Annotated in this window: 59 protein-coding genes, 1 pseudogene and 1 other annotated feature (2 of these 61 only partly in view); of the genes and pseudogenes, 23 read left to right on the top strand and 37 right to left on the bottom strand. The window is 47.4% G+C overall.

Going from position 1 to position 56,261, the window contains the following annotated elements; genetic code table 11:
• Positions 1-161 carry the end of a histidinol-phosphatase HisJ gene (hisJ, locus tag BXO87_RS11605; protein WP_038459502.1) on the top strand. It extends 652 nt beyond the left edge of the window, so the window shows 161 of its 813 coding nt (coding positions 653-813); its start codon lies beyond the left edge, outside the window; the stop codon is at positions 159-161.
• Here hisJ and refZ read toward each other — a convergent pair.
• Positions 151-774, bottom strand: a complete 624-nt coding sequence (refZ, locus tag BXO87_RS11600) for a forespore capture DNA-binding protein RefZ (RefSeq protein WP_007408038.1) — start codon at positions 772-774, stop codon at positions 151-153. The genes hisJ and refZ overlap by 11 nt on opposite strands.
• Positions 775-899: 125 nt before the next feature.
• Here refZ and BXO87_RS11595 point away from each other — a divergent pair, with 125 nt between their 5' ends.
• Positions 900-1,382: a GAF domain-containing protein gene (locus BXO87_RS11595; RefSeq protein ID WP_038459504.1), complete on the top strand. Its 483-nt coding sequence runs from the start codon at positions 900-902 to the stop codon at positions 1,380-1,382.
• 34 nt (positions 1,383-1,416) lie between these two features.
• Here BXO87_RS11595 and BXO87_RS11590 read toward each other — a convergent pair whose 3' ends face one another.
• On the bottom strand, positions 1,417-3,165 hold the full coding sequence (locus BXO87_RS11590) for a sensor domain-containing diguanylate cyclase (protein WP_038459506.1): 1,749 nt from the start codon (positions 3,163-3,165) through the stop codon (positions 1,417-1,419).
• A gap of 290 nt (positions 3,166-3,455) precedes the next feature.
• On the opposite strand from BXO87_RS11590, the gene rpsD reads away from it, so the two are divergent.
• The gene (gene rpsD, locus BXO87_RS11580) at positions 3,456-4,058 is read left to right on the top strand and encodes a 30S ribosomal protein S4 (protein WP_003152406.1); all 603 of its coding nucleotides are present in this window, start codon (positions 3,456-3,458) and stop codon (positions 4,056-4,058) included.
• Positions 4,059-4,311: 253 nt separating this feature from the next.
• On the top strand, positions 4,312-5,682 hold the full coding sequence (locus BXO87_RS11575; protein ID WP_038459508.1) for an aldehyde dehydrogenase: 1,371 nt from the start codon (positions 4,312-4,314) through the stop codon (positions 5,680-5,682).
• Between the two features lie 137 nt (positions 5,683-5,819).
• On the opposite strand, the gene BXO87_RS11570 is transcribed toward BXO87_RS11575, so the two are convergent.
• Positions 5,820-6,377: an SMI1/KNR4 family protein gene (locus BXO87_RS11570; RefSeq protein ID WP_038459510.1), complete on the bottom strand. Its 558-nt coding sequence runs from the start codon at positions 6,375-6,377 to the stop codon at positions 5,820-5,822.
• A 409-nt stretch (positions 6,378-6,786) separates the two neighbouring features.
• A complete protein-coding gene (hmpA, locus tag BXO87_RS11560) occupies positions 6,787-7,977 on the bottom strand; it encodes an NO-inducible flavohemoprotein (RefSeq protein ID WP_032873653.1) in 1,191 nt (396 codons plus the stop codon).
• Between the two features lie 236 nt (positions 7,978-8,213).
• Here hmpA and BXO87_RS11555 point away from each other — a divergent pair, with 236 nt between their 5' ends.
• Together BXO87_RS11555 and BXO87_RS11550 are read left to right on the top strand one after the other, a co-directional pair.
• Entirely contained in the window at positions 8,214-8,441 is a 228-nt protein-coding gene (locus BXO87_RS11555; RefSeq protein WP_003152402.1) for a hypothetical protein, read from the top strand.
• A 181-nt stretch (positions 8,442-8,622) separates the two neighbouring features.
• The gene (locus tag BXO87_RS11550; protein ID WP_007408760.1) at positions 8,623-9,132 is read left to right on the top strand and encodes a type 1 glutamine amidotransferase domain-containing protein; all 510 of its coding nucleotides are present in this window, start codon (positions 8,623-8,625) and stop codon (positions 9,130-9,132) included.
• Between the two features lie 270 nt (positions 9,133-9,402).
• On the opposite strand, the gene BXO87_RS11545 is transcribed toward BXO87_RS11550, so the two are convergent.
• The 4 genes and pseudogenes from BXO87_RS11545 to BXO87_RS11535 form a co-directional block, all read right to left on the bottom strand.
• A complete protein-coding gene (locus BXO87_RS11545; protein WP_029973317.1) occupies positions 9,403-10,155 on the bottom strand; it encodes an SGNH/GDSL hydrolase family protein in 753 nt (250 codons plus the stop codon).
• A 197-nt stretch (positions 10,156-10,352) separates the two neighbouring features.
• Positions 10,353-10,580, bottom strand: a complete 228-nt coding sequence (locus BXO87_RS20320) for a hypothetical protein (RefSeq protein WP_084191237.1) — start codon at positions 10,578-10,580, stop codon at positions 10,353-10,355.
• 47 nt (positions 10,581-10,627) lie between these two features.
• Positions 10,628-10,678: pseudogene (locus BXO87_RS21275) on the bottom strand (hypothetical protein); the annotation flags it as partial.
• A gap of 171 nt (positions 10,679-10,849) precedes the next feature.
• A complete protein-coding gene (locus BXO87_RS11535; protein WP_014418648.1) occupies positions 10,850-11,719 on the bottom strand; it encodes a cation diffusion facilitator family transporter in 870 nt (289 codons plus the stop codon).
• A 222-nt stretch (positions 11,720-11,941) separates the two neighbouring features.
• On the opposite strand from BXO87_RS11535, the gene BXO87_RS11530 reads away from it, so the two are divergent.
• The 3 genes from BXO87_RS11530 to BXO87_RS11520 all read left to right on the top strand — a co-directional run bounded on the left by BXO87_RS11530 (position 11,942) and on the right by BXO87_RS11520 (position 13,872).
• Positions 11,942-12,748: a TrmB family transcriptional regulator gene (locus tag BXO87_RS11530; RefSeq protein ID WP_007408765.1), complete on the top strand. Its 807-nt coding sequence runs from the start codon at positions 11,942-11,944 to the stop codon at positions 12,746-12,748.
• Between the two features lie 72 nt (positions 12,749-12,820).
• The gene (locus BXO87_RS11525; protein ID WP_003152395.1) at positions 12,821-13,552 is read left to right on the top strand and encodes an AzlC family ABC transporter permease; all 732 of its coding nucleotides are present in this window, start codon (positions 12,821-12,823) and stop codon (positions 13,550-13,552) included.
• Entirely contained in the window at positions 13,549-13,872 is a 324-nt protein-coding gene (locus BXO87_RS11520; RefSeq protein ID WP_007408767.1) for an AzlD domain-containing protein, read from the top strand. Before BXO87_RS11525 ends, BXO87_RS11520 begins: the two co-directional genes overlap by 4 nt.
• Before the next feature lie 40 nt (positions 13,873-13,912).
• On the opposite strand, the gene sr7p is transcribed toward BXO87_RS11520, so the two are convergent.
• From sr7p to acsA, 3 genes are all read right to left on the bottom strand, one after another.
• Positions 13,913-14,038, bottom strand: a complete 126-nt coding sequence (gene sr7p, locus BXO87_RS21150; RefSeq protein WP_007408768.1) for a small protein SR7P — start codon at positions 14,036-14,038, stop codon at positions 13,913-13,915.
• A 119-nt stretch (positions 14,039-14,157) separates the two neighbouring features.
• Positions 14,158-15,423: a tyrosine--tRNA ligase gene (gene tyrS, locus BXO87_RS11515; RefSeq protein ID WP_015240395.1), complete on the bottom strand. Its 1,266-nt coding sequence runs from the start codon at positions 15,421-15,423 to the stop codon at positions 14,158-14,160.
• Between the two features lie 50 nt (positions 15,424-15,473).
• Positions 15,474-15,706 (bottom strand) — a binding site (T-box leader).
• A gap of 53 nt (positions 15,707-15,759) precedes the next feature.
• A complete protein-coding gene (gene acsA, locus BXO87_RS11505) occupies positions 15,760-17,478 on the bottom strand; it encodes an acetate--CoA ligase (RefSeq protein ID WP_061046945.1) in 1,719 nt (572 codons plus the stop codon).
• Positions 17,479-17,636: 158 nt separating this feature from the next.
• Between acsA and BXO87_RS11500 the strand changes: the two genes are divergently transcribed.
• Genes BXO87_RS11500 through BXO87_RS11490 form a run of 3 tightly spaced genes read left to right on the top strand, consistent with a single transcriptional unit; the run spans position 17,637 to position 20,101 of the window.
• Positions 17,637-18,269, top strand: coding sequence for a GNAT family N-acetyltransferase (locus BXO87_RS11500; RefSeq protein ID WP_007408771.1), 633 nt, complete (start codon positions 17,637-17,639; stop codon positions 18,267-18,269).
• A 24-nt stretch (positions 18,270-18,293) separates the two neighbouring features.
• Entirely contained in the window at positions 18,294-18,938 is a 645-nt protein-coding gene (locus tag BXO87_RS11495) for an acetoin utilization AcuB family protein (protein ID WP_007408772.1), read from the top strand.
• On the top strand, positions 18,935-20,101 hold the full coding sequence (locus tag BXO87_RS11490; protein ID WP_007408773.1) for an acetoin utilization protein AcuC: 1,167 nt from the start codon (positions 18,935-18,937) through the stop codon (positions 20,099-20,101). Before BXO87_RS11495 ends, BXO87_RS11490 begins: the two co-directional genes overlap by 4 nt.
• A 9-nt stretch (positions 20,102-20,110) precedes the next feature.
• Here the strand turns inward: BXO87_RS11490 and motS are convergent, their stop codons facing one another.
• The 12 genes from motS to BXO87_RS11430 form a co-directional block, all read right to left on the bottom strand.
• On the bottom strand, positions 20,111-20,800 hold the full coding sequence (gene motS / locus BXO87_RS11485; RefSeq protein ID WP_003152387.1) for a flagellar motor protein MotS: 690 nt from the start codon (positions 20,798-20,800) through the stop codon (positions 20,111-20,113).
• Complete coding sequence (gene motP / locus BXO87_RS11480; protein WP_007613155.1) at positions 20,790-21,605, bottom strand: flagellar motor protein MotP; 816 nt, start codon at positions 21,603-21,605, stop codon at positions 20,790-20,792. Before motP ends, motS begins: the two co-directional genes overlap by 11 nt.
• Before the next feature lie 68 nt (positions 21,606-21,673).
• Positions 21,674-22,678 carry a catabolite control protein A gene (gene ccpA / locus BXO87_RS11475; RefSeq protein ID WP_003152385.1) on the bottom strand — a complete coding sequence of 335 codons (1,005 nt, stop codon included), beginning with the start codon at positions 22,676-22,678 and terminating at the stop codon, positions 21,674-21,676.
• Between the two features lie 278 nt (positions 22,679-22,956).
• Positions 22,957-24,033, bottom strand: coding sequence for a bifunctional 3-deoxy-7-phosphoheptulonate synthase/chorismate mutase (locus tag BXO87_RS11470; RefSeq protein WP_003152383.1), 1,077 nt, complete (start codon positions 24,031-24,033; stop codon positions 22,957-22,959).
• Positions 24,034-24,277: 244 nt separating this feature from the next.
• Positions 24,278-24,604 (bottom strand): bacillithiol system redox-active protein YtxJ, encoded by a 327-nt coding sequence (ytxJ, locus tag BXO87_RS11465; protein WP_076851348.1) that lies wholly within the window; start codon positions 24,602-24,604, stop codon positions 24,278-24,280.
• 25 nt (positions 24,605-24,629) lie between these two features.
• Positions 24,630-25,043 carry a YtxH domain-containing protein gene (locus BXO87_RS11460; protein WP_003152380.1) on the bottom strand — a complete coding sequence of 138 codons (414 nt, stop codon included), beginning with the start codon at positions 25,041-25,043 and terminating at the stop codon, positions 24,630-24,632.
• 32 nt (positions 25,044-25,075) lie between these two features.
• Positions 25,076-25,498: a DUF948 domain-containing protein gene (locus BXO87_RS11455; protein ID WP_003152378.1), complete on the bottom strand. Its 423-nt coding sequence runs from the start codon at positions 25,496-25,498 to the stop codon at positions 25,076-25,078.
• 158 nt (positions 25,499-25,656) lie between these two features.
• Positions 25,657-26,955, bottom strand: coding sequence for a UDP-N-acetylmuramate--L-alanine ligase (gene murC / locus BXO87_RS11450; RefSeq protein ID WP_032873626.1), 1,299 nt, complete (start codon positions 26,953-26,955; stop codon positions 25,657-25,659).
• 240 nt (positions 26,956-27,195) lie between these two features.
• The gene (locus BXO87_RS11445; RefSeq protein WP_076851347.1) at positions 27,196-29,778 is read right to left on the bottom strand and encodes a DNA translocase FtsK; all 2,583 of its coding nucleotides are present in this window, start codon (positions 29,776-29,778) and stop codon (positions 27,196-27,198) included.
• Between the two features lie 167 nt (positions 29,779-29,945).
• Entirely contained in the window at positions 29,946-30,551 is a 606-nt protein-coding gene (ytpR, locus tag BXO87_RS11440; protein WP_003152375.1) for a YtpR family tRNA-binding protein, read from the bottom strand.
• A 14-nt stretch (positions 30,552-30,565) separates the two neighbouring features.
• Positions 30,566-31,375: a DUF1444 domain-containing protein gene (locus BXO87_RS11435; protein ID WP_012118213.1), complete on the bottom strand. Its 810-nt coding sequence runs from the start codon at positions 31,373-31,375 to the stop codon at positions 30,566-30,568.
• 15 nt (positions 31,376-31,390) lie between these two features.
• Entirely contained in the window at positions 31,391-31,714 is a 324-nt protein-coding gene (locus BXO87_RS11430) for a thioredoxin family protein (RefSeq protein WP_003152373.1), read from the bottom strand.
• Between the two features lie 197 nt (positions 31,715-31,911).
• On the opposite strand from BXO87_RS11430, the gene BXO87_RS11425 reads away from it, so the two are divergent.
• Positions 31,912-32,358, top strand: coding sequence for a YtoQ family protein (locus BXO87_RS11425; RefSeq protein ID WP_014418659.1), 447 nt, complete (start codon positions 31,912-31,914; stop codon positions 32,356-32,358).
• 33 nt (positions 32,359-32,391) lie between these two features.
• Here BXO87_RS11425 and BXO87_RS11420 read toward each other — a convergent pair whose 3' ends face one another.
• Positions 32,392-33,465 (bottom strand): M42 family metallopeptidase, encoded by a 1,074-nt coding sequence (locus tag BXO87_RS11420; RefSeq protein WP_038459531.1) that lies wholly within the window; start codon positions 33,463-33,465, stop codon positions 32,392-32,394.
• 158 nt (positions 33,466-33,623) lie between these two features.
• On the opposite strand from BXO87_RS11420, the gene BXO87_RS11415 reads away from it, so the two are divergent.
• Positions 33,624-33,941, top strand: a complete 318-nt coding sequence (locus tag BXO87_RS11415) for a PepSY domain-containing protein (protein ID WP_003152366.1) — start codon at positions 33,624-33,626, stop codon at positions 33,939-33,941.
• A gap of 55 nt (positions 33,942-33,996) precedes the next feature.
• Here the strand turns inward: BXO87_RS11415 and BXO87_RS11410 are convergent, their stop codons facing one another.
• The 3 genes from BXO87_RS11410 to trmB form a co-directional block, all read right to left on the bottom strand.
• Complete coding sequence (locus BXO87_RS11410; protein WP_038459533.1) at positions 33,997-35,694, bottom strand: NAD-dependent malic enzyme; 1,698 nt, start codon at positions 35,692-35,694, stop codon at positions 33,997-33,999.
• A gap of 78 nt (positions 35,695-35,772) precedes the next feature.
• On the bottom strand, positions 35,773-36,618 hold the full coding sequence (locus tag BXO87_RS11405; protein ID WP_038459535.1) for a YtnP family quorum-quenching lactonase: 846 nt from the start codon (positions 36,616-36,618) through the stop codon (positions 35,773-35,775).
• Positions 36,619-36,676: 58 nt separating this feature from the next.
• Positions 36,677-37,330: a tRNA (guanosine(46)-N7)-methyltransferase TrmB gene (gene trmB, locus BXO87_RS11400; protein WP_032873614.1), complete on the bottom strand. Its 654-nt coding sequence runs from the start codon at positions 37,328-37,330 to the stop codon at positions 36,677-36,679.
• Between the two features lie 185 nt (positions 37,331-37,515).
• On the opposite strand from trmB, the gene BXO87_RS11395 reads away from it, so the two are divergent.
• Positions 37,516-37,794, top strand: coding sequence for a YtzH-like family protein (locus BXO87_RS11395; RefSeq protein ID WP_003152357.1), 279 nt, complete (start codon positions 37,516-37,518; stop codon positions 37,792-37,794).
• Here the strand turns inward: BXO87_RS11395 and BXO87_RS11390 are convergent, their stop codons facing one another.
• The 4 genes from BXO87_RS11390 to thpR form a co-directional block, all read right to left on the bottom strand.
• Positions 37,795-38,592, bottom strand: coding sequence for a phosphotransferase family protein (locus tag BXO87_RS11390; protein WP_003152355.1), 798 nt, complete (start codon positions 38,590-38,592; stop codon positions 37,795-37,797).
• A 269-nt stretch (positions 38,593-38,861) separates the two neighbouring features.
• Complete coding sequence (locus BXO87_RS11385) at positions 38,862-39,791, bottom strand: YegS/Rv2252/BmrU family lipid kinase (protein WP_076851346.1); 930 nt, start codon at positions 39,789-39,791, stop codon at positions 38,862-38,864.
• A gap of 52 nt (positions 39,792-39,843) precedes the next feature.
• A complete protein-coding gene (locus tag BXO87_RS11380; protein WP_076851345.1) occupies positions 39,844-40,776 on the bottom strand; it encodes a hypothetical protein in 933 nt (310 codons plus the stop codon).
• A 26-nt stretch (positions 40,777-40,802) separates the two neighbouring features.
• On the bottom strand, positions 40,803-41,354 hold the full coding sequence (thpR, locus tag BXO87_RS11375; RefSeq protein WP_071391478.1) for an RNA 2',3'-cyclic phosphodiesterase: 552 nt from the start codon (positions 41,352-41,354) through the stop codon (positions 40,803-40,805).
• Between the two features lie 89 nt (positions 41,355-41,443).
• Between thpR and cysK the strand changes: the two genes are divergently transcribed.
• Entirely contained in the window at positions 41,444-42,415 is a 972-nt protein-coding gene (gene cysK, locus BXO87_RS11370) for a cysteine synthase A (protein WP_139337729.1), read from the top strand.
• A gap of 35 nt (positions 42,416-42,450) precedes the next feature.
• Here cysK and pepV read toward each other — a convergent pair whose 3' ends face one another.
• Positions 42,451-43,842, bottom strand: a complete 1,392-nt coding sequence (gene pepV / locus BXO87_RS11365; RefSeq protein WP_039063470.1) for a dipeptidase PepV — start codon at positions 43,840-43,842, stop codon at positions 42,451-42,453.
• Between the two features lie 95 nt (positions 43,843-43,937).
• Here pepV and BXO87_RS11360 point away from each other — a divergent pair, with 95 nt between their 5' ends.
• Entirely contained in the window at positions 43,938-45,242 is a 1,305-nt protein-coding gene (locus tag BXO87_RS11360) for an NCS2 family permease (protein WP_076851344.1), read from the top strand.
• 32 nt (positions 45,243-45,274) lie between these two features.
• Here BXO87_RS11360 and BXO87_RS11355 read toward each other — a convergent pair whose 3' ends face one another.
• The gene (locus BXO87_RS11355; RefSeq protein ID WP_076851343.1) at positions 45,275-46,435 is read right to left on the bottom strand and encodes an ABC transporter permease; all 1,161 of its coding nucleotides are present in this window, start codon (positions 46,433-46,435) and stop codon (positions 45,275-45,277) included.
• Positions 46,432-47,136 carry an ABC transporter ATP-binding protein gene (locus BXO87_RS11350; protein WP_076851342.1) on the bottom strand — a complete coding sequence of 235 codons (705 nt, stop codon included), beginning with the start codon at positions 47,134-47,136 and terminating at the stop codon, positions 46,432-46,434. Before BXO87_RS11350 ends, BXO87_RS11355 begins: the two co-directional genes overlap by 4 nt.
• A 279-nt stretch (positions 47,137-47,415) precedes the next feature.
• Here BXO87_RS11350 and BXO87_RS11345 point away from each other — a divergent pair, with 279 nt between their 5' ends.
• The gene (locus BXO87_RS11345; RefSeq protein WP_003152337.1) at positions 47,416-47,637 is read left to right on the top strand and encodes a DeoR family transcriptional regulator; all 222 of its coding nucleotides are present in this window, start codon (positions 47,416-47,418) and stop codon (positions 47,635-47,637) included.
• Between the two features lie 127 nt (positions 47,638-47,764).
• Here the strand turns inward: BXO87_RS11345 and BXO87_RS11340 are convergent, their stop codons facing one another.
• Entirely contained in the window at positions 47,765-48,484 is a 720-nt protein-coding gene (locus BXO87_RS11340) for a pseudouridine synthase (RefSeq protein ID WP_007613195.1), read from the bottom strand.
• A 56-nt stretch (positions 48,485-48,540) separates the two neighbouring features.
• Positions 48,541-50,178, bottom strand: a complete 1,638-nt coding sequence (locus tag BXO87_RS11335; protein WP_071391475.1) for a putative polysaccharide biosynthesis protein — start codon at positions 50,176-50,178, stop codon at positions 48,541-48,543.
• 207 nt (positions 50,179-50,385) lie between these two features.
• Here BXO87_RS11335 and BXO87_RS11330 point away from each other — a divergent pair, with 207 nt between their 5' ends.
• Complete coding sequence (locus tag BXO87_RS11330; RefSeq protein ID WP_076851341.1) at positions 50,386-51,651, top strand: BaiN/RdsA family NAD(P)/FAD-dependent oxidoreductase; 1,266 nt, start codon at positions 50,386-50,388, stop codon at positions 51,649-51,651.
• A gap of 175 nt (positions 51,652-51,826) precedes the next feature.
• Positions 51,827-53,362, top strand: coding sequence for a glycine betaine transporter OpuD (opuD, locus tag BXO87_RS11325; RefSeq protein WP_076851340.1), 1,536 nt, complete (start codon positions 51,827-51,829; stop codon positions 53,360-53,362).
• Between the two features lie 35 nt (positions 53,363-53,397).
• Here the strand turns inward: opuD and BXO87_RS11320 are convergent, their stop codons facing one another.
• Entirely contained in the window at positions 53,398-53,580 is a 183-nt protein-coding gene (locus tag BXO87_RS11320) for a sporulation protein Cse60 (RefSeq protein WP_003152309.1), read from the bottom strand.
• 202 nt (positions 53,581-53,782) lie between these two features.
• Here BXO87_RS11320 and BXO87_RS11315 point away from each other — a divergent pair, with 202 nt between their 5' ends.
• The 3 genes in view from BXO87_RS11315 to BXO87_RS11305 are tightly spaced (at most 41 nt apart) and all read left to right on the top strand, a layout consistent with a single transcriptional unit that may run on beyond the window.
• A complete protein-coding gene (locus BXO87_RS11315) occupies positions 53,783-54,808 on the top strand; it encodes a LacI family DNA-binding transcriptional regulator (RefSeq protein WP_046702250.1) in 1,026 nt (341 codons plus the stop codon).
• A gap of 41 nt (positions 54,809-54,849) precedes the next feature.
• Positions 54,850-56,127, top strand: coding sequence for an ABC transporter substrate-binding protein (locus BXO87_RS11310; protein ID WP_046702249.1), 1,278 nt, complete (start codon positions 54,850-54,852; stop codon positions 56,125-56,127).
• On the top strand, positions 56,124-56,261 hold the 5' end (the start) of the coding sequence (locus tag BXO87_RS11305; protein ID WP_046702248.1) for a carbohydrate ABC transporter permease. It continues 777 nt past the right edge of the window; the window shows 138 of its 915 coding nt (coding positions 1-138); its start codon is at positions 56,124-56,126; its stop codon lies beyond the right edge, outside the window. Before BXO87_RS11310 ends, BXO87_RS11305 begins: the two co-directional genes overlap by 4 nt.

The following is a 56,261-nucleotide window of genomic DNA, read 5'->3' as shown; positions in this document are numbered from 1 at the left end:
CCGGGCTCAGAAAGAAATTTGCCGGGGAAGTATACATGGAGGATTGGATGGCTGAGACGGCGAAGCAAAAAAAAATCCCGCTCATATTCGGGTCGGACGCCCATCAAGCGGAAGATGTCGGCAGTTCCTACGAAACGTACAAAAGCATCATTACTTCATAAGCGCCGCATCAGGCCGTCGGAACACGCTTTCGATCCAGATCTTCACCTCTTCAAAATACCTTTTATAAAAGTACGGTTCATGAGGCTGCATATAGAGCACCTCCGTAATGTATTGGGGCTGAAGATACGGCATCATCAAGAGGGATTTCAATTGCAGAATAAAATGCGGCACGGGCAGCGTCAGCCGTCTGTGGCGTGACTGCCCTTCTTCAATCACCAGCTGGAAAATATATTTTTCTTTCATTAAGTAAGTAGACATAATTTCCCTGATAAGCACGGAATCAATCGTCACTTCCCGGTACACAAACCGCGTTAATTGACGGTTATCGTGCTGATAGGATAAAATATCGAAAATCACCCGCAGGATGCGTTCCTGCGCGTCTTCACCGTTCATACTGACGGCGGCTTTTTCCAGCGCTTCAGTATAGCCTTCGTAAAACTCGGAAACTAAATGTTCCATTAATCCTCCTTTCCCTTTAAAATAGTAGGAGATGTGCGCAACATTTACATCAGCTGACTTTGCGATTTCACGGACGGACGTGCCGGAATAACCTTTTTGGTTAAACAGCTGGACAGCGGCGTTAATAATTTTGTCTTTGGTGCTTACTTTCATACGGCTCACCCCTTTATGTGTAACAATTCAAGCAGAAAGGCGCCGTTCCTGTAAGAACTTCTCGACAAATGCCGGCAGAACGGCCGGAACTTTGTTTGATATTATAGAAAAAGTGAGGGTTTTCCATGTTTCATGTCGAAAAACAATCCGGAGATAAAGAAAAAAGTTATCAGCTTCTGCTTAAACAGCTCGAAGCCATGACAGAAGATGAAACGGATGCGATCGCAAATTACGCGAATGCGTCAGCGCTTTTATACCATTCATTACATGAAGTCAACTGGGCGGGGTTTTACTTCGCTAAAGAGGGCGAGCTCGTGCTCGGACCGTTTCAAGGACTTCCTGCCTGTGTGCGCATTCCGTTCGGCAGAGGCGTATGCGGCACTGCCTACTCTAATGGCGACGTGCAGCGGATTGCCGATGTGAATGCGTTCCCGGGACATATCGCCTGTGACGCGGCTTCCCAGTCAGAAATTGTCCTCCCGATCCACGTAAACGGTGAAGTGATCGGTGTGCTGGACATTGACAGCCCCGTGAAAAACCGTTTTGATGAAACGGACGAAACCTATTTAGCAAAGTTTGTTGAAACGCTTGAAAAACGATTAGGATAAAAAAAGGAGCCCGGCCGGCAGGCCGGCTCCTTTTTTACGTCGTCGTGCTGTTTTGATGGATGATCAGCCGGTTTTTGCCGTTCCGTTTGGCGATATAAAGCGCCTCATCCGCTTGCTGAACGAGCAATTTCAACGGCATCGGGCCGGTCTTTGACCAGCAGGAAACGCCGCAGGAAATCGTCACGCGCGGCTCGGTGTTTTCCCGGATGGCGCGAACCAGCCTTTTAGCGATGCGTTCTCCGGATGACACGTTGATATTCGGCAGATAGACAGCCAGCTCCTCGCCCCCCCACCTCGCAGCGACATCATGCTCACGAATATGGTTCTTCATAACGGAGGCCACCTGAATCAGGATCGAATCTCCCGTTTGATGACCGTATGTATCATTAATATTTTTGAAATTATCGATATCAACGAGGATGAATACACCCCGTTTATGAATTTTCATGCTGTATTGAATTTTCTCATCCAAATAGGTTCTTGAATACAGCTCCGTCAGCTGGTCTGTCTGAACAAGATGCTCAAGCCTGTCGCGCAGCATGGAGTTCGTGACCGCCAATGTCGCATGGTGAATGAGCGCTTGAAAAAGCTTATACATTTCAAACGTAAAAGCATACAAATCCTTTTTCAATAAAATCGCGAACCCGAAGACGGTGTCATTTTCGATCATCGGCACCGCCATCAGCGAGCCGAAACCGTTTTCGCCGAATACAGTCTTTCCGCTGCCGATAAACACGCCCTTTTCTCCCTCGAAGAGCTTTTCTTTCACAATGCTGATATAGGGGTTCGCACGTTCTGTCTTAAAAAAAGCGGTATGTCCCGGAAGCAGATTTTGCGTCTCAAAATGATCAATATGAAAAAAAGCCACTTCTTCCGCATGAAACGATTGGGTCATAATGGCGGCGAGCTCCCGCATCGTATCAGTGAGTCTGAGGCGCTGATTCAGCTGGCGCGATGTTTCATTAATGAGCTCCAGATTCGCAATGCTTTTTTTCGATTGCTCATAGAGCTGCGCATTTTCAAATGCTTTTCCCGCTGCGCCCGCAAGCAGCAGCATTTCACTGAGAGTACTGCACGAAAGAACGGCATCCTGCAGCCCCTCCGTCTTCAGAACCCCGTAAGTCCCCTGCTGGCCTTTGATCGGCAGGTAAGCAGATGACCTGCCTTTTCTGAGCAGTCTCCCCGATAAATAAACCTTCTGGGCAGACGGATCGGCATCTTTTCCGTCCATATGTAATTCTTTTGCGGGAAGCTGTCTGTCCGTATCCTGATCCTGCGTGATAAACAGTGAAAAACGGAAAGACCGGAAAGCCGTACTCAAACTTGCCTGCAGTTTTTCCAAAACCTCATTTTGGTCCAAAAGCGAATGGAACATTTCTGTCATTCTGTGAATTTTCCGCTGATGCTTCGTTTTGTCAAACAGCCCGCTTTGTCTCACAGATTGATTAATAAACTGAGTAACGATCTCAGGCAATGATTCCGGGATCGGCAGCCCGCCTTCCGAGCACAGATAAAAGGATCTGCCGGACGTCTGATTCCTGATCATAAAACGGCCGTCACTCTCTTTCAGCGGAGCATAATGCGGTTCATCTTCTGTTTTTATGGTGAAACGTGTTGATTCTACCGGTGAAAGGGTCAATGAAAGAGATGTAAAGCAGGATTCTAGAGCTGAGGCCAGCCATAACAGAGAGTCGGATAATGAGACGGATTCAGATTTCGTTAAGAAAAAAGAAAGCATTTTCTGATGAAAGGCCGTCACTTCATCAATTGTTTGTTTTTTCATTTTTATCACCTAAACATGTACTACTCATTTTTGTACATTATATCATAAACCGGCACTCTTCATGGAGAAATGGTTGACGGCGGCGGGGAAAAATCATATAATGTTCTTTGTGTGAAATATTGCAGCCTTTTTGTTCAGCTTCTGTGTTTGCATTTTGTTCCTTAGCTGTAAGGTGTATCGTGTAACTCTCTGCTGCTGGAGCGAGGATACATGAAAACAAAATGTGCACGGTCGGATCGAACAGACGGTCTTTATTTTCCACAAAATAAAACCAAAGGAGGAGTCACATTATGGCTCGCTATACAGGTCCATCTTGGAAACTGTCTCGCCGTTTAGGAATCTCTCTTAGCGGTACAGGTAAAGAATTAGAAAAACGCCCTTACGCACCAGGTCCCCACGGTCCGGGACAGCGTAAAAAACTATCAGAATACGGTTTGCAATTGCAAGAAAAGCAAAAACTTCGTCACATGTACGGTGTAAACGAACGTCAATTCCGCACATTGTTTGACAAAGCTGCAAAAATGACTGGTAAACACGGCGAAAACTTCATGATTCTTTTAGATGCACGTCTTGATAACGTTGTGTACAAGCTCGGTCTTGCGCGCACTCGCCGTCAAGCACGCCAATTAGTTAACCACGGTCACATCCTTGTTGACGGAAGCCGCGTTGACATTCCGTCTTACCAAGTAAAACCTGGTCAAACAATCGGTGTTCGCGAAAAATCAAGAAACCTTTCTATCATCAAAGAATCTGTAGAAGTAAACAACTTCGTTCCTGAGTACCTTACTTTCGACGCTGAAAAGCTTGAAGGTACATTCACTCGTCTTCCAGAGCGCTCTGAGCTTGCTCCGGAAATTAACGAAGCGCTTATCGTTGAGTTCTACTCCCGTTAAGTAAAACGCTCTTTAAAGAGCATTGGATTAAACCCCGGACATGTTGTGATAACAATGTTTCCGGGGTTTTTCTTTTGGGCTGTCGAATAATGGACAGATGCTCCCTCTCTTTATTAAAAAAAGCCCCTGTCCGGGGCTTTTTTTATGTGCCTACTGGCTTTTCAGCTATATGTACATTAGAAAATCCCATTTGACAAGCAGAAGAAATTTTCCACATAATAAATCACCATACCTTACAAAAAGGAGAGACGAAATGAACAGCATCCCCTCTATCGTCAGCAAGCACAAAGCCTATTTTGCGGCGGGGCATACGAGACAGCTAGAAACGAGACTGAACATGCTGCAAAAGCTGAAACAAGCCATCAAAACACAAGAAGCCGATATAACAGCCGCTCTCTATCAGGATCTCCACAAATCCGAACAAGAGTCGTACACGACAGAAATCGGAATTGTACTGGAGGAAATCAGTTTTGTGATGAAGCGGCTGGGAAAATGGATCAAACCGAAACGAGTCAAAACGCCTCTGACTCACCTAGGCTCGAAAAGCATCATTATCCCTGAGCCATATGGAACCGTTTTGGTGATTGCGCCTTGGAATTATCCCTTGCAGCTGGCGCTTTCACCCTTGATTGGAGCCATTGCGGCCGGAAACACAGTCGTTCTTAAACCGTCAGAATACACGCCGGCGGTTTCCGCTGTTCTTTCCAAACTCATCAGCAGCGTTTTTCCGAGTGACTATGTCGCTATGGCGGAGGGCGGGCCCGACGTCAGCACTGTGTTATTACAGCAGCCCTTTGACTATATTTTCTTCACCGGAAGCGTTGCCGTGGGAAAAATCGTCATGGAGGCCGCCGCCAAACAATTAATTCCCGTTACCTTGGAGCTCGGCGGCAAAAGTCCCTGCATTGTCCATAAGGATGCTGATATACAGCTTGCCGCCAAACGCATCGTCTTCGGGAAATTTACAAATGCAGGGCAAACCTGCATCGCACCGGATTATTTATTTGTCCACCAAGATATCAAAACGAAGCTCACAGAAGAAATGAAGCGTGCGATCAGTGAATTTTACGGCCCTCAGCCTGAACAAAATCCGCAGTACGGCAAAATCGTCAGTGAACGCCACTATCAGCGGCTGCTCAGCTTTCTGAATGATGGCGTCCCGCTTACAGGCGGACAATTTAATCCTGATCACCACAAAATAGCGCCGACGATTCTAGATCAACTGAAGGATGACTCTCCAGTGATGCAGGAGGAGATTTTCGGACCGATTCTTCCGCTGTTTACATACGGCGATATCGATGAAGTCATCGAGAAAGTCCAATCACGCCCAAAGCCGCTCGCCCTGTATCTCTTCACAACAAACAAAGGAATCGAGCGAACTGTTTTAGAGAATCTGTCGTTTGGCGGCGGCTGTGTCAATGATACGTTAATGCACGTCGCGACACCGTATTTGCCATTCGGCGGCGTCGGGGAAAGCGGCATCGGCAGCTATCACGGATTTGACAGCTTTAACACGTTTACGCACAAAAAAAGCGTCGTCAAACAAACGAACCGCTTCGACTTCGCTTTCCGTTATCCTTCTTCCAAAAACGGGCTGCGAATGATTCGGAAAATACTTAAATAAAAAAGCGCAGAGTATCTGCGCTTTTTATAAATCCTCTATACACCAATTAATCGGTTCGTCTCCTAAATTAAACCTATTTTTAAAGGTTCAAATCGAAGTCTAATAGTAAAAATGAACCAACCCAACTGTAGGAAAGGTTAATCCTCATCACCCTGGTGAGTCCTATAATAATTCTCAGCAGTATAGATATTCCATTCCCAAAAACTTGATCCCTGAGATAAAATATACCTATCTAAGAATATCTCAAAATTAAGTTGCATTGGTTCATACTCAATAAATCCGCGGAACCATAAATAGTTTGGATCTGTGGATATTTTGGTTTTGTCAATTAACAAATAACATCCGTCTAACAGATGTGCGACGGGAATAAACTGAGGCTCTAAAAAACCATTTTGCATATACTTTTCAATCTCTTCTACATTAAGAATATGCAAACCCCCACCCACATTCTCACCGTAAAACAACAAATCAAATATTCTGGCTCCGTTATGCAATTTTAAAAAGGTTTTATAATCTTCAGGAAGTGAGACTTTTATTTTCTTCTCAAAACTCTCAATCTCCAGATCTGTTGCACCTTTAAAGAAAGTACATTCTGTTTCTAAAAGAGCTCCTTCATTCCCTAAAATTTTCAAGCGGCCTTTTTCATCAATTAATTCTTTTAGACCTTGGAGCGTTTTTTCAACAAAAACTGCCATTGAGCCACCTCTTACTTATTAATATTTATCCCACCAAGGATTTAAAAGGTTGTAATCCGTTCTGTGATTCCATTTTTCTCTTTTATCGACAGGTACAACCGGGAAATTTGCTTTAGCCGGTAAGGGCATTGTTTTTTTACTGTTAGTATTTAATATCTCTGGATACAGCATTGCTATTTTATTCGCAAGAGCAGGAGCCAATGTTCCAGTTGAAGTATCAGGAAGTGAACCATTCCAGCCGGCTACCGAAGTATGTTGGGACATAAAAAGCTTTGTCTATTTATGATACTACGACGTTGAATATGATTTACCTGCTTGAAAATACTATAGACTGGAATGAGAAGGACGTTTAAACATATAAAGACAGTCTGTTAAACAGACTGTCTTTTCTTGTTATGATTTTGCTGCGTCACACCATACTCAGCTGCGGTTCGAATAATTCATAGTGAATGGATTCCGGCGGTGTATTGAATTCAGAAATCAGCTTTTTCATTTCTTTAATGAACGACGGTGATCCGCACAAGTAAAAATCAGCATCTTTATCTGTCATCACTTCTTCTAACAGCTGTTTGTCAATCCGGCCTTCCCGAAAACGAATGTTTTCTGAACGGTCTTGTTCGGACGGCTCGCTGTAAATAAAGAGGGTGTCAACGGATGAGTGTTCCGCAGCTTCTTCAGCTTCATGCCGCAACGCATGATACTCTCCGCTCCTTGCCGCATGGATAAAGAGAACGTTTCGCTGCGGCTGGGTTTTGGCAACCGTCTTTAACATGCTGATCATCGGAGTAATTCCGACACCGGCACTGATGAGAACGAGATTCTTTTTGGAATCAGGATCTAATACGAAATCCCCGGCCGGAGCGCTGATCTCAATTGAATCCTTTTCGTGTAATTGGTCATGCAGATATGAGGAAACAACCCCTTCTTTTTTCACGGAAATCCGGTAATAATCCTTACCGGACACGTCGGATAAGCTGTATTGGCGGATATGCGTATAGCCCGTGTCCGGAATGTATACTTTTACACTGATATACTGTCCCGCTTTGAATTCGGGGAGAACTTGTCCGTCTTCCGGTTTTAAATAAAACGACGTTATCTCTTTGCTTTCTTTTACCTTTTTATCAATTGTAAACGCCTTATAGTCTTTCCAGCCGCCTTTTTGCGTTTCCGCTTGTTCATACATGTCCTTCTCAATTCCGATAAAAGCGTCTGCAATAACGCCGTATGCTTTTTCCCATGCCTGAATGACCTCAGGAGCAGCTCCGTCTTTTAGCACATCCTTTATCGCGATCAGCAAGTACTTTCCAACGATTGGGTAATGCTCGGGCTTAACACCGATACTCCGGTGCTTATGGCTGATTTGTTTGACGACGGGAACGATGTTTTCCAGCCTGTCAATATTGGCTGCGGCCGCAATCACAGCATTCGATAAGGCCGTACGCTGTGTTTTTTTCTTTTGATTCGTCTGATTAAAGATATTCAGCAGTTCAGGGTGATGCTGAAACAGCAGGTCATAAAACCGGCCTGTGATTTCTTCACCATGCTCTTCTAAGACCGGCACTGTGCTTTTAATGATTTCAATCGTTTTTTCATCGAGCATTCTGAAATCCCCCTAAAGATGTATGCATCTCGATTGACCTGAGAAAAGAATCGTTTTTGAATTCTTTTTTATAGATTTCCCCGCTCAAAAAGGGTTAGCCATTCCAATTTGAGGCGGATTCAGGAAAAACCAGAAAAACGAAATTGCATATAAAAAATTGTGGACTTGCCATGGGGTACTTGTCCGATGCAAAATCCTCCTTGTCAGCATTTAATAAAGTACGGGAGGTGAGATGAATGGGTAAAAAATCGAAAGTGTATTACTGTGACCCTAAGTATATTGTGACTGACAAGTATACTGACAAAGAAGTGGTTTACGTCCATCCCATCAAACACATTAACAGAGAACATATCCGTTATGTTCCCCGCCATGTTTATCAGGAAGAGACAATTCACGAAGTCATTGATCCGGGCGATCCGGGGAAATGCGGGTGTAAAAAGGATAAAAAAAGACGCAAAAAGTAATTGGTTCGATTTCTTGCCTTATCTCAGGTTAAACACGTAAGTTTCAGCAGACCTCCGTACCTTTTGGCTCCTCTTTTTCAGAGGGGTCTTTTTTTCATGCCGTATCTTCAAGCAAATACGTTGTGAGGCGGCAATCCGCCTGATATTCTTGTCATATACAAATTCACAGGGGGCATGATGTATGAGCAAAAAAATCGCAGTTCTGATGACAGATCAATTTGAGGATATTGAATATACAAGCCCGGCGGAAGCATTTAAAGAAGCGGGCCACAGTGTGGTGACAATAGATTTGGAAGCAGGGAAAGAAGTGACGGGCAAGCACGGTGAGAAAGTAAAGATCGATCAAGCGATCTCAGACGCAGACGCCAAGGAATTCGATGCGTTATTGATTCCCGGAGGCTTTTCACCGGATCTTCTGCGCGGAGATGACCGCCCGGGTGAATTCACTAAAGCATTCGTGGAAAATCAGAAACCCGTTTTCGCAATCTGCCACGGCCCGCAGCTGCTGATTGATACCGACCTTCTTAAAGGAAAAGATATCACGGGATTCCGCAGCATCCGCAAAGACTTAATCAATGCCGGCGCACATTATAAAGATGAAGAAGTCGTCGTGAGCCATAACATCGTAACGAGCAGAACACCTGACGATTTGGAAGCCTTTAATCGTGAATCATTGAACCTGCTGAAATAAGAGAAAAAAGCACAGACCCGTTCAGTCTGTGCTTTTTTTATGGACTCTTAAAGAAACACCGTTCGTTTAGACCTATTCTCCGGCCGATCCATAATAAGTAAAATAAAGAGAGAATGTTTTAAACCCGACAGGAGGTTCGCTATGTGGATGATCATTTTAATCGGTTTTACCGGTAATATCATCTCGCTTTTGAGAGCGCAAAAACACGCATCTCAAAGAATAATTGAGCTTTTAGAAAAGCAAGGCCGAAAATAATCTGTTAGCGCTGTGTTACCCATAATAGTAATAATAATTCCGGCAGATTTCCTGAAATATGATTTGATGCCCTTTCTCGTTCGGATGAAGACCTTCTGACATGCACATGCTTCGGAAAGCGGGATTATACGGGTCGATGAGATCTGTATCAAACAGGTCGGCATACGGTACAGAGAGGAGTGTGCAGGCTTCTTTTTGGGCTTTCACATAGTCAGCCAGCTTCAGGCCCAGTTTATTTTTATCAGTATCACGGCGGACGATTTTTCCTTTTGATATTTTTGCTTGTCTCGTTGGGGTCACCACAATGATGCTCGCGCCTTTATTTCCGCTTCGCAGCTGCTGAATCACTTGACAGAAGCCTCCGTAAAATGTGGTGATATCCTTTTCATCTGTGCCGATGGGAATGTGGTTGCACCAGTCATCATCTGTTCCCTGGACAATAATGACATCATGTCCTTTTGTTTTAAGCGCTTGCTGATAAATGTTATCGCTTCCGTTGTTGCTCATATTAACGCCGCTGACAGACAGATTGGTTATTTCAGCGTCTGTCCGGTCTTTCAGAATGTCACCAAAGCCGTATTCCGCACGCAGCCCCCGGGCGACGCTGTCACCTAAGATCGCGATTTTTGAAGCCTTCCGCAGCCTGCTTATGCTGATGAAGTCAACGCTGATATGCCCGCTGTCCGTGATATGCAAAAGCTTGCTGCTTATGTTTTGCGAAGAGACTGTCTTTCCTTCAGAGTTATAAAAGTCCTCATTCAGCTTCATTCGGCATCATCCCTTCCTTTTTATCCTCCGGCATCTTTTTTGACATAAAAAACGGACACGAACAAACAGCGCCATGTTGTCAGTTCAGTGTCCGCAGATGATGATACTGGATCTTTTATGCAGTTCTCTTGCCATTATAGCAGATCCCCGTTACTTGTAATAGAGTCTGCAGTCAGCATTTAAAACAGCGTTTGCGGCTACGTTTTTGATGAGACCGTCTGCTGCGGGAACGGTGTGTCCGGCGATGCGTCCGTCTTTTGCTGCGGGAACGGTGTGTCCGGTGATGTGTCCGTCTTCTGCTGCGGGAACGGTGTGTCCGGTGATGCGTCCGTCTTCTGCTGCGGGAACGGTGTGTCCGGTGATGCGTCCGTCTTCTGCTGCGAGAACGGTGTGTCCGTTTTCTGCTGCGGGAACGGCGCGAACATTTTTTAGAAACCGGTTCTTGGTATAAATACTCCCCTAAACCTTCTCTTTCCGCAACGGCAACTCCATGTTCAATTTCTTTAACAGAAATAGCGTTCAATTCTGTTCACCTCCCTTTTTCTTTACAACATAACGTATGAAATGAACCCCTCACGTGTATAAGCTTATCTCTCATATGAGCGAGAAATAGTCATTTATACAACAAAAAGACCCGTGGGAACGGGCCTTTTGCAGGCATTTTGCCGGGAACAAACGCAAACTTAAGATCGATTTATTTCTTCCTCTCGCTCTCCGGCTCGGGGTGAATCATTACCTGTGCTTGTTTGAATTCATTCGTAATATCTCTTTCAATGCGGTCACACAGGTCATGCACGTCTTTAATCGTCACGTGAGAGGCTACGACCAGGTGAAAATCAATATACTCCTGCGGGCCGGAGCGTCTTGTACGAAAATCGTGAATTTCAATAAATTCCTGTTGAAATGTTTCAATAATCTTTAAAATTGTTTTTTCTTCCTCTTCCGACAAACGGGTATCAATCAGCGGCGGGAATGCTTCTTTCATTAACTTAAACGCTTCATATATGATATACACCGCCAGCACCATACCTATAATGGGATCAAGTATGTACCACTCCGTTACGGTAACGACCAAAAGGCTTGCCGCTACGCCTAATGATGTGTACACGTCAGTCAGTAAATGCAGGGCATTTGATTTCATTGCCACGGAATTAACCTTTTCGGCTTCTCTTTTTACGAACTTCGAAACGATCAAATTAATGAGAGCCCCCGCAAGCATCACAACAATTCCCAATACAGGCAGATGAACCGGCGCCGGGTTCACCAGTTTTTGAACGCATTCATATATCATCCAAATCCCTGCCGCAAAAATCAGAATCGTCTCGATAGTCCCCGACAGATTCTCGACTTTTCCATGACCGTACGGATGCCCTGTATCAGCCGGCTTTTTTGAAATCCTGACGGAGATAAAGGCAATGAAGGCGGCGATCAAATCTAAAAAAGAATGAATGGCTTCAGAAAGTATCGCGACAGATCCGGTTATTATACCCACCACTATTTTGAGCATGACGACCAGGGAATTGCTTATAACCGATAAAAAAGCGATTTTAGAGGTGTTTTCCACCGTGATCCTCCTCTTTTTAACTTCTTGAATTTATCGTATCAAACGGCATTCGTGTGGGTCTACGGCAACGTTTTTCACAAAAGCCATACATGTAACTCACCATAAACTAAGTTGGAAAGCGACAAAACAGGCGCATCTTTCTTTCAGCACTCAAGTCCCATTGACAAGATATAACCGCTTACATTATAGTAGTTTCATGAATAACCACTACGGAGGATGTTTATGGAGGATGTTCTGAAAGAATTACAGAAGTTTGGATTTTCTCAATATGAATGTAAAGCATATATCGGCTTGTTGAAACACTCGCCTGTTACCGGATATGAAATCAGCAAAAGGTCAGGCGTCCCCCGCTCAATGATCTATGAAGTATTGGGGAAATTAGTTGATAAAGGCGCTGTCCATATTGTGCCGTCTGATCCGGTTACATATGCCCCGCTTGCCGGAAAGGAATTAATCGACCGGCTCCGGCATGATTTCGAGAGTTCATTCGGCTACCTTGAGGAAAAGTTATTGGCACTGGAAAGCGAGCAGGAGATGAATGTCATCCGCCGCATCAGCACGAATGATCATGTCATCAATGAGATGAAGGATATGATTGAAAAAGCCGAGGAAGAGTTGTGGCTGTCTGTCTGGGAACAGCAGATTCCCTTTATTCAAGAAGCCGCTAACAAACGCGCCGCCGAACAATTGCCCGTCTTTTCGATTGTGTTCGGCCCTCCGGAAGTGAAGCTCGGAAATACGACAAATCATAATATGTCTCCTGAAGTGGCGGAGAAACGGATGGGCGGAAGATTAACGATAGCTGCCCGCGATAATAAAGAAGTCTTAATCGCCAATTTTTCTCCGCAGACGAATGCCTGGGCCATTAAATCAGAAGATCCCGCTCTCGTTCTCGTGGCTATGGAATATATGAGGCACGATCTGATGTTCGCGGAGCTTGTGAAAGAAGTCGGGGCTGAGAAAGTTGAAGGCCTGATGAAACAAAACCATTCGTTATTTCATGTCGTCACCGGAAATCGGTTCATATAAATGTGAACCGTATTTTCTTTGATTTTTTCATTAGTCGTTATCATTATAATCTCTATGAAAGGAGTATAAAAAATGATTAACACAGAAGTGCAAAAAACCGCCGTTTCCCGGGAAATGAACGATACGTTTTTACAGGGGGTGCGGGATTGTGTGCCTACGCTGCTGGGCTATATGAGCATCGGTTTTGCTTTCGGCATCGTTGGCGTTGCCTCTCATCTAAGCATTCTTGAAATTTGTTTGTTATCTTTGTGTGTCTATGCCGGCGCCGCCCAATTTATTATTTGCTCGCTCCTTGTTTCCGGGAGTCCGATTTCCGCCATTATTTTAACGACGTTTATCGTCAATCTGCGGCACCTTCTGCTGAGCCTGACCATCGCGCCGTATTTCACGAAATACTCTTTGGCGAAAAATATCGGCTTCGGGGCTTTGCTTACTGACGAATCTTTCGGAGTAGCGGTGAACAAAGCGGCTCAGAACGGCAGGTTATACGATAAGTGGATGAACGGCCTCAATATAACCGCTTACATGTGCTGGGTTATTTCCTGCGTGATGGGCGGGCTTCTCGGACAATGGATATCTGATCCTTACGCGCTCGGCCTGGACTTTGCTTTGCCCGCTATGTTTGCGGCGCTGCTTGTGCTGCAATTGCAATCGTCCGCGTCGGAAAAGCTGAAGCACAGCCTCTCCTTAATTCTCTATATGATCATTTTTATGGTCTTGTTATCGTATTTCGTCCCGTCACACATCGCGGTCATCGTCTCAACCGTGATTGTGGCAACGATCGGGGTGGTGACGGACAAATGAGCATCAGCACACAAATGATCTGGATTATACTCGGCTGCATGATTGTTACACTTGTGCCGCGCATTGTTCCGTTTATATTTGTCCGGAACATTCAGATGCCTGAGTTGGCTTTAAAATGGCTCTCCTTTATTCCGCTTTGCATTTTGACGGCTCTGGTAACGGAAAGCATGATTGTGAAAACAAACAGCGCTTTGACCTTTGATTGGAAAGCAATGATCGTTCTCATCCCGACATTGCTTTGCGCGATGCGGACAAAAAGCTTATCCATCACGGTCATCACAGGAGTCGTGCTGATGGCCGCCGTCAGGCTGATATGGTGACAATCAAAAGCCTCCATTCCGCAGAATGGAGGCTTTCCCTTTATGATGTCGGATTTTCTTCTTCCGTCTCTGATTCCTCGGCTTTGGCTTCGGCGTTTATGCTTTGCTGCTGTTCCCAATGATCCCGCTGCAATCTTTCTTTTGCGATGGTAAACATGAAATTCACGGCGCAGCACCCCTTCCCTGTTTTGCTTATACTATGTACTGTACTCATTTCCCCGTGCAGTATTCACAAAACATAAAAAAGCAGCCTGCCGCATTGAGCGGCCGGACTGCTTTTTATTTTCAGTACGTGATCAGGAAGTATTTTTTCTTTCCGCGGCGCAGTACGGTAAATTGATCTTCAATGCGGTCTTCCGCAGTCAGAAGATGCCCGATGTCCGTCTGGCGCTCGCCGTTAATGTAAACAGCTCCGTTTTGAATGTCTTCGCGGGCCTGCCGTTTTGAAGGCGACAATTTAGATTCCACAAGCACGTCTACTAAAGACAGTTCTTCAGAGCGGTCTTTTTCAAACGAAGGTACATCTTTAAATCCTACCTTGACGTCTTGAGCGGAAAGCTCTTTAATATTGCCGCTGAACAGCGCCTGGGAGATATGAACGGCCTGCTCAAGCGCTTCGCGGCCGTGTACAAGAACAGTCACCTCTTCAGCGAGACGTTTCTGCGCTTCTCTTTTCTCAGGAGCCGTCTCCGTTTTTTCAGCATAACCTTCAATTTCCTCTTTTGATAAGAAAGTAAAGTATTTTAAGTATTTGACGACGTCGCGGTCATCTGTATTGATCCAGAACTGGTAGAATTCGTACGGCGATGTTTTTTCTTTATCAAGCCAAATGGCGCCGCCTTCCGTTTTGCCGAATTTCGTGCCGTCAGCTTTTGTGACGAGCGGAATGGTAAGACCGAAAGCTTTCGCCCCTTCTTCTTCTGATTTTCTGATCAGTTCAAGACCGGCCGTGATGTTGCCCCACTGGTCACTGCCTCCGATTTGGAGTTTGCAGTTCTTTTCTCTGTACAGATTCAGAAAATCGTAGGATTGCAGGATCATGTAGCTGAATTCCGTGTAAGAAATTCCGGTTTCAATTCTTGAGCTTACAGTATCTTTCGCAAGCATGTAGTTAATTCCGAAGTTCTTTCCGACGTCACGGAGAAATTCAATAATGCTCAGCTTTCCGATCCAATCAAAGTTGTTCGCTATGACAGCGGGGTTTTCTCCGGCCTCGAAATCTAAAAATCGGGAAAGCTGATTTTTAATTTTTTGCGACCATTCGACAACGATATCCTGAGTATTTAACGTACGTTCCGCTTTTTTGCCGCTCGGATCGCCGATCAGTCCCGTCGCGCCGCCTACAAGCGCAATCGGATGGTGGCCTGCAAGCTGGAAACGGCGCAGTGTCAATATCGGCAGAAGGTGTCCGATGTGCAGGCTGTCAGCCGTCGGGTCAAACCCTGAGTATAAACGGATTTTTTCTTCGTTCAGCTGTTTATTCAGTCCTTCTTCATCCGTCATTTGCTGGATTAAGCCGCGGAATGATAAATCCTCTAATAAATTAGTCATTTTGTCTGCTCCTTTGTTTATGAAAATAAAAAACGCCCCTTCGTTTAAAACGAAGGGACGATATAATCGCGGTACCACCCTACTAATAAAAGCATAAAAAAGCTTTTATCACTCTTTTTGATAACGGACCGTGTCCGTTCTTTCACTACTGAAAGCCTTGGAATGGCTTTGTTCGCAAAAGCGGTTCATGAGTGTATTCGGCATATCTTATGTGCTGATTTTCACCGGCCATCAGCTCTCTTGAACAATCAGATACCCTACTTGTCTCAATCAAAACCTTTTCGTATGAAGCTTACTCATTTTTAACATAAATAAGATACGATGTCAACGCCGTCTTTAATCTTCCATTGTGGACAGGTCGCCTGCCGGCAGGTTCAGCTCCCACGCCTTCAGCACACGTCTCATGATTTTTCCGCTCCGTGTTTTCGGAAGTTTATCTTTGAATTCAATTTCCCGCGGTGCGGCATGCGCGGCAAGCCCCTGTTTTACAAAGAGGCGAATGTCCTCCTTCAGCTGATCGGATGGCTCATGCCCTTCTCTGAGCGCGATAAACGCTTTAATAATTTCTCCCCGGACAGGGTCCGGCTTTCCGATGACGCCGGCTTCGGCAATCGCCGGATGTTCAACAAGTTTGCTTTCGACTTCAAACGGGCCGACGCGCTCGCCGGATGTCATGATGACATCATCGACTCTGCCTTGGAACCAGAAATAACCGTCTTCATCCATATAAGCAGAATCTCCGGAAACATACCAGCCGCCCGGCATGAAATAAGAATCATATTTCTCTTTATTGTTCCAAATGGAATCCATCATCGACGGCCAGCCCTTTTTAATGGCGATATTTCCCATTCGGTACGGCGGAAGCTCATTTCCCTGATTGTCAACGATCGCCGCTTCCACTCCCGGAATCGGTTTCCCCATTGAACCCGGCTTGATCTCCATGCAAGGATAATTGCAAATGAGCTGTCCGCCCGTTTCTGTCATCCACCACGTGTCGTGGATGCGCTTGCCGAATACTTTATGTCCCCACTTGATGACCTCGGGGTTCAAAGGTTCTCCGACACTCAGGACGTGACGAAGTGAAGTAAGGTCAAATCTGGATGCCATTTCATCTCCGGCGCCCATAAGCATTCTGAAAGCCGTCGGAGCGCTGTACCAGACGCTGACACCGAGCTTCTCAATCGTGCCGTACCAGTTTTCCGGACTGAATCTGCCGCCGACGATCACATTCGCCGCTCCGTTCAGCCACGGCGCAAATATCCCGTACACCGTCCCGGTCACCCAGCCCGGGTCCGCAGTGCACCAGTAAATATCGTCTTCTTTAAGATCAAGCACCCACTTGCCGGTCTGGTATTGCTGAATCATGGCTTCATGAACGTGGAGCACACCTTTAGGCGTTCCGGTAGATCCTGATGTGTAGTGAAGCAGGTAGCCGTCTCTTCTGTCCATCCATTCAATATCAAGTCTCGTGCTTTCTCCCTCAGCCGCTTTATCATAATGAATGATTTTATCTCCCGTTTCTTTGCTGCCGCCGACAATGAAAATATGCTCGAGGTCGGGCAGGCTGTCCGCCGGAATCCGTTCGGCCAGTTCAGGTGTCGTCACGACAACCTTTGCCTGGCTGTTCAAGAGGCGGTCTTTGACGGCGCCTTCCATAAATGCTTCAAATAAAGGACCGGCGATCGCACCGATTTTAATTGCGCCGAGCATGATAAAGTAAAGCTCCGGCGAACGCGGCATGAAAATAAAAACGCGGTCCCCTTTTTCCACGTTTCCATACCGTCTCAGTACATTTCCCGCCCGGTTCGATTCCTCCATCATTTCTTTAAATGTGTATTTTTCATCCCGGTTTGCGTCCTTGTAATATAGCGCTACTTTGTTTTTTCGAAATGATTCGGCATGACGGTCAATCGCTTCGTACGCCGCATTCAGCTTCCCCGTCTGATGCCAGGAAAATGCCGCTTCGACCTCTTTCCAATCGAAGCTGCGGTACGTTTCCTCATAATTTCGCAGATGATAATTCCCCTTTTCCGCCGGCAACGCTTTCAAATTCATGCAACATCCCCCTTTGCTTATCTATAGACTAATTATAGTAGATGTTCACAGTTTTCTCAATTTTTAAAATATAAATTACAACACTATTGAAAACGCTTTATATTTTGTTATGCTTAAAAGAGATGTGTTTTTATTAAGAACCGACAGGCGGTGAATCAGTGAAACATCATAAAACGTACCATTCTTCATCAATTCAGACAGCAGCCGGCCCTCTTTTAGTAGAAGGGCCCGTTCCTCCAGGGGATCTAGCACAGTATGAGTTTCATGAAGGCCTGACAGCCTTTCGCCTTCCTCATGAACAGCACAAAGCGTTAATCGAGATCGCCGGGCTTCCTGAAGGTCGGATCATTATTGCCAGGGACGGACAGACGATTATCGGCTATGTGACGTATTTATATCCTGATCCGCTTGAACGATGGTCTGACGGAAATATGGAAGACCTCCTTGAACTCGGGGCGATCGAGGTCGCTCCCGGCTACAGGGGCTGTTCTGTCGGAAAAACTTTGCTGACAGTCAGCATGATGGATGAACAGATGGAACGGTACATCATCATGACGACGGAATATTACTGGCATTGGGATTTAAAAGGAATGAAAAAAGATGTGTGGGAATACAGAAAGATCATGGAAAAGATGATGAATGCCGGGGGTCTTGTCTGGTTCGCAACGGATGAACCGGAAATCAGCTCTCATCCGGCCAATTGTCTGATGGCCCGCATCGGCAGGCACGTCAGTCAGGAGTCAATTGAACAGTTCGACAGGCTTCGTTTTTATCAGCGATTTATGTATTGACTGACATACAAAGGGGAGAAAAAGATGATTGCAGAACAAATCATGAAACGGGACGTCATCACCGTCTCAAAACACGACTCCATTGAAACAGCCGTCCGTAAAATGAAGATATATCATATCCGCCATCTCCCTGTCATCGACGACGAGCTGCACGTCATCGGTATTGTCACAGACAGAGACATTAAACAGGCCGGCCCCGGCAGCTTTGAACAAAAGGAACGCGGCGCGTTTCTGACAAACAAAGTGGAGACCATTATGAAGCGCAATGTCATCTGCGCCCATCCGCTTGACTTTGTGGAAGAAATATCCGCTTCCTTTTATGAGCACGGCATCGGCTGTCTGCCGATTACGGTAAACCATAAGCTGACGGGCATTTTAACGAAAACCGACGTGCTCCGGACTTTCGTCAGCCTGACAGGCGCGGCCCAGCCGGGATCACAGGTGGAAATCCTGGTGACGGATATGACAAAAAGCCTTGCTGATCTCAGCTGCATGTGCCGTGATCTTCAGCTGCAAATCCTGAGTGTGCTCGTCTATCCCCATGAGTCCGCCGGGTCGAACATTCTCGTCTTCCGGGTGAAGACGATGAATCCGCTCCCTTTTATCCGTGCCGTTCAAGAAGCCGGATACAATGTCTTATGGCCGAAACATTTGAGGGATCAGCCATGAGAGACAGCGTTTTTGTTTACTCGCCTTCTTATCAGACGTATCAATTTCATCAGGAACATCCGTTCAATCAGCGTCGTGTGCTTTTAACATACGATCTGCTTCAGGCGGCGGATGCGTTTGACGAAGGAGATATCGTCACACCGCGCGCGGCCGCTAAAGAAGAGCTGGCTCTCGTTCATACGGAGGATTATATACAGGCGGTGGAACTAGCGGGTGCGGGCCGGCTCCCTGCCGCAGAAGGAGAAAGCTACGGTCTCGGAACGGAAGACACCCCCGTTTTTGCCGGCATGCATGAAGCCGCGTCACTTCTGGTGGGCGGCACCTTAACGGCGGCTGATTATGTCATGACGGGACAAGCAAGGCACGCCTGCAATTTAGGAGGCGGCCTTCACCACGGCTTCCGCGGCAGGGCCTCAGGCTTTTGTATCTATAATGACAGCGCCGTGGCCATCCAATACATCCAGAAGAACTACGGGGCAAAAGTGTTATACATTGATACAGACGCTCATCACGGCGACGGCGTTCAATTTACGTTTTACGACAGGTCTGATGTCTGCACTGTTTCTTTTCACGAGACCGGGCGTTATTTATTTCCCGGGACGGGACAGGTACTGGAAAAAGGAAGCGGGCAAGGCTACGGCTATTCTTTTAACATTCCGCTGGACGCTTTCACAGAGGACGATTCCTTTCTTCACGCTTACAATACGGCCGCCTCAGAAATCGCGGCTTTTTTCAAGCCGGATGTGATTCTTACCCAAAACGGTGCGGACGCCCATTATTACGACCCATTGACACACCTGTCCAATACAATCTCCATTTATCAGGAGATCCCGCGGCTTGCTCATTCATTAGCCCATCAATATTGCAGCGGCAGATGGATCGCGGTCGGCGGCGGCGGATACGATATTTGGAGAGTCGTCCCGAGAGCGTGGAGCCGCATTTGGCTTGAGATGAAAGGGATTGATCCCGGGGAGCGCATACCGCAGAAATGGATTGATAAATGGCAGAAGCACTCCCCCTGCACGTTGCCCGCTTTTTGGAGTGATCCTGAACAATTATATCCTCCGATTCCCCGCAAAGAAGAAATTTCAGAAAAAAATGCCCAAACCGTGGAAAAAGCACTTTTTGCCATCCGGTCTGAGCAGCGGTATAAAACTAAATAAAAAACGACCTTATGAGGAGGTCGTTTTTTTGATCACAATTTCTACACGGCGGTTTTCTTTCATATGTCCGGGACTTTTGTTGTCCTTCACAGGTTTCGTATCCGCATACCCGGCAGAGATAAACCGTTTGGCGGAAAAGTCTTCATTCGCGGTAAAATACCGGATCACACTCGCCGCTCTTGCAGACGACAGCTCCCAATTTGACGGAAATTGATAGGTGGAAATCCGGCGGCTGTCCGTATGGCCTTCTACCTGTATGTCATTCGGAATTGTTTTTAAAAGCACCGCGATCTGATGCAGAACCGGCTCGGCGTTTTTCAGCACATCCGCTTTTCCCGTCTGAAACAGAACGGCCTCCTGCAGCACCAGAACCACTCCGCGCTCATCGCGCTTCGCCGTCAATTTCGAACTCAAATGATGCGCTTTTATGTATGTCTTCACGTTTTGTAACAGCAAATCCTGTTCTTTATTTTCGTTTGCTTTGTCTGATGACGCCGGTTCACCCCCGCTGCCGTTTGTATGAATCGATGAAACGGCAGATTGAAATTTTTCCGCGTCTATTTGCGACATCGAAAAAAGCAATATAAAGAACACGAGAATGAGCGTGATCAAGTCAGCGAACGTCACCATCCATCTCGGTGAACCGCCGGAATGTTCCGGTTTGTTTCTTCTTTCAAAACGCTCTTTTCTAAGCTTCATGGACAGCGCCCTTTTTCTTGTTCGCAGGCTGTCCTTTACGCCAGTCTTCTCTTGAGCTGAAGACAACGAGCTGACTTTCGAGGTTGCGGGGGTTTTTGCCCGATTGGATGCCGACAACCCCTTCGATCATGACCTGTTTGATGAAAATTTCACTTTCCGTTTTTTCTTCAAGCTTTGCCGCGATTGGGATAAACACCAAGTTGGCAAGCAGCGCTCCGTACAGCGTCGTCAATAGCGCAACGGCCATGTTCGGTCCGAGGGTATGCGGGTCATTTAAGTTTTTGAGCATGAGAACGAGCCCGACGAGCGTCCCGATCATTCCCCAGGCGGGTGCGAAATCACCGGCTTTTTCAAAAACGCGTCTTCCTTTTCTGTGTCTTTCTTCCATCGCGGCGATCTCAGAATCCATCACCAGCCGGATCGTTTCCTCGTCCCAGCCGTCAATCGCAAGCAAAAGCCCTTTTTTTAAAAACGGATCCTTGATCTCACGCGCCCGGTCATCCAGAGACAGAAGCCCCTGCCTGCGCGCCTGCTCCGAAAGGCTGACAAATACTCTGACAAGCTCTTTCACATTGTCATCCTGACGGGAGAATACCTGTTTCAGAACAGAAGGGGTTTTCTTTAAATCCCTCGGCGGAAAACTGATAAAGATCGCCGCAGCAAGGCCGCCTGTGACGATTAAAAAAGAAGTCAAATCTAAAAATGAACTGATTCCCGCCAGTCCCGTCCCTGACAGAATACCGATTGCGACAATAATACAGCCTAACATAAAGCCAACGGGCGTCAGATAATCAAAACGTTTCATATCTTCTCCTTACTCAAGTAAAAAAGCAAGATTCCACCCCTCAGAGTGAAGCTTGCTTTTCCGTTTTTTTATGACTTGGTTGATTGTCTTAATTCGATGCGGTGAGGCAATTCGACGATATGCTCTTCAACTGGCTCTTTGTTCATCAGTTTTGTCAAAAGTCTCATCGCCACAGCGCCGATATCGTACGTAGGCTGCACGACTGTTGAAAGCTGAGGGCGGACCATCAGGCTCAGTCTCGTATTGTCAAAACCGATAATATCAAGATCATCAGGAATCGAAAGACCTTGATCTTGGGCCGCATGGATAATGCCGAGGGCCATTTCATCCGTCGCAGAAAGAATCGCCGTCGGTTTCCGGTCAAGGCCCATCAAGCTTTGAAGCGCCTCCATACCGGAATCATAGGTGTAATCGCCTTCCGCTACGAATTGCTCGTTAAACGGAATCGCCGCTTCTTCAAGCGCCCGTTTGTACCCTTGCAGTTTTTTCGAACGGTTGATCGGCTCTTGCATCGGTCCGGAGACGAATGCAATATCGCGATGCCCTTTATCAATGAAAAGCTTAACGGCATCATAAATCGCCTGTTCATAATCAATGGCGACAGAAGGCGTCTCGCCCTGTTCTTCCACTGATGCCGCCAAGACGATCGGCACAGGAGAGCGCTTAAATTCTTCGACATGCTCGTCCGTAATGTTGCCGCCCATAAATACGATACCGTCCACTTGTTTGCCAAGCATCGTATTTAACAGATGCAGTTCTTTCTCAAGATTTTGGTCCGAGTTGCTTAAAATAATATTATATTTGTACATCGTCGCGATATCTTCAATTCCACGCGCAAGTTCAGAGTAGAAAATGCTTGAGATATCAGGGATGATGACGCCGACCGTTGTCGTTTTTTTGCTTGCAAGCCCTCTTGCCACCGCGTTCGGGCGGTAGCCGAGCCGGTCAATGGCTTCCAATACTTTTTTTCTGGTCGTCGGTTTTACATTCGGGTTGCCGTTCACGACGCGGGAAACAGTCGCCATACTGACATTTGCTTCTCTGGCCACATCGTATATCGTAATGTTGCTCACTGAAACCACTCCTTTTACTGGATACACTTATCCTTATCTATAGCATAAACACTTTATGTAAAGAAATGTCGTACGATTTCGCATTCTGTCGTTTATGATTGTAAGCGTAAGTCAGTAGTGTACATTATTTTTCATTATTCATCAAATTTAAATATCTCTCATGAAATTATACACGTTTTTCCCAGGGATGAAAACGTTCACTTTCATTTTATAATTAAATAAAATGAAGATACGAAAAAAAGCCGCGCGAGGCGGCCTTTAAAGAGCGGGACGTTGTATTATGCTTTTACTTTCAGCATTGGCTTTAATTCGTTCAGCCATTTCTCGAATTCAGGTATATCCATCTGCTGCGCAGAGTCTGAAAGGGCAACGGAAGGATCAGGGTGAACTTCGGCCATCACGCCGTCAGCGCCGATCGCAAGCGCCGCTTTTGCTGTCGGAAGCAGGAGATCGCGGCGGCCTGTTGAGTGTGTGACGTCAACAAACACCGGCAAGTGAGTTTCCTGTTTCAAAATCGGCACGGCAGAAATGTCGAGTGTGTTTCTCGTTGCCGTTTCGTACGTTCTGATTCCGCGCTCACAAAGAATGATTTGGTCGTTTCCTTGTGACATGATGTATTCAGCTGCATTGATGAACTCTGAAATTGTTGCGGCAAGACCGCGTTTTAACAATACCGGCTTTTTAACGGAGCCGGCCGCTTTCAGCAATTCAAAGTTTTGCATGTTCCGCGCGCCGATCTGAATGACGTCAATGTAATCAATCGCTTGCTCAATGTGTGCGGGCGTTACGATTTCACTGATCACCGCGAGGTCATATTCATCAGCGACGCGTTTAAGAATTTGCAGGCCTTCTACGCCGAGACCTTGGAAATCATACGGACTTGTGCGGGGTTTAAACGCGCCCCCGCGGAGGATTTTAATGCCTTGTTTTTTCGCTGCGGCCGCTACTTCGGCAACCTGCTCATAGCTTTCTACGGCACAAGGTCCGACGATGAATCTCTGATCGCCGTCACCGATTTTTTCACCTTTTATGTCAACGATCGTATCTTCTGCTTTTTTCTTCCGGGAGACGAGCAACGCTTTGCTGTGATCCTCTTCTTGAAGTTCAAGTCCGGCTTTGAAAATTTCTTTGAAAATATGCTGGATCGTTGAGTTTTCAAATGGGCCGTCATTGCTTTCAATAATGCGGTTAAGCATTGTACGCTCTCTGACAGGGTCAAATCGGTTGACACCCTGTGCTTCCTTTGCTTTACCGATTTCTTTTACAACGGCTCCACGTTCATTGATTAATTTAAGGATTTCTAAGTTTAGTGCGTCTGCCTGCTGTCTTAGGCTCTCTAATTCCTTGTTGCTCATCTTTTTCATCCCTTCTATGCTATGTTTTATTTTAATGGTTAACATGCATCTTACTACAGTTATGCGAAAATAGGAATATGAAATAATAAATTTTTTCACATTCGACTTTATCACCAAAACGCTTTTAAGCTTTTAAGCTTTTATGCGTTGAAGCAGTATATATTGATATCCTACATGATCCGGCTGAAATGATCAATAGTTTTTTTCAAAAAAAAAACCGCCGGTATCAACCGGCGGCCAGCAATTATGAAAGGTGCTGCTCTATTGCGTTTTTTGTGATTTGTGAATGAGACGCGTGCCATTTCACTTCGCCGTTTGTAATGACGAATACTTGCGGGCTTTCATGTTTCACGCCGTATGTCTCGGCGATATAGTTTGAAAGCGGCCGGCTGTCCTGCACATGCAGGTAATAAGAAGGTACTTCTGAATGCTCCGATGCAAAGACGTCAAACTCCTGAAACGCGGCTTGGCTGATCGGGCAGGTTGTGCTGTGTTTCAAAAACACGAGCGTGTTTTCTTTCTCAGCGGCATTTTTGAACTCTTCTTCAGACGATATCAGCTGTTTTGTCATGTCGGTTATCTCTCCTTATTGAAGATCAGCGATTTGCCTGACCGGCTTTTTCCCCGGCGTCTTCCGCTTCGGCCTTGATGCTTTGGGCCGTGTCCTGCATTTCGCTTCTCGTCTCTTCGGCTTTCTCGGTTAGTGTGCTCTTAGAACGGTCTTTTAAATCCTTCACTTTATTCATAATCTGGCCTGACTGATCAGCTACCAGCTGGGTGATATTAGATGTTTTGTCCTTGGCGATGCTGACATATTGAGAGCCTTTTTCTTTCGCATCGGCCGTCATTCTGTCCGTCTTATCCTTTAACGCAGAAGCCTGACTGCCGAGATCGTCGCGCAGCTCCTTACCTGATTTAGGCGCCAGAAACAACGCCGTTGTCGCGCCGATAATTCCCCCGATCAGCGTTCCGATTAAAAAATCCTTACTATTGATTCCATCTTTGCTCATTATGATTCCTCCTTAGTGGATTTTTCTTATGATTAAAGCGATGTTTTTTTCTTTTGCTTCCACTTGTCCCATATTTCCATAGCGGCCTGGCTCCAGGTGACAACCTGACTGATCTTATCCTGATTCTCTCTTACAGAGGCCGTAACGGAACCTGCTGCCTGCTTTATGGATGTATTAAACTGCTGGACGGAAGTTCCCACTTCCTGAACAGCATGGACAACCGTATTTAATTTCTCTGATTTTTCCTGAATGTCTTCCGCGAGACGGTTTGTCTTATGTAACAGCTCGGCTGTCTCTGCGGTAATGCCTTTCATCTGCCCTTCAAGGCCGTCTAAAGTCGAGGCTACGTTTGTTAAAGTCATCTGCACGGACTTTAATGTTTTGGACAGATAGATGACGAGGATGAGAAATGCAACGGCAATGAGTGCGACGCTTAAGTAAAGAATGATGATCATCTAATACCTCCTTATAATGCAGGATATAGTGGTATATACCCAATTCTTAAAATGATAAACATATATGAAAGGTCTGTATGTATACTATTTCTCCGTTTATCGGTAAATCCCTTTTGCAGGACGCGCAAAAAAGCAGTGAGAGCCCCACTGCTTTTTTGTTACGCTATGACGTTTTCATAGGCTCTCATATATTTTTGAATGTCTCCGGCGCCCATGAAGATCAGCACTGCGCCTTCATGCGCTTTTAACACGGATGTGTCATTTTCTTCAATGAGTTCTGCGTTATCGATTTTTTCCTGAAGATCCGTGATCGTGAGCTTGCCGACGTTCTCGCGGGCAGAGCCGAAAATGTCGCACAGATACACGCGGTCGGCCGCGCTTAAGCTTTCTGCGAATTCATCCAGGAATGATTGCGTCCGGGTAAACGTATGCGGCTGAAATACCGCGATGATTTCACGTTCGGGATATTTTTGGCGCGCCGCCTCAATCGTGACTTTGATTTCAGTCGGATGGTGGGCGTAGTCGTCGATCAGTACCTGGCTGCCGATCACTTTTTCATTGAATCTGCGTTTGACGCCGCCGAATGATTCAAGTCCGAGCTTAATCATGTTCACGTCTATCTCTTCATAGTGGCAGAGCGCAATGACCGCTAAGGAATTGAGGACATTGTGATGGCCGTATGCCGGGATGTAGAACGTATCGTAAAACGTATTGCGGACAAAGACGTCAAATGTCGTGCCTTCCGTATTTTTCACGATGTTTCTCGCTTGAAAATCATTTTCTTCTCCCGTGCCGTAATACACGACAGGCACATTGGCGTGAATTTTCGGCAGGTACTCGTCATCACCGCAGGCAATGATGCCTTTGTTGACTTGAAGCGCCATGTTTTGGAAAGCATCAAACACATCGTCAATGTTGGCGAAATAATCAGGGTGGTCAAAATCAATATTCGTCATAATCGCATAATCAGGCTGATAGCTTAAGAAATGACGGCGGTACTCGCAGGCTTCAAATACAAAGTATTCGCTGCTTTCATTTCCTCTGCCCGTTCCGTCCCCGATAAGAAACGAAGTCGGCTTCGCCTGCTGCATCACGTGTGCCAAGAGGCCCGTTGTGGACGTCTTGCCGTGTGCGCCCGTTACCGCGACACTTGTGTATTTTTTCATATATTCAGCTAAAAATTTATGATATCTGATGACAGGAATCCCTTCAGCGAGCGCCTTTGCGATTTCCGGATGAGAATCAGGGAATGCGTTTCCGGCGATTACCGTTAAGCCCGGTTTGATGTTATCGGCGCTGAACGGATAGATCGGGATATTTCTTTTTTCAAGGGCAGCCTGAGTGAAAATCTGCTTCTCGATATCCGATCCCTGCACCTGATACCCTGTATCATGCAGGATTTGAGCAAGCGGGCTCATACCTGTCCCTTTTATTCCAACAAAATGATAAACAGTCATAATCGTACCTCCAACAAACGTCTATCTGTTCCCCAGTATATGACGCTCATTTCATTTTGCGACCGCAGCGGGCGAAAAGCCCGCACAGCGGCGCTTCCATTTATTTTTACGTTATCGTCAGTATCTGTAACTTTCTTTTTGATTAAACCTGCCGCATGATATTTCAGCGCGTGACAGTGATGCAGTTTTGATGGTCCATCCACTATCATACCATGTTTGTGAGAAAAATGAACGATATTCTTATTCTTGAGAAATGTCAGCGGCCGTAATCAGCACTTCACGGGGTTTGCTGCCCTTCGCTTCTGAGATCATGCCTTCGGCTTCCATCATGTCAATCAGCCTCGCGGCGCGGTTATAACCGATTCTGAACCTTCTTTGAAGGCTTGAGGTGCTGGCGCTGTTTTGCTCCACGACGAATTGGCACGCCTCAGGAAACAGTTCGTCTTCTTCCTTAAGGGCGGTTCCCTGCCTGATCAGTTCTTCCTGTTCAAACAAATAAGAAGGCGGCAGCTGTTTTCTGACATGAGAGACGACGCGGTCAATTTCTCTGTCGGACACAAAGTTGCCCTGCAGACGCACCGGTTTTCCGGTACCGTTTTCCCAGTACAGCATGTCGCCTTTTCCGAGCAGCTTTTCCGCCCCCGCCATGTCGATAATCGTTCTGGAATCTACCTGGCTTGAGACGGAGAATGCGATCCTCGTCGGGATGTTCGCCTTGATCATGCCGGTAATGACATCGACAGACGGACGCTGTGTCGCGACGAGGAGATGAATGCCGCAGGCTCTCGCTTTCTGTGCGATTCTGGCAATGCTTTCTTCCACATCGTTCGGCGCGACCATCATTAAATCGGCAAGCTCATCAATAACGACTACGAGGTACGGGAGCTTTTCGCCTGTCTTATGATCGGCCGTTAATTCATTAAAGCGGCCGATATCTCTCACACCTGAATGAGCAAACAGTTCATACCGCCGTTCCATCTCTTCCACAACCCATTTTAACGCCGCGGTTGCGGCTTTGGCGTCCGTGATGACGGGGCTGACTAAATGCGGAATTTGGTTATAAGGCGCAAGCTCGACCATTTTCGGATCAATCAAAAGCATTTTGACATCGCTCGGATCTGCTTTATAAAGCAGACTGACCAAAATGGTATTGATGCAGACGCTTTTTCCCGATCCTGTCGCACCCGCAATCAAGCCGTGCGGCATTTTTTTCAAATCAATGACGACCGGGTTGCCGGAAATATCGACACCGAGCGCGGCTGTAAGCGGAGACGGATTCGTCCTGAAAGCGGCGCTTCTGATCATCTGCCGTAAATCAACGACCTTGCTTACGCGGTTCGGAACTTCAATGCCGATCGTGTTTTTGCCGGGGATCGGCGCCTCAATCCGAATATCCTTGGCAGATAAACTCAGTTTTATATCATCTGCTAAGTTTGTAATTTTGTTTACTTTCACTCCCGGCTCAGGATGCACTTCAAATCTTGTGACGGACGGGCCTTGTGTGACATGAACGACTTGGGCGCGCACATTAAAGTTTTTAAGCGTAACGTTTAAAAGCTCGCGCTGTTCTTCAATCCACGATTGGTCGTCATGTCTTTGCGCCGGCGGTACGTCCAGAAGCGACAGATTCGGAAAGACATAGCTCGCTCCGCCCTCTGGCGTCTTCGTCTGCTTGTGTTTATCGCTTTTAAGCATCATGACGTTAAACGGAACATTGCGCTCTTTCGGCCGCTCCGCTTTTCTCACAGTCTGAGGCTGTCCGTGATGCTCCGTTTTTTCTTCGGCAGGCCGGGACGGGGCATCGGCCGTCTCAATGCTTACAGGTTCAGGCTCGGGGTCTGAATGCCGCTCTGCTTCATTGTACTCAGGCTGAGAGTCTGCTTCCTGTTTCGCGTCGGTTTCAGCTGATTCGGGCTTGTCTTCAGGCTGCGGCTGAACTTCCTCATCGTATCCGGGTTCTGTGTATGTATACACCGGTTCTTCTGCGGTTTCAAAAGGCGGTGCTTTTTCCGGCTCAGGCTCCTGATATTCCTCTGTGTTTTCAGCCGTTCGGGATGCTTCATACTCAGGCTCTATTATAGGCTGCGGGCGGGTTTGTTCATGCTCTTGTTCTTCTGTAAAGCCGGCAGACTCCGCGCTTTCGGTGTGCTCCCGCTCTTCAGCCTGCTGCGGTTCTGGTGCTGCAAACACTTGCTCTTTTGCATTCTCAGCCTCGGTGTGAAGCTCCTCTTTTTTAACGGCCTGGATTTCTTCCGTTTCTTGTTTCGCAAACGGGTCTGGCCGGTCATTCGTCTGTTTTGTTATGCCGGATGTTGTGAAGACGGGCTCTTTTTCCGTTTCCTGACCGGATTTTGGCGGAACAAATTGCTCCTCTGACAGCAATGTTACGTTCTCTTCACGCCGCTTTTCGGAAATAGGCGCTTTTTTGATGCTGTGCTGAGATTGAAAGCCGTAAACCGGTGAAGGAATGGATGACGGTTTAAAGGGCTTTTTCACGGCATCAGGCTCTTTATGTGTATGCTGTTTCCGCTCGGTTTGCTCCTTCCCGGCGGCATAACCCCGGGACGGCTGGCGGCGTTCGTGCCTTTCCCGCTGTCTTTGGTTTTGCTCCGTTCGCTTATAGCCGTCCGGAACGACCGGGAAGCGGAAATTCCCTTTCGGATATTCGTAATATATTTTAGGATCTTCCATGCGCGTTAATTTGCCTTCTGGCTGATCCGGTATGTGCTGTTTCGGGATTTGGGCATGCGTGTTCGGTTCACGTTCATGCTCTTCTTCTTTTTCACCTAAAAATAAGTCAAAAAATTTATTCAGCCAACTCATGTTTAATCACTCTCTAACTCCCTTTTTAGTAGTCTGGGACGATATTTAGTATACCATTGCCGGGCGGCTCAGAAAAGATTAAGCTCCCAACTGAAGAAAGCCGTTAAGCAGGCCTGCTTAACGGCTTTCTCTCACATCATTCGATTCTGTGCGCTTATTTATGGGAGTTAGAATTGAAATGCTTCGCCGGCCTCGCGGCTGTCTTCAAGAACAAGAATCCCTTTTTCCGCCGGCGCATCCGGCAAAGCGAGTTCTTTCGCGGAGCAGATCATGCCGCTTGACGGAACGCCTCTTAATTCAGCGTCTTTAATCACAAGTCCGCTCGGCATTACCGCGCCGACTTTAGCGACGACGACTTTTTGCCCTTTGTCCACGTTCGGCGCGCCGCAAACGATTTGAAGGGTTTCCTCTCCCACATTCACTTGGCAGATATTCAGTTTATCCGCATTCGGATGTTTTTCTTTCGATTCAACGTGACCGACAACAAATTTCGGAGAAAGGTCAACCGTCAGCGTTTCTGAAACGCCGTTTCTGTTCAGTATTTCATTCACATCCTGAACGAATGTCTCAGACAAAGCGACGGGGCCGTTGTCCTCAATCTGTAAGTAAGAAGACACGTTAAAAATGTTAAAGCCCGTCGTTTCTTTTGTTTCTTTGTTAAAGATTCTGACGACATCGCCTTCTCTTTCATAGCCGATTTCTTCGCGTGCTGCATCTTTAAGAGAGATCAGAAGCGTATCTCCCACACCTTCTTTATTGTAAAAAGCGTTCATAAGAAAAATCCTTTCTAATCCTTTTTCGGCCGGCTTTTCGCCATGATAAACACAGGTTCCAGTCTGCCTTCATTATACAGAAATGAAAGGGCCGTAATCGGCACCGTGCCGCTTGCAAAGAAGCTCATGGACATTTGCCCTAAAATATCATACCCCGATTCATTTCGAATGTCAGCAAGTATTAATACATCTTGATGCGGAACGGAAATCGCCAATTCGCCTTCAGCGGCCTGCTTGTATTCATGAAGAATCGAATCATTGAGAATCCGGCTGGCGTCATAGCCGTCATTCGCCCTGAAAAAATAAAAATAATTGTCCGCAACCGTATCCTGTTTCACGACCGAAGGAAGAGAGCGGAGATTGAATGACGCCGTCTCCCTGATGCGTTCTTTTGTCCAGTTTTCTTTCTCGAGCATACGGCTGTCAATTAAGCGGTACGTCTTACCGAGATCAAGCGCGTAGTAGATTCTCGTTTCGGCCGTATGGTCATCATACACGAGCGGAATGCCGTCGCTCGTTTGATCGGGAAATGACGTGGAGCGGATGACCGGATAGATTCCGGCTTCCTTTCCGGACATCTCCTGTCCGCTGCCTTCCATCGCCTCCATCGCTTCTGACACATAGTAGACGATTTCGTCGATCGCTTCTTCTTTTTTCGTCTCCCATTTCGCAATGATCGGCGGGAGCTCCAATGTGATGCCTTTTTTGGTTGTTTGATCCTCAACACGGAGGGTGTCTTTTTCTCTGTCAAAAAAGAAGGATCGGTTCTCGTGCTGCAGGCGCTGTTTTAATAAATCCGCCAGCTTCCTTGACGTCATTTTCAAAGCCCGTGGCCTCCTTTATGCTTTAGCAAGGGAATCGGTTAAAAATTGCTCAATTTCTTCTTTTGTTTTACGGTCTTTGCTGACGAAGCGGTTCACTTCTTTTCCTCCGTTAAACACAACAAAGCTCGGAATGCCGTAAATCTCCCATTCCGCGCATGTATCAATAAATTGATCGCGGTCTACGTAGTAATAAGTGAATTCAGGAAAGTCCGCTTCCAGCTCAGGGAGAAACGGCTCCACAAAGCGGCAGTCCGGGCACCAATCCGCTGAAAACATAAATACCGCCCAATCGTCTTGTACCGCTTTTTGCAATTCTTCCGTGCTTTCAATCTTTTTCATTGTCATTCCTCCATCTGGATTATGAGTTTTTTATATGCTGATGTTTGTCCAATTGGATCATACCAGACTGTGTACGGCAAGACCAACTATATGCAATATCATTATCATATTTCATTTGCATTATCAAGCAAGTTTCGTTTACCATTTTGCTTGTAGCCGTACGAAAATCTGAATATGTACATAAGGAGGGGCAAAAGATGCAGTTTGTCGTGTATTTAGCGGGTGAAATCCACAGTGATTGGCGGGATGAGATCAAACAAAAAGCAACGGCGCTGGACCTGCCGATTACGTTTGTCGGCCCGATGGAAAACCATGAACGCTCAGACAATATCGGAGAAGAGATTATGGGCGTGCAGCCCGATTCTGTTTTAAAAGACGCCAGAGCTTCTGATATCAACAATTTCCGTACAGAGGTGCTGATGGAAAAAGCCGATTTTGTGATCGCCCTGTTTGGCGAGAAATATAAGCAGTGGAATACCGCGATGGATGCTTCTTATGCCATCGCAAAAGGAAAGCCGCTCATTCTCATCCGTCCGAAAGAACTTCATCATCCGCTGAAAGAGCTTTCCGGAAAAGCGAATATCACGGTCGAAACCGTCAATCAAGCGATGAAAGCACTCTCTTATTTATTTGAAACAGAATAAGCAGGCCGCCTTTATGCGGGCCTGCTTATTTTTTTACACATTTTCTCTGATCGTTTCGACCGTCTGTTTGTCACTCGCCATGACCAGCTTAATGAGCATTTCTTTCGCCGCGGCATAATCATCGACATGGATGATAGCGGCATTTGTATGAATGTATCTTGAACAAATGCCGATGACGGCAGACGGAACCCCGCTGTTTGATATGTGGACCCGCCCGGCATCCGTTCCCCCGCCTGAAGCGAAATATTGATAAGGGATATTGTGCGTTTCCGCCATATCAAGGACGAACTCTCTCATCCCGCGGTGCATGACCGTCGTTCTGTCGAGAATGCGGAGCAGCACCCCCTCGCCGAGACGGCCGAACAGCTCCTTATCGCCGCTCATATCATTTGCCGGGCTGGCATCAAGCGCGAAGAAGAGATCAGGCTGAATCATATTGGCCGCTGTCTGCGCCCCTCTAAGGCCGACTTCCTCCTGAACGGTGGCCCCGGCGTACAGATTGTTCGGCAACTCTTTTCCGTGCAGCTCTTTTAATAGTTCAATGCTTAACCCGCAGCCGTAGCGATTATCCCACGCTTTGGACAATATTTTCTTCTCGTTGGCCATCGGGGTGAACGGGCAGACCGGCACGACCTGCTGTCCCGGTCTGATTCCCATTTTGACCGCGTCCTCTCTGTCATCGGCACCGATATCAATCATCATATTTTTGATCTCCATCGGCTTTGCGCGCTGGGCATCTGTTAAAATGTGGGGCGGGATGCTTGAGATGACGCCGATAATCGGTCCGTTATCCGTCTGCACCTCGACGCGCTGGGCAAGCAGCACCTGGCTCCACCAGCCGCCGAGCGTCTGAAATCTCAGCATGCCGTTATCCGTAATCTGCGTTACCATAAACCCGACTTCGTCCATATGGCCGGCTACCATAACGGTCGGCGCATCTTCAGCGCCGCGCCTTACTCCGAAAACACTTCCGAGTCTGTCCTGCACGATGTCATCCGCATATTTCGCAAGCTCCCGTTTCATAAAGGAGCGGACCTGATGTTCATTTCCCGGTGCGCCGGGAAGCTGCGTCAGCGTCCGGAAAAGCGTTTTCGTTTCCTCATTCATATTTTCCCCTCATTTCTATGTAATGCTTTTATTTTATTAGAAAAACAACCGTTTTCCAAGCGCTCAGATTGAATGGGCTGGAAAACCGCCGCTTTACTTAACACCGTCTGGCATCTTCTGTATAATAAAAACTACGACATAATTGGAGGTGCTTCATATTGAAATTACGTCATTTTCTCTTAGGTGCAGGAGTCGGATTATGCGCTGCCATCGCAGTTAAAAAGTATGCGATGAAACCTTATATCTCTTCAGAAAAAGCGCTCCGTATCGTGAAAGCGGCTTTTAAACAGCGCGGGCCGATAGACGGATCATGGATTTACACAGAGCCCGAGCCCTACCAGGTAAACGGAGAAACCATCCAGGTATACAAAACCGGCGTGACACGTTCGGCATTCGGCGAACTGGAGCAATATGAAGTTATGGTCAATGCAAAAACAGGCCAGATTGTCGATGTCATTGATTCTGTCGCCTCATAATCCGGACAAGCAAAAAATAAAGCCCAAAACCATCAGCGTTTTGGGCTTTATTCGGTTACATCGGCCGAATTCGTTTATATACGGGGTGCCACATCGCGTCCTGCACCGCTTGGATCAGATCCTCGGGTTCCGTTTCCGCTACACCGTCCTGAATGGCCGCTTTCGCTACGGCTACCGCCACAGTTGCCGATACCGTCCTGAGATCCTCCACTTTCGGAAGCATCGGCGCCCCCGGCTTGCCGACGTCCACCATACCGGCGATGGCATTCGCGCAGGCAACGAACATATTGTCCGTAATGATCCTTGCTTTTGTCACAATCGTGCCGAGTCCGAGTCCCGGGAATACGAGCGCGTTGTTCGCCTGTCCGATATGGTAGGTAACGCCGTTATACGCGACAGGCGGGAATGGACTTCCCGTAGTGACAAGCGCGCGGCCTTCCGTCCATTTAATTAAATCTTCAGGTTTTGCTTCTGATAATGTGGTCGGGTTTGACATCGGCAAAATAGCGGGCCGTTTGACATGTGAGGCCATTTCTTTGACGATTTCTTCCGTAAATGCGCCTGATACAGTGGATGTGCCGATCAGAATCGTCGGCTTGGCCTGACGCACCGTCTCCGCCAGATCAATTGATCCGCCTTCACCGCTGCGGCCGTACTCTTTCACTTCATCAGCTGGGCGCGCGTACGGAACCTGAAAATCACGCAAGTCCTTCATATCATCCGTTAACAATCCGTTTCTGTCGATACACCAAAAATGGCTGTAGGATTCATCTTCGCTTAATCCGTCATGCACCATGGCTTCGCGCAGCTGCTCAGCAATTCCGATACCGGCCGTTCCCGCACCGAAGACGACGACTTTATGCTCTTTTAAAGGCACTTTTGATGCTTTCGCACACGCTAAAACAGCTGCAAGCGATACTGCGCCCGTTCCTTGAATGTCATCATTAAACGTACAGACTTTATCTTTATACCGTTTCAATATGCCGCGGGCGTTAGCCGTACCGAAATCTTCCCAATGAAGCAGCGCATTCGGGAATGTTTCCCGGGCAAGCGAGACATACTCATCAATAAAGCGGTCATATTTCTCGCCGCGCACTCTTGAATGCTGGTTTCCGACATACAGCGGGTCATTTAAGAGGCTTTCCTGATTTGTCCCCGCGTCCAACACGACCGCAAGCACTCGTGACGGATCAATTCCGGCCGCCGCCGTATACACCGCAAGTTTTCCGACAGAAATGGCGATGCCGCCGACGCCCCAGTCACCGATTCCCAGAATGCCCTCGGCATCTGTGGCAACGATTAAGTCAATGTTTTCATTTTTTCCGAACTGCTGAAATGCGGCGCGCATTCCTTCAGGGTCATCTATTGACAAATACAGACCGCGGGGTTTTCTGTACTCATGGCTGTAACGCTGGATCGCGGTGCCGACGGTCGGCGTATATACGATCGGCAGCATTTCGCCTAAATGATCATTTAACAGCCTGTAAAATAACGTTTCATTCCGGTCATGGAGAGCGGTCAAGTAGACATTTTTGCTCAGCTCATCAGGCTGCGAACTGAATTGTTCGTAGGCCCGCCTCGCCTGCTCTTCGATTGTCAATACTTTCGGCGGCAGAAACCCCTCGAGTCCGAGTTCCTCTCTTTCCTCCTGTGTAAAGGCCACCCCTTTATTTAAAAAAGGCGTAGAAAGCACTTCTAATCCGCGCAGAGTTGTTTTGATTTCTCCATCTTTCGTCACTTGAAATTGATTCACCTGTCTCTTCCTTTCAAAGCAATTTGTCTTAGGTTTGCTTTTATTCCCGAAATTCATACAGGTAAATCATCGATCCGCCTATTTTTTCTCCCGTCTGACAGATGCAGCCACTTCGCCGTCTTCTCCCCATTTTACCGCTCTGTAAATCGCGTCGTGATAGAAAATCAGCCAGGCGTCTTTTTCTGCCGCAAACGTCTGCCATTTCTGCTTTTGCGGAATAGAGGTCATCGGATAATCATCATAGGCCAGCACCCATAACGGATTTTTATGGGCGTTCGTCGGCATCAGGTCGGCAAAATGCACAGCCGTTTCCCCTTCGTCTTCTAAGACGATGACGCTGTGGCCGTCGCTGTGGCCGCCGGTGTGGTGCATCGTAATGCCTTCTGTCAGCTGATACTCGTTCTCAAAGGTTTCGACCTGATCTTGTACCGCCTCCCAATTTTCTCTCCAGTATGTATTTTTCGATCTGATATTAGGGTTTCTCATTTCGCGCCACTCTGTCGCAGAAGTGATAATGCGGGCATTCGGGAAAACAGAGACAAGCTCCTCTCCGCTGTATTCCGTCAGGCCGCATGCATGGTCAAAATGAAGATGGGTCATCGCGGCAATATGAATGTCCTCACAGGAAAGCCCGAGTTCACGAAGAGATTGTTTCAGATTGGATTCCTGTGTTACGCCGTAATTCCTTTTTTGTTTATCAGAGAATTTCCCTCTGCCGATACCCGCGTCAATCAATATATTCAGGCCGTTTTTTCTGATCAGAATCGGGTCTGTTCTTAATTCAATCTGGTTTTTGTCATTTACGGGGTATTTTCTCGACCATAAAGGCTTCGGGACAACGCCGAACATCGCTCCTCCATCCATATGCGTTACACCGCCGTCCAGCCATGTTAATGAAATATTCCCAATATTCAATGTCTCCATCTTGATCCCTCCTGATGTAATGGTAGCAAATGGCGGCATAAAAAAACAGACTCCCGCATCAGAGTCTGTCTTTTGTTCTCCATTCAACTTCGGCCCGGTAAATCGGCTGGCCGAGCGCGGAGAATTTTTCTTCGTATTCTGTCATAATATTGCCCTTCGGATCGCTGTTGTGCAGATCAAGGCTGACTTCCGTCAGAAGCAGGCCGTATTCGGAAAAGCTTTTCAGAGAGTATTCGAATAAACCGCGGTTATCGGTTTTAAAATGAATCTCACCTGTTTCGCCCATCACTTCTTCGTATTTTTTCAAGAACGTTTTAAATGTTAAACGGCGCTTTTCGTGACGGTTTTTCGGCCACGGGTCAGAAAAGTTTAAATATACGCGCTTGATTTCTCCCCGTTCAAATACGTCATTCAGTGTTTCCGCGTCTATATTTAACAAACGGACATTGTGAGCCTCGCTGTCCTTTACTTTTTGAACGGCAGTGACGATGACGCTTTTAAACAGCTCAATTCCGATATAGTTGATATCCGGATTCTGCTTGGCCATTCCTGAAATGAACTGCCCTTTTCCCGTACCGACTTCAATGTGGATCGGGTTGTCATTGCCAAAGACCGTGTTCCACCGCCCTTTATACTGAGCCGGATCACTGATGGCGATGTCAGCGTTTTCTGCCAGAAAATCATTCGCCCAAGGTTTATGGCGCATTCTCATATGATTGACACCTCTATCTATAATTTCGAGTAACAACATACCATGAAACATAAAGAGCCGCAAGCGCCTTTTAAAGGCGCCGGCTGCATAAAAAAAGAGGCTCCCCGGTCCGGAACACTCATGTGATGCATAAAACCGCACCGCTTTGCACAATGTATGACACAGAAAGGATGTGTATATGAATCATGGGCTTAACAAGCGAACATCAGGTCCGGTTATTAAAGGACATATTGGCCGACCATCAATTGGATTGCTGCGGCACGGTTGCCGAGTATGAACAGCTGGAGCGCGTCATCAAATCACTGATGGCCAACACCGGGCTTGATTCAAATATAAAAAACGTGCTCGAGGATGTCTACCGCTACAGCCAGTCCGGCATCACGGCCGATTCCATCGACACGCATATTCAGGAGCACCAAAACCATTTGTCCCAATGGGTGGAGCAGATGGATTCGTACTCCTGACTACTTGACAATCCGCTTCATCAGGGCATGAAGCTCTTCCATGGCATCATGATACGCTTTGTCGTTTCCTTTTGATTTATGCCAGGCGATGAAGGTGATGGTCTCTGATAACATGTACCACGCCATCCGCAGCCGAAGCCCTTCCGTAAGCTTCATGCCGTACATCCCAAGCCAGCTGTCCCACGCTGGCTCTTCGACGTAATGATACAATAAAGGGCCGAGATCCATGGCCGGATCGGCTATCATGGCGCCGTCCCAATCTATTAAATACAGCTGGTTGTCTTCAGACAGAAGCCAGTTATTATGATTCACATCACAATGGCAAACGACTTTTTCACCGAATTGCACCTGATCCACATGAGCTTCCAAATAAGCAAGGCCTTCCTGAATAAGCGGCGAAAATTGCCGCACGGCAAAGACGGCCTGCTTCAGCTGCGACAAAAGGGCGCCCGGATCAAGCGGTTCTTTTCCCAATCTTTTCAGCATGTCGAGCAAAGCTTTTGATGTGTGGATTTTGCGGAGCAGCTCAGCCACCGGGCGTCCGCTCATATCCTTTGCCTTCAGCTCCCTGCCCGCCATCCAATGCTGAGCCGTAATGACGTCTCCGTTTTCCATCCGTTTCGTCCAAACCAGCTTCGGAACAATGCCTTCGGCGGATAACACGGCTAAAAAGGGCGAGCTATTACGTTTTAAAAAAAGCTGTTGGCCGTTATGTTTCGCATAATATGCATCTCCTGTAGCTCCTCCGGCGGGGAAGATCTCCCAATCGCTACCTAGTAATTGTCCCAACCAGTTCATATCAATGTTCAACCCATCATTTCTTAAAATATTTTAGAATAGGCCTCCAGCCTTTCTCTATTGGCGGAGCGTCCTGTCATAAACAATTTCATGAGAATAAAAAAGACAGCTATTGAGAGTCTCATATGCTAATCAATAGCCGTCCTATAAATTTTAGCGCTACAGCACAAACTTCGTCAAGCAAAACTAGCAAGAACACCTGTGAATTCTGAAGATTTATGCCGGAACCGCTCTTTGCCGTGAAACATTTGACGGGTTTCATTTGTTTATTATGTTTTTATTTTCAACGGCGTACCGCCCGGCATAAGCCGAAACGGCGTCGTTCCGATCAGCTCGCCGTCAGCGTGAAACGGAATTTTCCCATCTGTTTCAAAAACGAATTCCTTCCCCTTTATCATCGTCACTCCGTCCATTTTGATATGCCGGCCGAAGCTCATCGCCCATAAAAAACGATACAGCGAGAAAAAGGACAGGTTTTCTGCGATGACAATATCAAAATGGTTTTGACGGGGATTTGCTGAAGGCGCCGCTTTCATGCCGCCTCCGTAATAAGGGTGATTAGCCGCAATGACAAACCAGACATTGCGGAATTCACGCCTCTGGCCGTCTGCCGTGCAAACAAACCTGAACGGCTGAAACCCCGAGGCCGTATGTAAATGCGCGAGCGGGTAAATCACAAAGCCGAGACGCAAAAACCGAAGAACGCGCGATAACGGAAAATTCGCGGCTGCCTTCAAAACTGAGGCATCGAAGCCGACAGACAGGTGGTTAATAAAATAAAGTGATTGCGCTTTGTCATGAAAAAAGTTGATGTTTCCCGCAAAAAATTTCCGTGTGAGCGGGCGGTGCAGACTTTTGATTTCTTGGAGAAGCGCCGACTTCTTAATACCGAGCCCTTTGGAAAAGTCATTGTACGAACCGGCAGGCACAAAGGTCAGCTCAATCTGATCCGTTCCTTTCAGTCCGTTAATGACTTCATGCATCGTCCCGTCACCGCCGATCACGAACAGCCGCTTAAGCTTATGATCCTGCATCATTGAAATCTGCCTCGCCAGCACCTCCGCATGTCCGGGATGCCCGGTCAAAAAAGAGCGGTGGCTGACCCCGCGCCTGGTCAGCTCTTTTTGAACTGATTTCCAGACACGCCGGCCCCGCCCGCCTCCCGAGACCGGATTAATAATAAAAAAACATTGACTCATCGTTTGTTTTCACCTGCTTCATAGATGAAGAGACAGCCGGCAAACGTCCGTTTTAATCAAGCCATTCCTGTCTCCGGCTTGAATCGCTTAAGCCGTAAGACAAAAGAGCCTTCGCCGCCTTCAGCTGGTGGTGCTTGATCGGCGCCGTATTTTTCTGCTGCTTTTCCAGCCACTCCGCGGCAGTCCGTTTGTCAGCTATTTCCAGCCCGTACGGCGGCTCCGGGTAATCAATATAAGACGTTCTGCTGAGCAAAAGCTTCCGCACGGGAATGTCGGCCTGCTTTTCTTTTACGATTTGCGAAACGACCGAGCCCGTCCGGTGCAGGCTGAGAGACGGATTCAATACTTGACGCGTGCTGCCGGAGCCCCTTTCTTCCCAAAAACGGTGTTTTGATCCGATATATACGCTGTCCTCTTCCGCTTCCATAAAAGCAGCGCAGAAAATCTCCAGCGGCGAGATGATGATCATGCTCAGTTCAACGGACGCCTGCTGAATTTGCAGAACCGGATGATACATCACAAAATAGGAATCGGGCAGCTTTTGAGCCAGCATTTTTAACATCCCGTCCCTTTTGACCGCCTGCGAAAGCTCAGACTTTTGAGAAAGCGTGGAGCTCGCCCATTTTAATTGAAAGTCATACAGCTGATCTTTGAAAAAAGGCGCGAGCTCAGACTTTCGAGACGGGAGATTCCCGAACAGCGCCTCTTCTCCCTCCGGCTCATCAAACCATTGGTGCCTCTTTTCATTTATATCGGCCGTATTTTCTTCTTTTCTCTTTTTTAAGGAAAATTTTTTCCTGGCCGGCGCTTGATCGGTTTCCCCGCCGGCAGCCGTTTCCGTTTCCGTTTCTTCCGTTATCCGGTCAAACGCTTCAAGAAGCGCCTCCCAGCGTTCTTTCTTCAGCCGGATAAACTGGTTCATATAATGGTATGGATCAAGTTCATATCTGGATATGCAGTCGTGAATTTTGATGATCTGTGCCATGTGATTTCTCCACTCCGAATATTTGTTTATGTCAATTGAAACTGTGCGATTTCTTCGTATTTAGGCGATCGGTCAAGATGGGTCTGAAACAGGGAAAACCGGCTGACGGCACTTTGCACCCTGCCGCTTTCAAACGGCATATCGTCAGGAAACGGCCGGTCTCCCGCCCACTTCCGCGCCATCGTCATATGAGGGTGATACGGCCGTTTTTCCACTTGAAAACCGGCTTTCAAAACAGCCTGTTTTGTTTTTTCCCGCAAATCAAAGAGCAGTTCATTCCGTTCGGGCTCAAGGTGAAGCACTCTCGGCTGTCTGCGGTCGCCGAAAATATCCAGATGCTGAAACTGTACGGTAAACGGCTGCGCTGCCGACGCAGCATCTGCGAGCAGAGACGATAATTTCGCAAGCCGTTCTTCATCCGCGGCTCCGAGAAAAATGAGTGTAATATGATAGTCATGCGGGTGCACCCATTTTTTGAATGATAACGCCGGCTCCTTTTTGGCTGCTTCCCAAATCGGTTCAGCAATGTCAGCCGGAATCGGAATGCCGATAAAATAATGCGGCAATGAAGCTTTCATACGAGGATCTCCCCCTCTTTGGTTATGGTGTTATTATAAAACGGATAAGCGGAGAGGAGAACCCTGTCCGCTCATTATGATAGGATATTATGTACCGAACGTTTTATACGGAAAGGAATGAGCCGGCCTTGAAAATCGTAAACAGCACGGCGGAGCTGATCGGCGGCACACCGATCGTAAAGCTCAATCGCCTTCAGCCAGAACATGCAGCACAGGTCTATTTAAAATTAGAATCGTTTAACCCGAGCGGCAGTGTCAAAGACAGAGCGGCTTACAATATGATCATTGAAGCGGAAAACAGCGGGCATTTAAAACCCGGCTCTGTCATCATCGAACCGACAAGCGGCAACACAGGCATCGGCCTGGCGATGAACGCGGCGGCGCGCGGCTACAAGGCAATTCTCGTCATGCCTGACACGATGACGAAAGAACGCATCAACCTCCTGAAAGCGTACGGCGCGGAGGTTGTGTTAACATCGGGGGCGGAAAGAATGCCCGGCAGCATCAAAAAAGCGAAAGAACTCGCCGAACAGATTCCGGGAAGTTTTATCCCGATGCAATTCGATAACGGCGCAAATCCAGATGCCCACCGAAAAACGACCGCCATTGAAATCTATCAGGCCGTTCAGCAGCTCAACAGACCGCTCGGTGCTTTTGTGGCAACGGCGGGAACGGGCGGAACCATTACCGGAACCGGAGAAACGCTGAAGGAGCTTTTCCCGGATATGATTGTTCATGTCGCCGAGCCTGCGGGATCTCCCGTCCTGTCTGGCGGAAAACCCGGCGCTCATAAGCTTGTCGGGACAAGCCCCGGATTTATTCCCGGCATACTGAATCAGGACGTTTACGATGAAATCATGAAAATATCTGATGAAGAGGCGTATACGACAACACGGCGTCTGGCCCGGGAAGAAGGTATACTCGTCGGCCCGTCTTCAGGCGCCGCCTGCTTCGCCGCCATTGAAACCGCAAAACGCCTCCCTCCCGAACAGATCGTCATCTGTATGACGGCCGATACGGGAGAACGTTATTTATCAACGGATTTATGGTCATTTGAATGATAAAAAGGGATGCCGCTTTCGGCGTCCCTTTTTTATCACTTGGCAAGCTCATAAATGGCTTCGGCGTATAAAGCGGTTGACCGGAGAAGGTCATCGATTTCAATGTACTCATCCTTTTGATGCGCGCTGTCAGGCCGGCCGGGGAACAGCGGCCCGAACGCGACGCCCGCCGAAAGGGATCTCGCATACGTTCCTCCGCCGATTGAAATCAGATCCGCTTTCTTTCCCGTCTGTCCTTCGTAAACCTTTTGAAGCGTCTTTACGAGCGGATGATCGGCAGAAACGTGGTGCGGTTTGCTGTCTTTAAATTCTTCAAGCCGGAATTCTTCAGCAGACGTAAAAGCATCACGGATGACTTTGCTGTCTGAAGTGACGGGATAACGGATGTTGATGCCGAGTTCTCCTTCCTCACCCTTTCTGTATGTAAAGGTGCCGACATTCAATGTAAGCTCTCCGCTGATGTCATCCCTGCAATCAATTTTCAGTTTTTTGCCTCGTGTATCATTTAAAAAATAGTCACTGACGGTTTTGACAAAGTGCTTTCCGGCTTCATCCAGCTCTGTTCCGTTAAGGCATTCAGCAAGCTTTAAGCCGGCATTGACACCATTATCCGGTTCCATCGCGTGGCATGATTTTCCGTATACCCGAAGCGTCAGTTTTCCATTTTCCGAAACTGCTTCACCCTGTGTTTTTGACTGCTCAAGCCATTTGCTGAAATATGCGTGCACGGCATCAAGACCGTCCCCTTCAATAACCGCTTCAGCCGCATCCGGCACCATGTTCAAGCGCAGTCCTGAACGGAATGACAGAAGCCCATTTTTTGCGTCTTTGTCAGAAGCGCTTTTTACAATGCGCAGTGATGCATCTATAATTCCTTTTTCCGCGTTAATGATCGGAAAATCCGCGTCAGGAGCAAAGCCGATGTCAGGCATTTTTTCGTGTTTGAAGTAGTGATCCACGCATCTCCAATCACTTTCTTCATCCGTTCCGATGATGATTCTCACGCGTTTGGATAAAGGGAGCTGCATGTCTTTGACGATTTTCAGCGCATAAAACGCCGCCATTGTCGGTCCTTTATCATCTATGGCGCCTCTGGCATATATCCGGCCGTCCCTGATATCGGCTGAAAACGGATCGCTCGTCCAGCCGTCTCCGGGCGGAACGACATCGACGTGGCACAAAACGCCGACGATTTCGTCACCCGTTCCCCATTCAATATGGCCCGCATAGCCATCAAGATTCTTTACGGTGAAGCCTTCTTTTTCACCGAATTCCAGCAGTGACGTCAGGCTGGCATTGACGCCTTCTCCAAACGGCCGGCCGGGACCGGCTGTTGATTCGTCCATTACGCTGTTGATCTGCAAAAACTTCTGCGTGTCACGGATCAGATCTTCTTTGTTTCTGATGACTTCAACTTCCCAGTTCATCACAAATCCCCTTTCTTGATAAAGACTTGCAAAATGTCGATAAAACGAATAATATAGATGATGTTTTGAAAAAATGTTCGTCATTGGAGGTACTTATGTTTCATCTCGACAAGCATCAAACGACAATAAAAAGAGAAATTACCGCGGGATTGACCACCTTTTTCACAATGGTGTATATCATTGTCGTCAATCCGGTGATCCTTTCCAATGCGGGAATTCCGTTTGACCAGGTGTTCACCGCGACGATTATCGCTTCCATTGTCGGAACTTTATGGATGGCTCTCGCTGCGAATTTTCCGATCGCCATTGCCCCCGGCATGGGCTTAAACGCGTATCTTGCCTTTCACGTTGTCGGCACAGGCAGCGGCATTACGTATCAGACGGCTTTCAGCGCCGTTTTTATCGCGGGAGTCATCTTTATTATTTTATCGTTAACGCCTTTAAGAAAACAACTTATAGAAGCGATTCCGGACAATTTAAAATACGGAATTACGACCGGCATCGGCTTATTTATCGCTTTTATCGGCTTACGCCAATCCGGAATCATCACGGCTGATAAATCTAATCTGGTCGCACTCGGCGATCTTCATTCGCCCGCCGTCATTTTAACGCTTATCGGGCTTATCATCAGTATTGTACTGATGGTGCTGAATGTTAACGGGGCTCTGTTCATCGGCATGGCGCTGACCGCCGTCATTGCCTTTTTGACGGGGCAGATTCATTTCGCGAAAGGATTCATGTCCTTCCCGCACCTGCCGGAGGGGCTTTTGATCACAAATCCGTTCGGAGCCCTCGGGGATGTCGTGCATCACGGTCTGTACGCCGTTGTGTTTTCTTTTCTTCTCGTTACGATTTTTGACACGACCGGCACCATGATCGGTGTCGCCGAACAAGCGGGACTGATCAAAAACAATCAGCTGCCGAATGCCAGAAGAGCGCTTTTGGCTGATTCGACCGCTACGACGGTGGGAAGCATCTTCGGCACCAGCCCGACGACCGCGTTCGTTGAATCTTCAGCAGGTGTGGCGGCCGGCGGAAGAACGGGTCTGACAGCGCTGACGATTGCCGTTATGTTTGCCGTTTCCATGTTTTTCAGCCCGCTTGTCAGCGTCTTATCGGAAGTGTCCGCGATTACGTCACCGGCTCTGATTATTGTCGGCAGCCTGATGATGGGTGCTGTGTCGAATATCCGCTGGAATGAGCTTGACGAAGCGTTCCCGGCCTTTCTCGTCATTTTGGCGATGCCTTTAACGTCCAGTATTTCAACCGGAATCGCTCTCGGCTTCATTTCATATCCGCTTGTTAAAGCAGCTAAGAAAAAATGGCGCGAAATCCATCCTCTAGTCCTCCTCTTCGCCGTGCTGTTTTTTATTCAGCTTTTTATTTTGAACGGACATTAAGAAAAATCCCTTTCCTTTTCGGAAAGGGATTTTTACATATAAAGAACGGAAAGAATCGCGGCAATGAGACACCAGGCGGAACAGATAATTTGAATGACGGTTAATGCGCTGTTTCGCGCCCGGAAATAGTCATCGCTGTCTCTCTTGATACCGCTTAAAACCGGTTTATCCGTGATCCGGTCAAATAAAAGTGACGCGGCATAGCGGCTGACGATCGCAAATAAAATAAGGACTGCCGGCTTCACTAAGAGCGGAAGAACGAGAATAAGAGCCGTAAAAGCCGCGGTTAAAAGGTAAAGCTGCCGGAGATACCCGCCGTTTCGGATCAGCACTTTAAAGAACAATTCTTTCCACGCCGTATACGCCGACCGTTTTGTAAAGATGTGCTTTGAGCCGGGATATAAAAACGGCTTGTTCCGCCCTTTATTTTTACCATTCGGGAGCTGCACATCATGGCTGAGCATCAAAACAGAGGCCGCAAATGAAAGCTTCCGCCTGTTCTCCTCAAGCACTTCTTCCTCAAAGGCTGATAATGTCTCCGTCCCTTTCCAAATCAAAAAAGCGGAACAGATGAACAATATACATCCCGCCGGCCAAAGCCAATACCATTCGGCGGCATAGACGATCATAAAAAACGCACCCGCCATCAGAACCATCACTTTCAGCCAGCCCGCCGCCTGATTCCCGAATGTCCGCCTGCTGTTTTTCCTGTGCCGGTGCACCGCTAATATCGCGGTATGGAAGCCGAACAGACAGCAAAACATACCTGAATATGCCGGTAAGGTACAGTCACCGTACTGGCGCCATAAGGGAAATAATAATACGGCAAGCGCACCCCATTTGATAAGGGAAAGGAACATCGAATACAAAAGCGCGTACCGTTTCAGCTTTTGCATCAGATGTTTTGCATGCACCAAAAACACGTGATCCGCTTCCAGCAAAAAGGTATGAATAAAACCCGTGCACAACAGCAGGGCACTGAATACATACAGCCAGCCCCATCCTAATACTCCTGCCGCTCCACTAAGAAGCCCCCTGCCGTTCAGCCATTCAGCATATTGATAAACGGTAAATGCGGCAGCGGGAAGAACGATATACAGCGCGACCGTCCAATCAATGACCGTCTGAAACACCTTCCATTGATACCGCCAATAATGAAACAGCCTTTGAAAAAACAGAGCCCGCCCGGTCATCGCTGACTGCTCCGAACCGCTGAATAAAAGCAATCCAGCAGTGAACGGCTCCCCGTTTTTTCCTGAAGCTCCTCTAATGTGCCTTGAAGAAGCAGATCGCCCTGATCCAGCAAATAAAATCGGTCGCAGATTTTTTCCGCCGTATCCAGAACATGCGTGCACATCAAAATCCCCGCGCCCCTTTCTTTCTCAGCAATCAGCATGTCGGTAAACAGCTTTGTTGAGATCGGATCAAGTCCGATAAAAGGCTCATCAATGATGTAAATATCCGGCTTCGCCAAAAATGCCTGTATGAGCATCAGCTTTTGCTGCATCCCTTTTGAAAAACCGGAAGGCAAATCATGTTTTACAGACGTCAGCGAAAACTCTTCAAGCAGCCGCCCTGCCCGCTCACGGCACTCTTCCCCTTCTATACCCCGCAATGACCCGGTCAGCTCGAGGTGCTCCCAAAGCGTCAGTTCATCGTAAAAACTCGGACGCTCCGGTATGTAAGCATAAGAAGAATCATTCCACTCAATACCGCCTTCTATATCCCGGGACAGCCCGAGAACCGCCTTTATCACTGTACTTTTCCCCGCGCCGTTCGCTCCGATTAAACCGGAAATTTCACCAGCGTTGACTGACAGAGATACATCAGAAATCACCTTCGGCCTGTCAGCATAACCGGCGCAGACAATGTTTGCATTCAATAATTCTCCCAAACTTCTCACTCCCCCGTTTTCATACGGACATGTATAAAAAAAGTTTCAGTTTCCATAATAATAAAAGCGGGCCGGACATAGTAATGCACCAAGGCTGTACCCATTTGAAAAAATTACCTGCGCTTATTCCTAGATTCATGTCGTCCATATCGTGTATAATGGAGGCAGTTAAAAGAGAAAAAACAGAATGTCATCCTTTGTTGCTTATTCGTACGAAGTTTTAGAGTCGAAAGTTGTGGTATATCAAGTCCATCCGATCTTATGATAGGGAGTGGTTTTTTGAAACCTTCAACAAATCGTATGCTGACTCGGATTAAATCAGTTTACATGTTCATCCAGGAAAAAGGCCTTGTGACAACACAGGAACTGGTTGATGAATTCGGCATTACACCTAGAACCATTCAGCGAGACTTAAATGTGTTAGCATACAATGATCTTGTTCATAGTCCTAGCCGAGGCAAGTGGGAGACAACACGAAAAAAAGTGAAAATTACATCTTAAGCGAACAATTACATAAGGCCCTTTTCGGCCTGACATGCTGCAAGGCAAAGCAGCGTCTTTGCCTTGTTTTTTGTTCCTCTATATAAAAAGCCCAAAACAAATCTGTTTTGGGCTTTTCTGATATCGATTACACTTCTGCGCCTCTCAGCGTTTCGAGCTCCTCTTCAGTCAGCTCGCGGAATTCTCCCGGTTTAAGATCCGGGTCAAGAGAAACAGCGCCCATCGAAAGCCGCTTCAAATAAGCCACTTCATTTCCGACAGCCTTTGCCATCAGCTTCACCTGATGATATTTGCCTTCTGTAATGGTCAAGTGTATCACCGTTTCATCCGGGCTTTCTGTAATAATTTCAACGGCTGCCGGCTTCGTCTTATAGCCTCCTTCAATGACGACGCCTCTTTCCAGATGAACGATGTCTTCCGGTGACAGAGGTGAAATTAACCGGACCTCATATGTTTTAGGCACATGCTTTTTCGGAGAAAGGAGGCGATGAGCGAGCTGCCCGTCATTGGTCAGAAGCAAAAAGCCTTCCGTATCCTTATCAAGACGTCCCGCCGGAAACGGTTCAAATCGCTGTTCTTCAGGCGTCAGCAGATCAACCACCGTTTGCTGGCGGCTGTCTTCTGTAGCGGACAGCACTCCTTGCGGCTTATTCATCATGACATAAATAAATTCACGATAGTCTGCCGGCTCTCCGTATACCGTGATGTCCTGTTTTTCCGGGTCGACATGGGTTTTCACATCTTTCGCCGGCTCTCCGTCAATCATGACAGCCCCGGCCTTGACGATTTTTTTCACATCTTTTCTTGAGCCGAATCCGCTGTTGGCAAGCAGCTTATCAAGTCTCATCCTGATCCTCTCCTTTAAAAAGAAAAGCCCGCGATAAGCGGACTATTCATTATTTCTCAATGGGCGGAATGCCTGCCTCTCCTCAAAACGCGGGGCAGACGGTTTCCAAACATTTTCTGTAAAAATCCGATTCGGTACGCGGCAAACATGTACACCGCACCGCCGACAGCGGCGCAGACAAAGACGACAATCGCCGCATGCATCTGGCCGCTTTGGTATGTTACAAAGAAGCTGAGCAGCCATTGAGTCAGCTTGACCGCGACTCCCATCACAACGGACAGGACTGCGATTAAAATGACCCGTTTTATAAGTACCGTATACGAATAGCCCGCATGGCGCTTAATCATGATAAAACCGTACAGAAGAGAAGCGATATAACCGAGCGCCGTTGCCAAGATGGCCCCGTCTCCCTGAAACAGCTTGATCAGCGGCACGTTCAGCACCACTTTGATAATGACGCCGATGAAAAGGCTCACGACAGCAAATTTCTGCTTATTAATCCCTTGCAGGATCGCGGCGTTTACGGTAAACAGAGAAAACAGAATCGCGACAGGCGCGTACCAGAACAATATATCCTGTCCGATATCCGGGCGAAGACTTTCAGAGCCGTAGAAGAATGTATAGGCCGGACCCGATAACACGGACATCCCGACAACAGCGGGAATAACCAAAAACAGAATGATTTGCATCGTCTGGTTAATCTGCTGGTTCAAAAGCTTATAATTCCTGCTCGTAAACGATTCAGTAATCGTCGGAATCAGCGTCAGACCGAAAGCGGTCGCCAGAGAAACCGGGATCATCACAAGCTTCGGCACATAAAGGGTGACAATCGCAAGCATGTCCTGGCTGATATCCTTATGGCCCGCCGCAATCATCGCTTTATTAAACGTATTCGTATCGATATACGAATACAAAGGAATCGCCAGTCCGACAAATACGTAAGGAGCGGCATAACTGAAAAGCTCAATGAACATTTTTTTATAACTTAAGTTCGCAGACGGGACGAGATTCGGCTTCATCGCCAGAAGATCGCCCTTCCGCTTATTCCAGTAAATATAAAGGACGACAAGCCCTCCGAATGATCCGATCAGCGCCGCGAAAGTCGCGTATCCGACTGCGATGACAAGGCCGCCGTTGATCACTCTTAAAATCAAATACGTTGCGCCCAATAAAAAGATGATCCGGGCAAGCTGCTCCACAACCTGTGAAACGGCTGTCGGCCCCATCATCTGATGACCTTGGAAAAAACCGCGCACAAGACTCATAATCGGCACGACCAAAAGTGCCAGACTGACCATCCGGATCACATAAACGACGTGGTCAATCGTAAGTCCGTTGTTACTCGTGCCGCCGAGAGATGTTTCCGCAAAAAACGGCGCCGAAATATAAAGAATTGAAAAAGCGATCATCCCGGTTACGAGCATAACCGACATTCCCGCTCTCAGCATCCGCCTGCTCGTCTCATAGTCTCCTTTGGAGTTATATTTCGAGACAAATTTTGAAACCGCGGCGGGAAATCCCATCGTGGCAATGTTTAAAAACAGTGTATATTGATTATATCCGTATTGAAACAAAGCTCCGCCCGTCGCTCCGACCATCGCTCCGAACGGGATCAGATAAATCATCCCTAAAATCCGCGATATATAGGTGCCGAGCGTCAGCACGAACGTGCCCCTTAACAATTTGCTTGACATGTTTCCTCATCACCATTTTCTACGAAGATTCAACTTTTCTATTTTAACACAACTGGGCAATTAGACGGTAATAATTACAGCGGGAAACTTTTTGGGAAAGCTCTTAAAAAAACAAAATACGTTTAAGGAATCCCTTTCTTTCGCTATAATAGCAGAAAGCGGACATTTCCGCCTATTATATGTGAAAAAGAAAGTTGTTGATGAAATATGAAACATTATGACGTCATTGTGATCGGCGGCGGTCCCTCCGGTTTAATGGCTGCGATTGCCGCAGGCGAAGAAGGGGCGGACGTATTATTAATCGATAAAGGAAACAAGCTGGGACGGAAGCTGGCGATTTCCGGCGGCGGACGCTGCAACGTGACCAACCGCCTCCCCGTTGAAGAAATCATCAAACACATCCCCGGCAACGGCCGCTTTTTATACAGCGCGTTTTCCGAATTTAATAATGAAGATATCATCGACTTTTTTGAAAAACTCGGCATTCAGCTGAAAGAAGAAGACCACGGGCGCATGTTCCCGGTGACGGACAAAGCGCAAAGCGTTGTCGATGCGCTTTTGAACCGATTAAAACAGCTGAATGTCACCATCCGCACAAATGAAAAAATCAAAGAGGTGCGGTACGAGAACGGCAGGACAGCGGGCATTACGACAAACAATGACGAACACATTAACGCAGACGCCGTCATTATCGCGGTCGGCGGAAAATCAGTCCCGCATACCGGCAGCACCGGAGACGGCTATGCATGGGCGGAAGCGGCCGGTCATACCGTGACCGAACTCTTTCCGACGGAAGTGCCGGTTACGTCGTCAGAACCGTTTATTAAACAAAAAACACTTCAGGGGCTGTCCCTTAGAAACACGGCCGTCAGCGTCCTGAATAAAAAAGGCAAACCTATCGTCACACACGTGATGGACATGCTGTTTACCCATTTCGGCTTGTCAGGCCCCGCCATTCTCCGTTGCAGCCAGTTTGTCGTCAAAGAACTGAAAAAGCAGCCCGAAGTCAAACTCCGCATCGATCTGTTTCCCGGCATCAACGAGGAAGAGTTATTTCAAAAGATGCACAAGGAACTGAAAGACGCACCGAAAAAAGCGCTCAAAAACGCGCTGAAGCCGTGGATGCAGGAACGGTATCTGCTTTTTCTTCTGGAACGGAACGGTCTTGATCCGCAGACAAGCTTTACGGAACTGCCGAAGGATCAATTCAGGGCTTTTGTCAAAGACTGCAAACAATTTACGGTTGCCGCTGACGGAACGCTTTCTTTGGACAAAGCGTTTGTCACAGGCGGAGGTGTTTCCGTAAAAGAGATTGAGCCGAAACAAATGGCGTCTAAAAAAATGGAAGGCTTATATTTTTGCGGAGAAATACTCGACATTCACGGTTATACCGGGGGCTACAATATCACTTCAGCCTTTGTCACGGGGCGTCTCGCCGGTTTGAATGCAGGACGTTTCTCACGCTCGCTGTAAATGGTTTAAAGCGCATTTACCTGAGCGTCCGTTGATAATTGACCAAAAACATGATACAGTTTTCTGCGTTTTGTTTCACCTGATTGAGGGAACAGGAAGAAAGGAATGATCTGCAATCGTGCGACCATACTAAAAAAATGGCGTATTGAAAAAAATAGTCAGAGGGTGAGAACGTTTGAAGAAGAACATCTCCAGTGTTTTTTGGATTGTGATTGTCATCACAGCCGCTGCGGTTTTATGGGGGGCCATTTCTCCTGACAGCCTGCAGCAAGTCACTGATACGGCACAAAAATTTATTACGGATTCTTTCGGCTGGTATTATCTGCTGGTCGTTTCTATATTTGTCGGTTTCTGTCTCTTTCTCATTGTGAGTCCGGTCGGCACAATAAAACTCGGAAAACCCGGGGAAAAACCGGAATTCGGCTTATTATCATGGTTTGCCATGCTTTTCAGCGCGGGCATGGGAATCGGTTTGGTATTTTACGGGGCTGCGGAACCGATCAGCCATTACGCCATCAGCTCTCCCTCAGGTGAAACAGAAACACCCCAAGCATTTCGTGATGCGCTCCGGTACACGTTTTTCCACTGGGGGCTTCACGCTTGGGCCATCTATGCGGTCGTCGCTTTATGTATTGCATATTTTCAATTCCGAAAAGACGCGCCCGGTTTGATCAGCAGCACACTGACACCGCTTTTGGGCGATAAAGTAAACGGGCCGATCGGCAAAGCAATTGACTGTATCGCGGTGTTTGCGACCGTTGTCGGTGTTGCGACAAGCTTAGGGCTCGGAGCGACTCAGATCAACGGCGGTCTGCATTATTTATTCGGCATTCCGAAAACATTTTCCATTCAGCTGATCCTGATCGCTGTCGTGACCGTGTTATTTTTGATTTCTGCATGGAGCGGAATCGGCAAAGGGATTAAATACTTAAGCAATACCAACATGGCGCTCGCGGCTATTTTAATGATCTTTATGCTCATTGCAGGCCCGACGGTGCTGATTATGAACTCATTTACCGATACTATCGGCCAATACATCCAAAATATCGTGCAGATGAGCTTTCGCTTGTCTCCGAATGATCCCCAAAAACGCGAATGGATTAACAGCTGGACCATTTTCTATTGGGCCTGGTGGATATCCTGGTCGCCGTTTGTCGGCATTTTTATCGCCCGTGTATCAAGGGGCCGGACGATCCGGGAATTTTTAATCGGGGTGTTGGTGACACCTTGTATATTGGCTTTCTTATGGTTTGCAATCTTCGGTGTATCCGCGATGGATCTTCAGCAGAAAGGCGTATTCAATGTCGCGGGAATGTCAACGGATACGATGCTGTTCGGCGCACTCAGCCACTATCCGCTGACAATGGTGACATCCGTATTAACGCTTGTTCTGATCGCTGTATTCTTTATTACATCAGCGGATTCAGCGACATTTGTGCTTGGAATGCAAACGTCTTACGGCTCATTAGACCCTTCAAACCGGGTGAAAATCATCTGGGGCGTCATCCAGTCCGCCGTAGCAGCGGTTTTATTATATTCCGGCGGTCTTGCCGCACTGCAAAACACGGCCATTCTCGCCGCGGTTCCGTTTTCAGTCGTGATTCTTCTGATGATTGTGTCTCTGTACAAGTCATTAGCGAGCGAGAGAAAAGGAATCAAACAAGCGGAGAAATACCAAAAACCGAGAAGTCCCCGCGTCAAAAAAGCATAATGCACAAAGAAGTCCGGCATTTCGTCCGGGCTTCTTTATTTTCGGTATAAAATGAGAGCGGAAAAACAATAAAGCTGCTCACCTTCAGGATCACAGGCCGCCGCTACCGTATATTTAATATCAACGAGCTGTTCATCAGAAATCCCCTTTAAAAAAGTATTGACTTCCGTCTGCAGATCCTTTTCATGCTCCTCATCAAAAACAGCTATCTTCAGCACATCACCCTCTCCTTTCTCTATCAATTTATTCCGGTTCAATTGAAATATGATAGAGAAAAACAGATTTTCTTTTTTACTGATTTTTTTACTAAAAGTGACCAAAAATAGTTGTTGAAAACGCTTACTCACGTATGATAACATCACTTTAACAATAACCAAGTCATTTCTGTTTAGTAAATATTTAGTAAAAAGGAGATGCGAAATGGTCCGTCTCAAAGATATTGCCTTACAGGCATCTGTATCCAGCGCGACAGTATCGAGAATTTTGAATAAGGATGACTCTTTAGCCGTGACTGATGAAACAAGAGAAAAAGTTCTGAGGATCGCTGATGAGCTGGGCTATCAGCCGTCGGCAAAAAGACGGAAGAACCGCAGCCGCAGCGATTCAGCGCCCCTGATCGGCGTTGTCAGCTGCCTGTCACCCGAAGAAGAACGGCAGGACCCTTATTTTTCAGCGATCCGAAAAGGCATTGAGGAAGAATGCTTTCGGCAAAAAGTTTTTATCACATCTTCTATCCATCTCGGTTCTTTTCAAGAGCATATGTTTCACGAACTGGACGGCGTGATCGTAATCGGCAGCCTGCAAGACGAGGCGCTTACGAATATCAGCGCCGCTTTCAGGCACGCGGTATTTGTTAACGGCACCCCCGATCCCGCCCGCTACGATTCCGTCAGCGTGGATTTTTATGCCGCAGCGCAAAAGGCGATAGAACATCTTCTGTCGCTCGGTTACCAGCGGCTCGGTTATATCGGCGGCCGGGAGCGGGAGCATACCGTCATAGACGGTGTAAACAGCAATAAAACGATTGAGGATAAGCGTCTGACCGCTTTCTTACAAATGGCCGGCGCCGAGCCGGAGCATGTACTGATCGGCGAATACAGCATGCACGAAGGGTTCCGGCTGATGAATGAAGCCATCAAAGGCGGAAGTCTCCCCGATGCCTTTTTTATCGCAAGTGATTCGATGGCTGTCGGCGCTTTAAAAGCCTTGCAGGAAGCCGGTCTTCAAGTCCCGCGCGATACGGCGGTTGTCAGCTTCAACGGAATTGATGAGGCAGAATACGCCAGCACGCCGTTATCAACGGTAAAAGTATACACGGAAGAGATGGGCCGCACGGGTGTCAAATTGCTTCTCGACCGTTTAAACGGCAGAACCGTCCCGCTGAGCGTGACGCTCCCCACTTCATTGATTGTCAGACAAAGCTGCGGCTCACAAGAAAGGAGGTGACGTGTCCCGCAGCGTTTATATCATATTTAAAGGAGGAAAAGATGAAACGCTTACTGGCTTTGTTTCTTTCTTTTACTTGCATGATCCTTCCCGGCTGCTCGGCAGAACAGAGCGGCTCCGGAGAAAAGCAGAAAACATTGACAGTCTATTCCACCATATCCTCAGACAGCGAACGCGCCGTATTCAGAAAGTTGGCTGATTCATTCCAAAAAGAACATCCGGACATTCAAGTAAACGTTCATTTCCCAGGCAATGACTACGAAAATATGATGAGGGTCAGAATGGCAGCCGGTGACATGCCCGACCTTTTCGACACACACGGCTGGGCCAAAATCCGCTACGGAGAATATACCGCCGACCTCAGCGGCATGTCTTGGACGAAGCGGCTCGATCCGAATTTAAACAGCATGCTCAAAGACGCCAAAGGCAGAATATACGCCTTCCCTCTGAATCAGGCAAAGGACGGACTGGCCTACAACCGCACGTTGTTGGAAAAATACGGAATCAAACCGCCGGAAACAATGGATGATTTTATGAAGGCATTGAGACAGATTAAAGAAAAAAGCGGCGGAACAGTCACCCCCTTCTGGTTTGCCGGCTATGAGAAAAGCTCCTTTGCCCAATATTACGATCAATTCGCCGCACCGCTTCTCATCACAGATCCCGCACACCGTTACAAAAAACAACTGTTAAACGGAACCTTCCGCTGGACACACTTCACCTATTTATCTGACAAACTGAAAGAGATGCAAAAGGAAAACGTGCTCAATATAGATGCCGTGACGGCAAAACGGTCCCAGCTCATTGAACTGATGGCGCAAAACAAAATCGCCTTTACGCTGCAGGGCGGCACCCTCGGCCAAGACGTCGCTCAAATCAATCCGAAGGTAAAAGTCGGCATCATACCGACCCCGGCCGTCCACAAGGGAGACGCGCCGGTTTGGATCGGAGGCGAACGTTACACGCTGGCGGCATTCAAGGATTCCCCGCGGCTTGAAGAAGCGAAACAGTTTATCGCATTTATGGCCCGACCCGAGCATGCAAAATCAATTGCCGAAGCGACCTCGCTTCCGGCCGGATTAGTGAATGTGCAAACGGATATTTTCTACTCAAATGACAATAAGCGCTATCAGCATATTAAGGTGCAGCCTTATTTTGACCGCCTTTATTTGCCGAACGGAATGTGGGATGTGATGGGAACAGCCGGGCAGGAGCTGATGGCCGATATCTTAACCCCCGCTGAAATTTCAGCGAAACTCGGCAGGGAATATAAGCGGCTCCGGCTTCAATCTGATTCACAGGGAGCTGAAAAAGAATGAGTGATCTTGCAAGAGAAACCCAAGGATTTCAACATCAAAAGCCGGTAAAATCCGCGTCACTATGGTGGATGTACGTTCCCGCCCTTGCCACGGTTTTTATTTTCATGATTTTTCCGTTTGTCAAAGGCGCTTTT

The organism is Bacillus sp. GZB, assembly GCF_001975995.1.
In the GTDB taxonomy this organism is placed as follows: Bacteria; Bacillota; Bacilli; order Bacillales; family Bacillaceae; genus Bacillus; species Bacillus velezensis.
The sequence above is the reverse complement of the archived record's forward strand: the minus strand, read 5'-3'. Positions and strand labels throughout refer to the sequence as shown.

Coding starts and splice junctions, on each gene's coding strand:
- BXO87_RS11595 (WP_038459504.1), top strand. CDS start 900: ATGTTTCATGTCGAAAAACAATCCGGAGATAAAGAAAAAAGTTATCAG.
- murC (WP_032873626.1), bottom strand. CDS start 26,955: ATGACTGTTTATCATTTTGTTGGAATAAAAGGGACAGGTATGAGCCCG.
- BXO87_RS11525 (WP_003152395.1), top strand. CDS start 12,821: ATGATTAACACAGAAGTGCAAAAAACCGCCGTTTCCCGGGAAATGAAC.
- BXO87_RS11445 (WP_076851347.1), bottom strand. CDS start 29,778: ATGAGTTGGCTGAATAAATTTTTTGACTTATTTTTAGGTGAAAAAGAA.
- motP (WP_007613155.1), bottom strand. CDS start 21,605: ATGAAACGTTTTGATTATCTGACGCCCGTTGGCTTTATGTTAGGCTGT.
- BXO87_RS11530 (WP_007408765.1), top strand. CDS start 11,942: ATGGAGGATGTTCTGAAAGAATTACAGAAGTTTGGATTTTCTCAATAT.
- refZ (WP_007408038.1), bottom strand. CDS start 774: ATGAAAGTAAGCACCAAAGACAAAATTATTAACGCCGCTGTCCAGCTG.
- BXO87_RS11425 (WP_014418659.1), top strand. CDS start 31,912: ATGCAGTTTGTCGTGTATTTAGCGGGTGAAATCCACAGTGATTGGCGG.
- BXO87_RS20320 (WP_084191237.1), bottom strand. CDS start 10,580: ATGTTCGCGCCGTTCCCGCAGCAGAAAACGGACACACCGTTCTCGCAG.
- cysK (WP_139337729.1), top strand. CDS start 41,444: ATGTACCGAACGTTTTATACGGAAAGGAATGAGCCGGCCTTGAAAATC.
- tyrS (WP_015240395.1), bottom strand. CDS start 15,423: ATGACTAATTTATTAGAGGATTTATCATTCCGCGGCTTAATCCAGCAA.
- BXO87_RS11520 (WP_007408767.1), top strand. CDS start 13,549: ATGAGCATCAGCACACAAATGATCTGGATTATACTCGGCTGCATGATT.
- pepV (WP_039063470.1), bottom strand. CDS start 43,842: ATGAACTGGGAAGTTGAAGTCATCAGAAACAAAGAAGATCTGATCCGT.
- BXO87_RS11335 (WP_071391475.1), bottom strand. CDS start 50,178: ATGTCAAGCAAATTGTTAAGGGGCACGTTCGTGCTGACGCTCGGCACC.
- BXO87_RS11360 (WP_076851344.1), top strand. CDS start 43,938: ATGTTTCATCTCGACAAGCATCAAACGACAATAAAAAGAGAAATTACC.
- BXO87_RS11545 (WP_029973317.1), bottom strand. CDS start 10,155: ATGAAGCTGAATGAGGACTTTTATAACTCTGAAGGAAAGACAGTCTCT.
- BXO87_RS11495 (WP_007408772.1), top strand. CDS start 18,294: ATGATTGCAGAACAAATCATGAAACGGGACGTCATCACCGTCTCAAAA.
- ytpR (WP_003152375.1), bottom strand. CDS start 30,551: ATGAACGCTTTTTACAATAAAGAAGGTGTGGGAGATACGCTTCTGATC.
- motS (WP_003152387.1), bottom strand. CDS start 20,800: ATGAAGCTTAGAAAAGAGCGTTTTGAAAGAAGAAACAAACCGGAACAT.
- BXO87_RS11550 (WP_007408760.1), top strand. CDS start 8,623: ATGAGCAAAAAAATCGCAGTTCTGATGACAGATCAATTTGAGGATATT.
- BXO87_RS11355 (WP_076851343.1), bottom strand. CDS start 46,435: ATGACCGGGCGGGCTCTGTTTTTTCAAAGGCTGTTTCATTATTGGCGG.
- hmpA (WP_032873653.1), bottom strand. CDS start 7,977: ATGCTCGATGAAAAAACGATTGAAATCATTAAAAGCACAGTGCCGGTC.
- BXO87_RS11315 (WP_046702250.1), top strand. CDS start 53,783: ATGGTCCGTCTCAAAGATATTGCCTTACAGGCATCTGTATCCAGCGCG.
- BXO87_RS11395 (WP_003152357.1), top strand. CDS start 37,516: ATGGGCTTAACAAGCGAACATCAGGTCCGGTTATTAAAGGACATATTG.
- BXO87_RS11470 (WP_003152383.1), bottom strand. CDS start 24,033: ATGAGCAACAAGGAATTAGAGAGCCTAAGACAGCAGGCAGACGCACTA.
- BXO87_RS11310 (WP_046702249.1), top strand. CDS start 54,850: ATGAAACGCTTACTGGCTTTGTTTCTTTCTTTTACTTGCATGATCCTT.
- trmB (WP_032873614.1), bottom strand. CDS start 37,330: ATGAGAATGCGCCATAAACCTTGGGCGAATGATTTTCTGGCAGAAAAC.
- BXO87_RS11390 (WP_003152355.1), bottom strand. CDS start 38,592: ATGAACTGGTTGGGACAATTACTAGGTAGCGATTGGGAGATCTTCCCC.
- BXO87_RS11385 (WP_076851346.1), bottom strand. CDS start 39,791: ATGAGTCAATGTTTTTTTATTATTAATCCGGTCTCGGGAGGCGGGCGG.
- BXO87_RS11420 (WP_038459531.1), bottom strand. CDS start 33,465: ATGAATGAGGAAACGAAAACGCTTTTCCGGACGCTGACGCAGCTTCCC.
- BXO87_RS11405 (WP_038459535.1), bottom strand. CDS start 36,618: ATGGAGACATTGAATATTGGGAATATTTCATTAACATGGCTGGACGGC.
- BXO87_RS11555 (WP_003152402.1), top strand. CDS start 8,214: ATGGGTAAAAAATCGAAAGTGTATTACTGTGACCCTAAGTATATTGTG.
- BXO87_RS11340 (WP_007613195.1), bottom strand. CDS start 48,484: ATGAGACTTGATAAGCTGCTTGCCAACAGCGGATTCGGCTCAAGAAAA.
- BXO87_RS11460 (WP_003152380.1), bottom strand. CDS start 25,043: ATGAGCAAAGATGGAATCAATAGTAAGGATTTTTTAATCGGAACGCTG.
- BXO87_RS11380 (WP_076851345.1), bottom strand. CDS start 40,776: ATGGCACAGATCATCAAAATTCACGACTGCATATCCAGATATGAACTT.
- rpsD (WP_003152406.1), top strand. CDS start 3,456: ATGGCTCGCTATACAGGTCCATCTTGGAAACTGTCTCGCCGTTTAGGA.
- acsA (WP_061046945.1), bottom strand. CDS start 17,478: ATGAATTTGAAAGCGTTGCCGGCGGAAAAGGGGAATTATCATCTGCGA.
- BXO87_RS11430 (WP_003152373.1), bottom strand. CDS start 31,714: ATGAAAAAGATTGAAAGCACGGAAGAATTGCAAAAAGCGGTACAAGAC.
- thpR (WP_071391478.1), bottom strand. CDS start 41,354: ATGAAAGCTTCATTGCCGCATTATTTTATCGGCATTCCGATTCCGGCT.
- BXO87_RS11330 (WP_076851341.1), top strand. CDS start 50,386: ATGAAACATTATGACGTCATTGTGATCGGCGGCGGTCCCTCCGGTTTA.
- BXO87_RS11575 (WP_038459508.1), top strand. CDS start 4,312: ATGAACAGCATCCCCTCTATCGTCAGCAAGCACAAAGCCTATTTTGCG.
- BXO87_RS11570 (WP_038459510.1), bottom strand. CDS start 6,377: ATGGCAGTTTTTGTTGAAAAAACGCTCCAAGGTCTAAAAGAATTAATT.
- ytxJ (WP_076851348.1), bottom strand. CDS start 24,604: ATGACAAAACAGCTGATATCGTCTGAAGAAGAGTTCAAAAATGCCGCT.
- BXO87_RS11455 (WP_003152378.1), bottom strand. CDS start 25,498: ATGATCATCATTCTTTACTTAAGCGTCGCACTCATTGCCGTTGCATTT.
- BXO87_RS11590 (WP_038459506.1), bottom strand. CDS start 3,165: ATGAAAAAACAAACAATTGATGAAGTGACGGCCTTTCATCAGAAAATG.
- BXO87_RS11490 (WP_007408773.1), top strand. CDS start 18,935: ATGAGAGACAGCGTTTTTGTTTACTCGCCTTCTTATCAGACGTATCAA.